63 protein-coding genes and 1 tRNA gene (1 of these 64 cut by a window edge) are annotated in these 52,657 nt (G+C 62.3%); 39 read left to right on the top strand and 25 right to left on the bottom strand.

The window, feature by feature from the left end; all coding sequences use genetic code 11:
• Positions 1 to 195 precede the first annotated feature (195 nt).
• Positions 196 to 564: a response regulator gene (locus AYJ54_RS12630; protein ID WP_082905634.1), complete on the top strand. Its 369-nt coding sequence runs from the start codon at positions 196 to 198 to the stop codon at positions 562 to 564.
• A gap of 15 nt (positions 565 to 579) precedes the next feature.
• Here the strand turns inward: AYJ54_RS12630 and AYJ54_RS12625 are convergent, their stop codons facing one another.
• The 3 genes from AYJ54_RS12625 to AYJ54_RS12615 are packed head-to-tail and all read right to left on the bottom strand — an operon-like array spanning position 580 to position 3,774.
• Positions 580 to 1,164, bottom strand: coding sequence for an invasion associated locus B family protein (locus AYJ54_RS12625; RefSeq protein ID WP_063699228.1), 585 nt, complete (start codon positions 1,162 to 1,164; stop codon positions 580 to 582).
• A 22-nt stretch (positions 1,165 to 1,186) separates the two neighbouring features.
• Positions 1,187 to 2,074, bottom strand: coding sequence for an alpha/beta hydrolase family protein (locus tag AYJ54_RS12620; protein WP_063699273.1), 888 nt, complete (start codon positions 2,072 to 2,074; stop codon positions 1,187 to 1,189).
• Between the two features lie 11 nt (positions 2,075 to 2,085).
• A complete protein-coding gene (locus tag AYJ54_RS12615) occupies positions 2,086 to 3,774 on the bottom strand; it encodes an aspartate:alanine exchanger family transporter (protein ID WP_063699227.1) in 1,689 nt (562 codons plus the stop codon).
• Between the two features lie 137 nt (positions 3,775 to 3,911).
• Here AYJ54_RS12615 and AYJ54_RS12610 point away from each other — a divergent pair, with 137 nt between their 5' ends.
• From AYJ54_RS12610 to AYJ54_RS12600, 3 genes are all read left to right on the top strand, one after another.
• The gene (locus AYJ54_RS12610) at positions 3,912 to 4,595 is read left to right on the top strand and encodes a YoaK family protein (protein WP_063699226.1); all 684 of its coding nucleotides are present in this window, start codon (positions 3,912 to 3,914) and stop codon (positions 4,593 to 4,595) included.
• Positions 4,592 to 6,295 carry a SulP family inorganic anion transporter gene (locus tag AYJ54_RS12605; protein ID WP_063699225.1) on the top strand — a complete coding sequence of 568 codons (1,704 nt, stop codon included), beginning with the start codon at positions 4,592 to 4,594 and terminating at the stop codon, positions 6,293 to 6,295. The genes AYJ54_RS12610 and AYJ54_RS12605 overlap by 4 nt, the downstream gene beginning before the upstream one ends.
• Positions 6,296 to 6,490: 195 nt before the next feature.
• Positions 6,491 to 6,925: a hypothetical protein gene (locus tag AYJ54_RS12600; RefSeq protein WP_063699224.1), complete on the top strand. Its 435-nt coding sequence runs from the start codon at positions 6,491 to 6,493 to the stop codon at positions 6,923 to 6,925.
• Between the two features lie 43 nt (positions 6,926 to 6,968).
• Here AYJ54_RS12600 and ppk2 read toward each other — a convergent pair whose 3' ends face one another.
• Complete coding sequence (gene ppk2 / locus AYJ54_RS12595; protein WP_063699223.1) at positions 6,969 to 7,769, bottom strand: polyphosphate kinase 2; 801 nt, start codon at positions 7,767 to 7,769, stop codon at positions 6,969 to 6,971.
• A 37-nt stretch (positions 7,770 to 7,806) separates the two neighbouring features.
• Positions 7,807 to 8,262, bottom strand: coding sequence for a hypothetical protein (locus AYJ54_RS12590; RefSeq protein ID WP_063699222.1), 456 nt, complete (start codon positions 8,260 to 8,262; stop codon positions 7,807 to 7,809).
• A 177-nt stretch (positions 8,263 to 8,439) separates the two neighbouring features.
• Here AYJ54_RS12590 and AYJ54_RS12585 point away from each other — a divergent pair, with 177 nt between their 5' ends.
• The 4 genes from AYJ54_RS12585 to AYJ54_RS12570 all read left to right on the top strand — a co-directional run bounded on the left by AYJ54_RS12585 (position 8,440) and on the right by AYJ54_RS12570 (position 12,501).
• Positions 8,440 to 8,853: a hypothetical protein gene (locus AYJ54_RS12585; RefSeq protein ID WP_063699272.1), complete on the top strand. Its 414-nt coding sequence runs from the start codon at positions 8,440 to 8,442 to the stop codon at positions 8,851 to 8,853.
• Positions 8,846 to 10,078 carry an HlyD family secretion protein gene (locus tag AYJ54_RS12580; RefSeq protein WP_063699221.1) on the top strand — a complete coding sequence of 411 codons (1,233 nt, stop codon included), beginning with the start codon at positions 8,846 to 8,848 and terminating at the stop codon, positions 10,076 to 10,078. The genes AYJ54_RS12585 and AYJ54_RS12580 overlap by 8 nt, the downstream gene beginning before the upstream one ends.
• A gap of 25 nt (positions 10,079 to 10,103) precedes the next feature.
• Positions 10,104 to 10,517: a hypothetical protein gene (locus AYJ54_RS12575; RefSeq protein WP_063699220.1), complete on the top strand. Its 414-nt coding sequence runs from the start codon at positions 10,104 to 10,106 to the stop codon at positions 10,515 to 10,517.
• An 82-nt stretch (positions 10,518 to 10,599) separates the two neighbouring features.
• Complete coding sequence (locus tag AYJ54_RS12570; RefSeq protein ID WP_063699219.1) at positions 10,600 to 12,501, top strand: sensor histidine kinase; 1,902 nt, start codon at positions 10,600 to 10,602, stop codon at positions 12,499 to 12,501.
• Positions 12,502 to 12,522: 21 nt separating this feature from the next.
• On the opposite strand, the gene AYJ54_RS12565 is transcribed toward AYJ54_RS12570, so the two are convergent.
• Positions 12,523 to 12,774: a hypothetical protein gene (locus AYJ54_RS12565; protein WP_063699218.1), complete on the bottom strand. Its 252-nt coding sequence runs from the start codon at positions 12,772 to 12,774 to the stop codon at positions 12,523 to 12,525.
• A gap of 56 nt (positions 12,775 to 12,830) precedes the next feature.
• Between AYJ54_RS12565 and AYJ54_RS12560 the strand changes: the two genes are divergently transcribed.
• The 3 genes from AYJ54_RS12560 to AYJ54_RS12550 are packed head-to-tail and all read left to right on the top strand — an operon-like array spanning position 12,831 to position 15,854.
• A complete protein-coding gene (locus tag AYJ54_RS12560; RefSeq protein WP_063699217.1) occupies positions 12,831 to 14,486 on the top strand; it encodes a DUF3300 domain-containing protein in 1,656 nt (551 codons plus the stop codon).
• The gene (locus tag AYJ54_RS12555) at positions 14,483 to 15,400 is read left to right on the top strand and encodes a DUF2950 domain-containing protein (protein WP_063699216.1); all 918 of its coding nucleotides are present in this window, start codon (positions 14,483 to 14,485) and stop codon (positions 15,398 to 15,400) included. Before AYJ54_RS12560 ends, AYJ54_RS12555 begins: the two co-directional genes overlap by 4 nt.
• The gene (locus AYJ54_RS12550) at positions 15,384 to 15,854 is read left to right on the top strand and encodes a hypothetical protein (protein WP_063699215.1); all 471 of its coding nucleotides are present in this window, start codon (positions 15,384 to 15,386) and stop codon (positions 15,852 to 15,854) included. Before AYJ54_RS12555 ends, AYJ54_RS12550 begins: the two co-directional genes overlap by 17 nt.
• 881 nt (positions 15,855 to 16,735) lie before the next feature.
• Here AYJ54_RS12550 and AYJ54_RS12540 read toward each other — a convergent pair.
• Together AYJ54_RS12540 and AYJ54_RS12535 are read right to left on the bottom strand one after the other, a co-directional pair.
• Positions 16,736 to 16,930 (bottom strand): hypothetical protein, encoded by a 195-nt coding sequence (locus AYJ54_RS12540; protein ID WP_063699214.1) that lies wholly within the window; start codon positions 16,928 to 16,930, stop codon positions 16,736 to 16,738.
• A gap of 552 nt (positions 16,931 to 17,482) precedes the next feature.
• Positions 17,483 to 17,755 (bottom strand): hypothetical protein, encoded by a 273-nt coding sequence (locus tag AYJ54_RS12535; RefSeq protein ID WP_063699213.1) that lies wholly within the window; start codon positions 17,753 to 17,755, stop codon positions 17,483 to 17,485.
• Between the two features lie 1,322 nt (positions 17,756 to 19,077).
• Here AYJ54_RS12535 and AYJ54_RS50640 point away from each other — a divergent pair.
• The 4 genes from AYJ54_RS50640 (at position 19,078) to AYJ54_RS50635 (ending at position 21,876) form a co-directional block, all read left to right on the top strand.
• Positions 19,078 to 19,251, top strand: coding sequence for a hypothetical protein (locus tag AYJ54_RS50640; RefSeq protein ID WP_161491846.1), 174 nt, complete (start codon positions 19,078 to 19,080; stop codon positions 19,249 to 19,251).
• Between the two features lie 1,043 nt (positions 19,252 to 20,294).
• On the top strand, positions 20,295 to 20,516 hold the full coding sequence (locus AYJ54_RS12525) for a hypothetical protein (RefSeq protein ID WP_136623651.1): 222 nt from the start codon (positions 20,295 to 20,297) through the stop codon (positions 20,514 to 20,516).
• Positions 20,517 to 20,738: 222 nt separating this feature from the next.
• Positions 20,739 to 21,572 (top strand): FkbM family methyltransferase, encoded by an 834-nt coding sequence (locus AYJ54_RS12520; RefSeq protein WP_063699210.1) that lies wholly within the window; start codon positions 20,739 to 20,741, stop codon positions 21,570 to 21,572.
• A 142-nt stretch (positions 21,573 to 21,714) separates the two neighbouring features.
• Complete coding sequence (locus AYJ54_RS50635; protein ID WP_161491845.1) at positions 21,715 to 21,876, top strand: hypothetical protein; 162 nt, start codon at positions 21,715 to 21,717, stop codon at positions 21,874 to 21,876.
• A gap of 64 nt (positions 21,877 to 21,940) precedes the next feature.
• Here the strand turns inward: AYJ54_RS50635 and AYJ54_RS12515 are convergent, their stop codons facing one another.
• From AYJ54_RS12515 to AYJ54_RS12505, 4 genes are all read right to left on the bottom strand, one after another.
• The gene (locus AYJ54_RS12515) at positions 21,941 to 22,231 is read right to left on the bottom strand and encodes a hypothetical protein (protein WP_063699209.1); all 291 of its coding nucleotides are present in this window, start codon (positions 22,229 to 22,231) and stop codon (positions 21,941 to 21,943) included.
• Positions 22,232 to 23,802: 1,571 nt separating this feature from the next.
• Positions 23,803 to 23,949 (bottom strand): hypothetical protein, encoded by a 147-nt coding sequence (locus tag AYJ54_RS51255; RefSeq protein WP_201724178.1) that lies wholly within the window; start codon positions 23,947 to 23,949, stop codon positions 23,803 to 23,805.
• Positions 23,946 to 24,533, bottom strand: coding sequence for a hypothetical protein (locus AYJ54_RS53690; RefSeq protein ID WP_347337211.1), 588 nt, complete (start codon positions 24,531 to 24,533; stop codon positions 23,946 to 23,948). Before AYJ54_RS53690 ends, AYJ54_RS51255 begins: the two co-directional genes overlap by 4 nt.
• Positions 24,534 to 24,650: 117 nt before the next feature.
• Positions 24,651 to 24,836, bottom strand: a complete 186-nt coding sequence (locus AYJ54_RS12505) for a hypothetical protein (protein WP_063699208.1) — start codon at positions 24,834 to 24,836, stop codon at positions 24,651 to 24,653.
• A 1,527-nt stretch (positions 24,837 to 26,363) separates the two neighbouring features.
• Between AYJ54_RS12505 and AYJ54_RS12500 the strand changes: the two genes are divergently transcribed.
• The 18 genes from AYJ54_RS12500 to AYJ54_RS12425 all read left to right on the top strand — a co-directional run bounded on the left by AYJ54_RS12500 (position 26,364) and on the right by AYJ54_RS12425 (position 37,450).
• Positions 26,364 to 26,672 carry a hypothetical protein gene (locus tag AYJ54_RS12500; RefSeq protein WP_136623649.1) on the top strand — a complete coding sequence of 103 codons (309 nt, stop codon included), beginning with the start codon at positions 26,364 to 26,366 and terminating at the stop codon, positions 26,670 to 26,672.
• 550 nt (positions 26,673 to 27,222) lie between these two features.
• Positions 27,223 to 27,651 carry a hypothetical protein gene (locus AYJ54_RS49260; RefSeq protein WP_136623648.1) on the top strand — a complete coding sequence of 143 codons (429 nt, stop codon included), beginning with the start codon at positions 27,223 to 27,225 and terminating at the stop codon, positions 27,649 to 27,651.
• A 645-nt stretch (positions 27,652 to 28,296) separates the two neighbouring features.
• The gene (locus AYJ54_RS12495; protein WP_063699206.1) at positions 28,297 to 29,664 is read left to right on the top strand and encodes a tyrosine-type recombinase/integrase; all 1,368 of its coding nucleotides are present in this window, start codon (positions 28,297 to 28,299) and stop codon (positions 29,662 to 29,664) included.
• Position 29,665: 1 nt separating this feature from the next.
• Positions 29,666 to 30,151, top strand: a complete 486-nt coding sequence (locus AYJ54_RS12490) for a hypothetical protein (RefSeq protein ID WP_063699205.1) — start codon at positions 29,666 to 29,668, stop codon at positions 30,149 to 30,151.
• Positions 30,152 to 30,297: 146 nt separating this feature from the next.
• Positions 30,298 to 30,498, top strand: coding sequence for a helix-turn-helix transcriptional regulator (locus AYJ54_RS12485; protein WP_082905633.1), 201 nt, complete (start codon positions 30,298 to 30,300; stop codon positions 30,496 to 30,498).
• 91 nt (positions 30,499 to 30,589) lie between these two features.
• Positions 30,590 to 30,892: a PC4/YdbC family ssDNA-binding protein gene (locus AYJ54_RS12480; protein WP_063699203.1), complete on the top strand. Its 303-nt coding sequence runs from the start codon at positions 30,590 to 30,592 to the stop codon at positions 30,890 to 30,892.
• Positions 30,889 to 31,749 (top strand): DUF7146 domain-containing protein, encoded by an 861-nt coding sequence (locus AYJ54_RS12475; protein ID WP_063699202.1) that lies wholly within the window; start codon positions 30,889 to 30,891, stop codon positions 31,747 to 31,749. The genes AYJ54_RS12480 and AYJ54_RS12475 overlap by 4 nt, the downstream gene beginning before the upstream one ends.
• A complete protein-coding gene (locus AYJ54_RS12470; protein ID WP_063699201.1) occupies positions 31,746 to 32,900 on the top strand; it encodes an AAA family ATPase in 1,155 nt (384 codons plus the stop codon). The genes AYJ54_RS12475 and AYJ54_RS12470 overlap by 4 nt, the downstream gene beginning before the upstream one ends.
• A gap of 967 nt (positions 32,901 to 33,867) precedes the next feature.
• Positions 33,868 to 34,263 (top strand): hypothetical protein, encoded by a 396-nt coding sequence (locus AYJ54_RS12465; RefSeq protein WP_161491844.1) that lies wholly within the window; start codon positions 33,868 to 33,870, stop codon positions 34,261 to 34,263.
• Complete coding sequence (locus AYJ54_RS49255; RefSeq protein WP_136623647.1) at positions 34,239 to 34,403, top strand: ribbon-helix-helix protein, CopG family; 165 nt, start codon at positions 34,239 to 34,241, stop codon at positions 34,401 to 34,403. Before AYJ54_RS12465 ends, AYJ54_RS49255 begins: the two co-directional genes overlap by 25 nt.
• Positions 34,403 to 34,690 (top strand): hypothetical protein, encoded by a 288-nt coding sequence (locus AYJ54_RS12460; protein WP_063699199.1) that lies wholly within the window; start codon positions 34,403 to 34,405, stop codon positions 34,688 to 34,690. The genes AYJ54_RS49255 and AYJ54_RS12460 overlap by 1 nt, the downstream gene beginning before the upstream one ends.
• The gene (locus AYJ54_RS12455) at positions 34,691 to 34,990 is read left to right on the top strand and encodes a hypothetical protein (protein ID WP_063699198.1); all 300 of its coding nucleotides are present in this window, start codon (positions 34,691 to 34,693) and stop codon (positions 34,988 to 34,990) included.
• Positions 34,987 to 35,556 carry a hypothetical protein gene (locus tag AYJ54_RS12450; protein ID WP_063699197.1) on the top strand — a complete coding sequence of 190 codons (570 nt, stop codon included), beginning with the start codon at positions 34,987 to 34,989 and terminating at the stop codon, positions 35,554 to 35,556. The genes AYJ54_RS12455 and AYJ54_RS12450 overlap by 4 nt, the downstream gene beginning before the upstream one ends.
• The gene (locus AYJ54_RS12445; protein ID WP_063699196.1) at positions 35,553 to 35,750 is read left to right on the top strand and encodes a hypothetical protein; all 198 of its coding nucleotides are present in this window, start codon (positions 35,553 to 35,555) and stop codon (positions 35,748 to 35,750) included. The genes AYJ54_RS12450 and AYJ54_RS12445 overlap by 4 nt, the downstream gene beginning before the upstream one ends.
• Before the next feature lie 3 nt (positions 35,751 to 35,753).
• Complete coding sequence (locus tag AYJ54_RS12440; RefSeq protein ID WP_082905626.1) at positions 35,754 to 36,287, top strand: terminase small subunit; 534 nt, start codon at positions 35,754 to 35,756, stop codon at positions 36,285 to 36,287.
• Complete coding sequence (locus AYJ54_RS12435) at positions 36,284 to 36,694, top strand: hypothetical protein (RefSeq protein ID WP_063699195.1); 411 nt, start codon at positions 36,284 to 36,286, stop codon at positions 36,692 to 36,694. Before AYJ54_RS12440 ends, AYJ54_RS12435 begins: the two co-directional genes overlap by 4 nt.
• A 202-nt stretch (positions 36,695 to 36,896) precedes the next feature.
• Positions 36,897 to 37,166: a hypothetical protein gene (locus AYJ54_RS12430; RefSeq protein ID WP_063699194.1), complete on the top strand. Its 270-nt coding sequence runs from the start codon at positions 36,897 to 36,899 to the stop codon at positions 37,164 to 37,166.
• 95 nt (positions 37,167 to 37,261) lie between these two features.
• Entirely contained in the window at positions 37,262 to 37,450 is a 189-nt protein-coding gene (locus AYJ54_RS12425; RefSeq protein ID WP_063699193.1) for a hypothetical protein, read from the top strand.
• Positions 37,451 to 37,792: 342 nt separating this feature from the next.
• On the opposite strand, the gene AYJ54_RS50630 is transcribed toward AYJ54_RS12425, so the two are convergent.
• Positions 37,793 to 37,936, bottom strand: coding sequence for a hypothetical protein (locus AYJ54_RS50630; RefSeq protein WP_161491843.1), 144 nt, complete (start codon positions 37,934 to 37,936; stop codon positions 37,793 to 37,795).
• A gap of 22 nt (positions 37,937 to 37,958) precedes the next feature.
• On the opposite strand from AYJ54_RS50630, the gene AYJ54_RS12420 reads away from it, so the two are divergent.
• Entirely contained in the window at positions 37,959 to 39,446 is a 1,488-nt protein-coding gene (locus AYJ54_RS12420) for a hypothetical protein (RefSeq protein ID WP_136623646.1), read from the top strand.
• A gap of 62 nt (positions 39,447 to 39,508) precedes the next feature.
• Here AYJ54_RS12420 and AYJ54_RS12415 read toward each other — a convergent pair whose 3' ends face one another.
• From AYJ54_RS12415 to AYJ54_RS49250, 4 genes are all read right to left on the bottom strand, one after another.
• Positions 39,509 to 40,048: a hypothetical protein gene (locus AYJ54_RS12415; RefSeq protein WP_063699191.1), complete on the bottom strand. Its 540-nt coding sequence runs from the start codon at positions 40,046 to 40,048 to the stop codon at positions 39,509 to 39,511.
• 114 nt (positions 40,049 to 40,162) lie between these two features.
• Positions 40,163 to 40,594: a hypothetical protein gene (locus AYJ54_RS12410; protein ID WP_063699190.1), complete on the bottom strand. Its 432-nt coding sequence runs from the start codon at positions 40,592 to 40,594 to the stop codon at positions 40,163 to 40,165.
• Positions 40,591 to 40,953 carry a helix-turn-helix domain-containing protein gene (locus AYJ54_RS12405; protein ID WP_063699189.1) on the bottom strand — a complete coding sequence of 121 codons (363 nt, stop codon included), beginning with the start codon at positions 40,951 to 40,953 and terminating at the stop codon, positions 40,591 to 40,593. Before AYJ54_RS12405 ends, AYJ54_RS12410 begins: the two co-directional genes overlap by 4 nt.
• Before the next feature lie 7 nt (positions 40,954 to 40,960).
• Positions 40,961 to 41,458, bottom strand: a complete 498-nt coding sequence (locus tag AYJ54_RS49250; RefSeq protein WP_161491842.1) for a hypothetical protein — start codon at positions 41,456 to 41,458, stop codon at positions 40,961 to 40,963.
• 481 nt (positions 41,459 to 41,939) lie between these two features.
• Here AYJ54_RS49250 and AYJ54_RS12400 point away from each other — a divergent pair, with 481 nt between their 5' ends.
• The 3 genes from AYJ54_RS12400 (at position 41,940) to AYJ54_RS12390 (ending at position 43,105) form a co-directional block, all read left to right on the top strand.
• Positions 41,940 to 42,260: a hypothetical protein gene (locus AYJ54_RS12400; protein WP_063699188.1), complete on the top strand. Its 321-nt coding sequence runs from the start codon at positions 41,940 to 41,942 to the stop codon at positions 42,258 to 42,260.
• A complete protein-coding gene (locus tag AYJ54_RS12395) occupies positions 42,260 to 42,508 on the top strand; it encodes a hypothetical protein (RefSeq protein WP_063699187.1) in 249 nt (82 codons plus the stop codon). Before AYJ54_RS12400 ends, AYJ54_RS12395 begins: the two co-directional genes overlap by 1 nt.
• A gap of 138 nt (positions 42,509 to 42,646) precedes the next feature.
• A complete protein-coding gene (locus AYJ54_RS12390; protein WP_136623644.1) occupies positions 42,647 to 43,105 on the top strand; it encodes a hypothetical protein in 459 nt (152 codons plus the stop codon).
• 43 nt (positions 43,106 to 43,148) lie between these two features.
• On the opposite strand, the gene AYJ54_RS12385 is transcribed toward AYJ54_RS12390, so the two are convergent.
• The 6 genes from AYJ54_RS12385 to AYJ54_RS12355 all read right to left on the bottom strand — a co-directional run bounded on the left by AYJ54_RS12385 (position 43,149) and on the right by AYJ54_RS12355 (position 48,454).
• The gene (locus AYJ54_RS12385; RefSeq protein WP_063699185.1) at positions 43,149 to 43,430 is read right to left on the bottom strand and encodes a hypothetical protein; all 282 of its coding nucleotides are present in this window, start codon (positions 43,428 to 43,430) and stop codon (positions 43,149 to 43,151) included.
• The gene (locus AYJ54_RS12380) at positions 43,430 to 43,627 is read right to left on the bottom strand and encodes a hypothetical protein (RefSeq protein WP_063699184.1); all 198 of its coding nucleotides are present in this window, start codon (positions 43,625 to 43,627) and stop codon (positions 43,430 to 43,432) included. Before AYJ54_RS12380 ends, AYJ54_RS12385 begins: the two co-directional genes overlap by 1 nt.
• Complete coding sequence (locus AYJ54_RS12375) at positions 43,624 to 43,890, bottom strand: hypothetical protein (protein ID WP_063699183.1); 267 nt, start codon at positions 43,888 to 43,890, stop codon at positions 43,624 to 43,626. Before AYJ54_RS12375 ends, AYJ54_RS12380 begins: the two co-directional genes overlap by 4 nt.
• 678 nt (positions 43,891 to 44,568) lie before the next feature.
• Positions 44,569 to 44,644 (bottom strand) — tRNA-Lys (locus tag AYJ54_RS12365).
• A gap of 332 nt (positions 44,645 to 44,976) precedes the next feature.
• Positions 44,977 to 47,646 (bottom strand): glycosyltransferase, encoded by a 2,670-nt coding sequence (locus AYJ54_RS12360; protein WP_063699181.1) that lies wholly within the window; start codon positions 47,644 to 47,646, stop codon positions 44,977 to 44,979.
• Positions 47,647 to 47,860: 214 nt separating this feature from the next.
• Positions 47,861 to 48,454 (bottom strand): hypothetical protein, encoded by a 594-nt coding sequence (locus AYJ54_RS12355; RefSeq protein WP_063699180.1) that lies wholly within the window; start codon positions 48,452 to 48,454, stop codon positions 47,861 to 47,863.
• 334 nt (positions 48,455 to 48,788) lie between these two features.
• Here AYJ54_RS12355 and AYJ54_RS12350 point away from each other — a divergent pair, with 334 nt between their 5' ends.
• Positions 48,789 to 50,348: a glycoside hydrolase family 17 protein gene (locus AYJ54_RS12350; protein WP_063699179.1), complete on the top strand. Its 1,560-nt coding sequence runs from the start codon at positions 48,789 to 48,791 to the stop codon at positions 50,346 to 50,348.
• Here AYJ54_RS12350 and AYJ54_RS12345 read toward each other — a convergent pair.
• Positions 50,308 to 50,688, bottom strand: a complete 381-nt coding sequence (locus tag AYJ54_RS12345; RefSeq protein WP_063699178.1) for a hypothetical protein — start codon at positions 50,686 to 50,688, stop codon at positions 50,308 to 50,310. The two genes, AYJ54_RS12350 and AYJ54_RS12345, sit on opposite strands and share 41 nt — an antisense overlap.
• Positions 50,689 to 51,016: 328 nt before the next feature.
• Entirely contained in the window at positions 51,017 to 52,414 is a 1,398-nt protein-coding gene (locus AYJ54_RS12340) for a hypothetical protein (RefSeq protein WP_063699177.1), read from the bottom strand.
• 177 nt (positions 52,415 to 52,591) lie between these two features.
• Between AYJ54_RS12340 and glmU the strand changes: the two genes are divergently transcribed.
• A protein-coding gene (gene glmU / locus AYJ54_RS12335; protein WP_063699268.1) for a bifunctional UDP-N-acetylglucosamine diphosphorylase/glucosamine-1-phosphate N-acetyltransferase GlmU crosses the window boundary here: on the top strand, positions 52,592 to 52,657 show its start. The gene runs 1,290 nt beyond the window's last position; the window shows 66 of its 1,356 coding nt (coding positions 1–66); the start codon lies at positions 52,592 to 52,594; its stop codon lies beyond the right edge, outside the window.

The following is a 52,657-nucleotide window of genomic DNA, read 5'->3' as shown; positions in this document are numbered from 1 at the left end:
ATGCTGTGTCGTCGCGATGCAGTTTCCGCGATGTGACTGCCCCAAAGGACAATATCAGAGCGTGTTGACAGTGCGCCGCGCGCTGTGCGCAATAGCTTCACAGGCGTCCGGCCGGTGAAGCAGGCCACAGGTATCTCGTATTCGACTGCCGTCACCGCGCTCGCATTCGTCCATCTTTCGGGAAGGCCGACAATATTGCCGACGCGCGAGTCCGTTTTTGTCGTCGATGACGATCCGTCCATGCGGACTAGCATGAGCAGGCTGCTGCGCGAGCACGGCTTCGGGACCACGCTGTTCGAATCCGCAAGCGCCTTGCTCGATCACGGCCATTTCGACGAGGCGATCTGCATCGTCCTCGACATCAATCTCGATGGAAGGTCCGGCATCGATCTGCGGCAAAAGCTGGCGGAGGCAGGCGTCACCGCTCCGGTCATCTACATCACCGGGAATGACAGCGCGGCGAACCGTGCCGCCGCGATCGGGTCGGGATGCATCGCCTACCTGACCAAGCCTTTCACAGCGCAATCCCTGATTGAGTCGATCGCGCGGGCATCGGTGGCATAGCGCCACGAGGGACACTCATTCGTCGACATATTGCTCCAGCATCTTGGCCGGCGCGCCCTTGTGGACGGACGCAAATTGCGCCAGCGGTATCGAGGTCGCCAGTGCGAGCAGATTCGCATCGACGACCTCGAGGGTCAGCGTCTTCCCGGATTCCATCTCCCTGATGGCCTTGGGATCCGCAACATCGGCTGCGATGCAGGCATTGGTGAGGCACCAGCTATAGGGCACCCGATAGGGCTGGCCTTGATCCACAGTCAGCTTGGCAGGCTGCTGCAGATACATACCGACTGGCACGAACAATTGCAGCCGTGCCGTCGGCGCATCCTCGCGCTCGATCAGGTCGACGCGCACGGCCATCTGGCCGGTCGGGAATTTGCCGGTGATGGACGTCCGGCACAGTGTTGGCGCGCCGCCTGCCTTGAAGCAGAGCTTTTGCCAATCGCCGAAGGTGATGTCCTTGGCCTCGCGCTGGCTGCGCGTTGCGACCTCGGCCGGCTTATCGGCCTGCGCGGTCTTTCGTGCTGAAATGCCGGTTGATGTCGCGACCGCGGCAATTGCGAGGACCAGAAGGCCTGAGAGGCAATGACGAGCACTGAACATGATCTTGCCTCCAAACCCGGGGTTATTTCTGCGCGTCGAGAAACTTCGTCACCAGTGGCGACCACAGCGGGATCGCATCCGGCGAGCCAATGAAGAAATGGCCGTCGTTGCCGAACGGCGGCATCAGGTGATACTCGGCCCGGCCGCCGGCTGCGGTGAAGGCCTGATGCATGCGCTTCGACAGATCGGGACCGAAGAAGGTGTCGTTCTCGATGTAGATCCACAGCATCGGTACGCGCGAGGTGCGGCCGAAGTCGGCGGTGGCCGCGACCAGCTTGTCGGGTGCGCAATTGTTGTTGGGCTTGCCGCCGACGCGCCCGCCGCGGCCGGCGGCAAAGGTGATGATGGCCTTCACCTGAGGCGGGTTGACGCTCGACAGCGCGATCGAGGCCCAGCCGCCGGCGGACTGCCCGACCACGATCACGTCCTTCGGGATGATGCGCTTCTCAGCCGCCAGGTAGTCGATGATCCAGAGATCGACCTGCGCGACCGCAAGTCCCGCGTCGTGGAAATTGGGATTGGTACACCTGCCGACCTTGGAGAAGAACGGCCCGTAAATCGCGCGCTCGGGAATGTCGATGGCGGCGGCGCCATATCCGCTGCCGACCGGCGCCACCACGAGATAGCCGCGCTTTGCGAACCATTTGGCGGCGTCGCGGAATTCCACCAGAGGAAAGAAGCTGCGGTCGGTCGGGGTGAGCGAGACGCCGTGGTTCATGATCACGAGCGGGAAGGGGCCGTCGCCGACCGGGCGGACCAGATAGGCGAACATCGGTAAGGGCAGCGGCAGCGCCCAGATCTCCTCCTGGAGGCGGACTTCGTCCTCGGCGCGCGCCGGCGTGCCGAGAGTGGCAACGAGAAGCAGGGCGGTTGCGAGGGACCGGAGGATTGCAGTCAGCGGCGAGCGCATCGCGATCTCCTTCAAGCCGTGAACGTACGGGCCACCACGATCGGACCGAGTACAGTCAGCACAACGTTACCGACGGCGTAGGGTACGGCGACGCCGAGCACCGGCGTCTGGCTTCCGGCGACGTCGCAGGCGCCGGTGACGGCGGCATCGACCGTCATGGCGCCGGCCAGAGCACCGCAGGTCACGACCGGATTCATGCGCAGCACGTAGTATGCGAACAGCGTTCCCACCGTCATCGGGATCAGCGTGACGACGATACCCATGCCGACCAGCAGGAGACCGTGCGCCTGGATCGCCGACCAGGCGGCAAGGCCGTTGCCGAGCCCGATCGCCGCGATGAAGCCGCCAAGCCCGAGATCGCTCAGCGTCTGCTGCGCCGCCGGCGGCAGCGCGCCCATGGTCGGCTTGCGCGACCGCAACCAGCCGCAGACGATGCCCGCGATCAGCGCACCGCCTCCGCCGCCAAGCGCCCGCGCGACGGCGCCGACCTTGAAGTTTGCAAGGCCGGCAAGGAGACCGACGGCAATGCCGCCGGCAAGGAAGGCGATGTCGGTTCGATCGCCTGCATGCAGGGCGTGTCCGACCTGCGCCGTCGCCCGCGCGATATTGCTGGTACTGCCGACCAGCGTCATGACGTCGCCGATATAGACACGCGTGTCGGGGCCAAGTGGCACTTCGCGGCCCATGCGGGTGAGGGCACGGAGAAAGACGCCGCGCGCATTGTCGCCGACGATTTCGGCGACCTCCCTGATCGAGCGGCCGTGCAGCCTGCGGTTCTCGACGAGGACCTCGATCACGTTGCCGGGCAGGTTGCGCAGCAGCTCGTCGGCATCGATTTCTGTTCCGATGACCGGCTTTGCCGTAACAAGGCCGGCGGTTGGGCCGGTCAGGACGATGTCGTCGCCCGGCTCGAGCATGGTGTCCCGATGCGGCGCGATGTCGGCACCGCGGCGGACGATCCGCTCTACGACGGTCCGGTGGCCGATCTCCGCTTCGATCGCCTCGATCCTGCGGCCCGCCGCGGTCGAAACGCGATAGGCGCGGGCCTGGAATTTGCGATAGGACAAGTTCTCGGTCTTCGGCGGCGCGCCGCCGGCGAGCTGGACCTCAAGCTTCGCTGCCTCCATCTTCAGATCGACCTGCATCAGCCGTGGTGCGACGAACGGAACGAACAACAGTGTGAGGATGTAGCCGAGCACATAAGTCACGGCATAGCCGGCTGCGATGTTGGCTTCCTGCTGCTCCAGTGCAGCCTTCGGCAGGCCGAGCTGCGCCAGCGCGCCCGACGCGGTGCCGATCACGGACGACTGTGTCAGCGCGCCGGCGGTGAGGCCTGCGGCGGTCCCCGGATCGAGTTTGAACGAAGAGGCGAAGAAGAGCACAAGGGCGAGCCCGGTGCCTCCGATCACCAGCGCCAGGACAACCTGCGCCAGGGTCCGGAAGCGCAAGGAGGCGAAGAATTCCGGCCCGGACCGGTAGCCGATGGTGAAGACGAAGAGGCTGAACAGGATCGTCCTGAGTATCGGCGGGAAGGTGAAGTTGCCGAGTTGCCCGATCAGCACGGCGACGATCAGGATGCAGGTGGTGGTGCCGATCGAAATCCCGTGAATTCGCATGCGGCCGAGAATGGTGCCGATCGCAATCGCCAGCAGCAGGAAGATCTCCGGTGCGATGGTGATGATCCACCTGACGGTGTCCATGGGCGCATTTCCCCCGGCGCATTGCGGCGGATTTGATCTGCATGGACCGGGGATTGCTTGATCCAGATCAACCCTCGCTGGCGACCGGAAGTCGCCTATGAGCGGATGCTGCATCTGCGACAATCGACGCGCTGGACATGAGCTCTCTGGATATCGCCGCCGGTTCGTCCGTGCATCGTGACCAAACGGTCGAAGTGGTGCTCTTGCTTGCCTTCGCAGGAGGCTATCTCGATGCCTACACCTGGATGATTCACGGCGTGATGGCCAATGCCCAGACGGCGAACCTGGTCCTGCTCTGGGTTCACGGCATTGTGGGCGAGTGGGAAGAGGCGCTGCATTTCCTCGCGCCGATCCTCGCCTTTGCCGTGGGCATCGTCATCGCGGCATGGTTACGCCGCGTCACCGGCGAACGTACCCCCGCGATCAGCACGCTGATCGAGATCGTGCTTCTGGTCGCGATCGGCATTCTGCATAACCGCCTGCCGGACCTCGCGGGCACGCTGGGCATCTCGCTCGTCGCCGCGATGCAGCCTGCGGTCTTCACCAAGGTCGAGGGAGTGGCCTGCAGCACGGTGATGATTACCGGGAATATGCGTCAGGCGATCGAAGCGCTTTTCGCCGCGACGTTCGGAGGCCCCCAGCTCGGAACGCTTCGCCGCTCCGGCATACTCACGGCACTGTGCATTGCGTTCGGTCTCGGAGTGGCCGTGGGCGCCTTCGCCACCAAGAACATTCCCGATCTCGCGCTCGGCATTCCCGTGATCGCGCTGTTGATCGTGTTGCTGCGTTGCGAGGCTCCGCGCCAGGAGGAGCCGCGATGAGTGCACCCTCCGAGCCCGGCTGGACGCGGTTCTTTCCGCCGGCCGGCTGGCTCGCCGCCTATCGCCGCGAGTGGCTACCGTCCGACGCGATCGCCGGGATTACGCTCGCCGCTTACGCCATTCCGGTCTCGCTCGCCTATGCGGCGCTGGCAGGCCTGCCGCCGCAGGTCGGTGCATACGGCTACATGCTCGGCGGCATCGGCTATGCCTTGCTTGGGTCGTCGCGGCAGCTCGCAATCGGCCCGACCTCGGCGATCTCCTTGATGATCGCTGCCACCGTCGGCGCGCTTGCCGGCGGGGATACGGTGCGCTATGCGCAGATCGCAAGCCTTGCGGCCTTTGCCGTGGCGGTGCTGTGTTTCATCGCCTGGCTGTTCAGGCTCAGCGTGCTCGTTCGCCTCGTCAGCGACAGCATATTGGTCGGCTTCAAGGCCGGTGCCGGGCTCACCATCATCATGAGCCAGTTGCCGAGCCTCTTGGGCGTCGCCGGCGGCGGCCACAATTTCTTCGACCGCGCCATTAAGCTCGCTGGGCAGCTCGGGCATATCGACCCGCTTGTGCTGACGATCGGCGCGGTCGCGCTGCTGCTGCTCCTGCTCGGCGAGCGGCTTCTGCCGGGAAAGCCGGTCGGCATCACCATCGTGGCGCTGGCGATCCTGGTTGCAACGCTGCTTGGTCTTCCGGCCCTCGGTGTGCCCATTACCGGCAAGATACCGGAAGGGTTACCGGCGCTGGCGCTGCCGACATTCGGTCTCTTGGAGTTCGATGATCTCTTTCCGCTCGCCGCCGGATGCGTGCTGCTGGCCTATATCGAAGGTGTTTCGGCGGCGCGGAGCTTTGCCGCCAAGCATGGCTATCCGCTCGACGTGCGACAGGAGTTTCTCGGGCTGGGGGCCGCGAACCTCGCCGCCGCCTTCGGCCACGGCTATCCTGTCGCCGGCGGCCTGTCGCAATCGGCCGTCAATGACAGCGCGGGCGCGCGCACGCCGCTGGCTCTGGTGATCTGCTCGGTGACGCTCGGGCTCTGCCTTCTGTTCTTCACGGGGCTATTGACCAACCTTCCCAAGGCGGTGCTCGCGGCCATCGTCTTCGCCGCCGTCTACAGGCTGGTGGACATCCGCGCGCTGCTGCGGATGTGGCAGGTCAGCCGGCTCGACTTCTGCGCCGCGGCGATTGCCTTGGTGTCCGTGTTGCTGCTCGGCATCCTCCAGGGCGTCCTGCTGGCGTCGATCGCGTCGATCTTCCTGCTCCTGGCCCGCGCCTCGCAGCCGAACGTTGCGTTTCTCGGCCGGCTGCCCGGCAGCGGCCGCTACTCTGACAGCGCAAGGCACGAGGGCGTTGAGCCACTCGTGGGCGTCATCGCGTTCCGGCCAGAAGCCTCGCTGCTCTACATCAATGCCGAGCCGATCCTGGAGACAGTCCTGATTGCGCTCCGGAGGTCGCCGGGCATCCGGCTGGTGGCCTGCGACCTTTCGGCATCGCCGTATATCGATCTGGCCGGTGCGCGCATGCTGCACGACCTCTACGATGAGCTCGCCTCCCGCCACGTCACCTTCTGCATCGTCGGCGCGCATGCGCAGTTGCGCGACCTGTTGCGCGCCGAAGGGCTGGCAGAGAAGACCGACAGCGGCCAGTGGTTGCGATCGCTCGACAGCGTTCTCGGCGACGATCGAGTCAACATCGCGCAAGGAGGAGCCTGAGAGGGCAGGTTGCGACGGGAACGCTATCGCCGCGGCCGACGGTGCCATCCGAATGTGCGCAACCATTGACCTGGATCAACGCGCCCCCGACGTCGAACGCAGCATCTTTGCAAGGGATCGGGCAATGTCCAAGGATGCGTTCGCGATGATCCTTGCTCAACAATTTGCCGCTATAACCAGAAGGAAAGGAACGTCATGAGAAAACTTGCCACCGGTGCCGTCCTGGTCGCCTCGCTCGCGGCATTCGCCGGTCTTGCCACGCCATCGCGTGCCGACACCGGCCAGGTTGCCGTCGTCTTTACCAAGGGCGGCTTCGTCGTCGGCGTCGGTGGCGGCGAGGGCGTCCTGCTGTACAGGGGCAAGAAATATCCCTTCACGGTCTCCGGTATGAGCGTCGGCTTCACGATTGGCGCCTCGACCACCAAGTATGTCGGCCGCGCCCTCAACCTGAGGGGACCGCAATCGATTGAGGGTTCCTACGCGGTCGGCGGGGCAGGCGGCGCCGTCGCGGCGGGCGCAGGCGCTGTTCAGTTGCAGAACGGCAATGGCGTGATCTTGCAGCTCAGCGGTCCAAAGGTCGGCGCGGAAGTCTCGGCCGCAGTCGGCGGCGTCACAATCCGCTTGAAATAAGCGCGCTGCAAATCGGGCCGCGTCACCGCGGCCCGGTCGCTCCTCAGTACCGCTCGGCGACGAAGTTCATTCCGTTCAGGCTGGCCTGGTCGTTGTAGCGCCCCTTGTCGGAGCGCTTCGGCAGCTTGATCTTGTCTTTCTTGACGCGCTTGTAGGGGATCTCCCCCAGGATATGCGCGATGCAGTTCAGCCGCGCCCGGCGCTTGTCGTCGGAGCGGACGATGTACCATGGCGCCTCTTTCGTACTCGTCTCCTTCAGCATCAGATCGCGCGCCCGCGAATAGTCGTACCAGCGCCGGTAGGACTCCAGATCCATCGGGCTCAGTTTCCATTGCCGCACGGGATCGTCGATGCGGGCGTTGAAGCGGCGCTCCTGCTCGTCCATCCCGACCTCGAGCCAGATCTTGATCAGGATGATGCCGCCATCGATGGCGTATTGTTCCATCTGGGGGCACAGGTTCAGAAACCGCTCGTGCTCGGCGGGTGTGCAGAAGCCCATCACATATTCGACGCCGGCGCGGTTGTACCAGCTGCGGTCGAAGATCACGATCTCACCGCCTGCTGGAAATTGTTCCATGTAACGCTGGAAGAAGAGCTGGCTCTTTTCGCGGTCCGACGGCGCGGGCAGGGCGACCACGCGAAAGACGCGCGGGCTGACCTTTTCGGTGATCGCCTTGATCGTTCCGCCCTTGCCGGCCGCGTCCCGGCCCTCGAACAGGACGATGACCCGGAGCTTGTTTTCCCGCACATAGTCCTGAAGGTGGCACAATTCGACCTGAAGCTTCTCCAGCTCCTTCTCGTAGTCCTTGCGCTTCATCCGATCATTGGGCGCGTCCTTGGCCATGTCGATCCTCTCGCTGCATCAACCGGTCTTGCGGCGCTCAATCATCGCCCCAGGAAATGGTCACGCCGACATCGCCGGGCACGCCGCCCGGAAAATCGATGATCTGATAGGCGATGCGATAGCCGCGCGGTTTCAGATAGTCTGTCCAGAGCTGGAAGATCTCCTTGGGGATCCCGGTCAGCGTGTTCTCCCAGCCCTTTTCCTGCTGGTTGATGGCGCGCCCCCTGTCGGTGCACAGCGTGTTGGGGAAGCGATAGACCTGGACCTGGGTCAGGCCGTTGCGCACCGCGCGCTGGATGATGGTCGAGGCGAGCTGGATCTTCTCCTCCTCGCTCTTGCCGGACGGCTTGCTCAGCCGTTCGATCAGGGCGTGTTTCTCGGCTTCGGCGGCGGCTGCGAGACGGGCATATTCCTCGGCCCTCTCGGCCTCCTTGAGAGCAGCCTCTTTGCGGATATTGGCGGCATTGGGAATGAGATCATCAAGGCCGGGCATGACTGCGGCTCCTGCATGGTTGTGCAATCGGCGTTCGTGGAAGGCTAGGTCGGGCAGGGGGCATTCCCTTGATTCAAATCAAGCAAACCCGGGGCTCTGTTGCCCACAATGCCGCACGAGCCTCCATGGGCCAAATTCCTGAGTTGGGAGAGTTCGTTGAACGATCAGCTTCATCCGATGGCGCCGCATCATCTCCCCTTCTACCTCGCGCCGGGAAGTGGGACCGACACGCTGATGGTGGTGATGGGAGTGTTCCTGATCGGCACCGTGCTCTGGGTCGGCACGCTCTATTGGAAGCTGCACAGCCTTCCGGAACGGATGGCGCACAAGTCGCAAAAGCTGCAATTCGAGTTCGTCGCGGTCCTCGGCCTGATCTCGCTCTTCACGCACATGCACATCTTCTGGGTCGCGGGCCTGCTGCTCGCGCTCATCGACATCCCCGATTTCGGCACGCCGCTGCGCAGCATCGCCGATTCCGTCGAGAAGATCGCCGACGCAACGCCCGGAGAGGAGGGAGAGGTGCCGCCGGCAAGCCCACCCCCCGCGGACAAGCCGGGGACCGTGAGGGAGAAGGAGCACAGCCATGCTTGAGCTCATGATCTGCTCCCTCGTGACGATTGTGCCGGACTACCTCTATCGCCGTTACGTCCAGGGCAAGCGGCTTGGCAAGGAGATCACCTTCTTCTCGGTCTGGTACGAGCTGCGCTGGGGCATCACCGGCTGCCTGATGCTGACGGTGTCGCTGATCACCATGATCTTCTACTTCCATCCGTCGACGTCGTCGGCAACGCTGTACTACCGCACGGTGCCAATCCTGCCCGAGGGGTCCGGCCGTGTGGCCGAAGTCAAAATCGGCATCAGCGCGCCGGTGAAGAAAGGCGACGTGCTGTTTACGCTGGACAACTCGAAGCAGCAGGCCGCGCTTGAAACCGCGAAGCGGAAGGTTTCCGAGGTCGACGCGGCCATGCAGACCGCACAGGCCGATGTGGTCAAGGCCGAGGCGCAGATCGGGGAGGCGAAGGCCAATTATCAGCAGGCCAAGGACGAACTCGACGTCAAGAAGGAGCTCCAGCGCCGCAACCCTGGCATCGTTCCGCAGCGAGACATCGAAAAGCTTCAGGTGCTGGTCGATCAGCGCCAGGCCGGCATTGATGGCGCAAATGCTGCCAAACAGGCCGCGAGCCTGCAGGTATCGACGCTGTTGCCGGCCCAAAAGGCCAGCGCCGAAGCGGCGCTCGACCAGGCTCAGGTCGATCTCGACAAGACCATCGTCCGCGCCGGCGTCGACGGGCGGGTCGAGCAGTTCCTGGTGCGCCCCGGCGACGTCGTCAACCAGCTGATGCGCCCCGCAGGCGTTCTCATTCCGGAAGGCGCGGGCCGCAAGGTGCTTCAGGCGGGCTTTGGCCAGATCGAGGCGCAGGTGATGCAGACGGGCATGGTCGCCGAGGCGACCTGCATCTCAAAACCCTGGGTCATCATCCCGATGGTGATCACGACAGTGCAGGACTACATCGCCGCCGGACAGTTCCGCACCGGCGAGCAGCTGCTCGAGGCGCAGAACGCCGTTCGCCCCGGCACCATCCTGGTGTTCCTGGAGCCGCTCTACCAGGGCGGCCTCGACGGCGTGACGCCCGGCAGCAGCTGCATCGTCAATGCCTACACCAGCAATCACGAAGAGATCTCGGCCAAGGACACCCCGACCAGCCGGAAGATTGCGCTGCACGTCGTCGACGGCGTCGGCCTCGTGCATGCGCTCCTGCTGCGCATCCAGGCGCTGTTGCTGCCGATCCAGACGCTGGTGCTGAGCGGCCATTGAGTACGCGCGAGGGAAGGGATCAGAGATGGATTTACGGAAGGTAATCGCGCTGAGCGCACTGCTGCTTGCATCGCCGGCTGTCACGGCCAGTCGCGCCGATGCGCTCGATCTCAACGGCGCCTGGGCGAGCGATGCCGACAATTGTGCAAAGGTGTTCGTACGCCAGGGTGTGCAGCTCGGCTTCGCGGACATGTCGGATGTCTATGGCGGCGGCTTCATCATCGATGGCGACCAGATCATCGGCAAGTTCGCACGCTGCCGGATCAAGGCGAGGAAGGATGCCGGCCCGAACGTCAATCTGATCGCCGCCTGCGCGACCGACATCATGCTCTCCAGCGTTCAGTTCAGCCTGAAGGAGCTGGATGCCAATAGTCTCGTCCGCCTGTTCCCGGGCATGGAGGACATGGAAATCCGCTATCACCGCTGTCCGGCGACATAGCGACGGGCCGCGGGTTGTCGGCACTCGGCAATTCCCGCTAGAATTTGCCCCGAGCGGCCATTGGAAGCCGCCGAGGAGGAGCATGAGCGGGCCCATGACCATTGCGTCGGTCAGGCCGTGGCCGGTCGCGGCCGCGCTGCTGTGCCTCGGCCTGTGGCTCTCTGCGTGTATGCTGTCCGGGCGCGCGCGCGCCGCCGAGCCGGGCGCCGCCACGCGCAGCGAGCCCAAGCGCGTGCTGGTGCTGCATTCCTTCGGCCGCGAGTTTCGGCCCTGGAGCGAATTTGCGCGCAGCATCAAGGCCGAGCTCGAGCGGCGATCGCCTTGGCCGCTCGATATACAGGAGCACACGCTGCTGACCGCGCGCTTCAACAATCCGGGTCCGGAAGCGCCTTTCGTCGAGTATCTTGGCTCGCTGTACCAGGGCGCGCTGCCCGACATCGTGCTGAGCATCGGCGCACCCGCGGCGCGGTTCGTGCAGAGATATCGGGGAAAGCTGTTTCCCGGTACGCCGATGGTGCTGACCGTGGTCGAGCAGCGGCTGGTGAACCGCGCCGATCTCACTGATAACGACGTCGTCGTGGCGGTCCGCAACGATTTCTTGGCCGCGTTCGACAACATTCTCCAGCTTCTGCCGGACACCAGGACGGTCGCCATCGTGGTCGGCGCCTCGCCGCTCGAGAAGTTCTGGAGCGACGAGGTGAAGCGGGAGCTGAGGCCGCTGGAGGGCCGGCTCGACCTCGTCTGGTTTTCGGACCTGTCGTTCGACGAGATCCTGAAGCGCGCATCGGATCTTCCGCCGCACACGGTGCTGTTCTGGGGTTTGATGTCGGTCGATGCCGCGGGCATCGTCCACGAGGGCGATATCGCCTTGCGCAGACTGCATGCGGTCGCGAATGCGCCGATCTTTTCCTATCAGGAGCCCTTCTTCGGCGGCAGTACCGTCGGCGGTCCGATGCATTCGGTCGCCGAAACCAGTTCGAAGACCGTCGATGCCGCCATCCGCATCCTCGGCGGCGAGAAGCCGTCCAACATGAAATTCGAGCCGATCGGATTCGGGTCCCCGAAGTATGATTGGCGGGAACTCCGGCGTTGGGGCATCAGTGAAAGCAATTTGCCACCGGGCAGTGAGATCCTGTTTCGTGAGCCGCCCATCTGGGAAAGCTATCGCTGGCAGATGCTGCTGATCATGGCCGTCATCCTCGTGCAGGCCGGCCTCATCAGCGGACTGCTGCACGAGCGCCACGGCCGTCAGGTGGCGGAAGTCGAATCGCGCCAGCGCCTCGCCGAGCTCGCCCACGTCAACCGCTATTCGGCCGTCGGCGAGTTGACGACATCGATCGCGCATGAACTGAACCAGCCGCTCGGCTCGATCCTCACCAATACGGAGACGGCGGAGCTCATGCTGAAAGCCGCCTCGCCGGATCTCGACGAGATCCGGCATATCCTCGCCGATATCAGGCGCGACGATCAGCGGGCGAGTGAGGTGATCCGGCGGCTGCGCAGCGTCTTGAAGAAGACGCCGTTCGAGGCCAGGGACATCGAGCTCAACGACACGGTGGGTGAGGCGATCGGCCTGGTCCGGGCGGTTGCTGACGGGCGCCGCGTCGCGCTGACATACACGCCGGCGATTGCCGAGCTGCATGTCAAAGGCGATCCGGTCCAGCTCCAGCAGATCGTCCTCAATCTGATCATCAATGCGATGGACGCGATCTCCGATGCGGAGATGGTGAAGCGTGAGGTCGCCGTGTCGACGCGGCTGTCCGGCCGCCAGGCGCAGATCAGGATTGCGGACACCGGCCCCGGCATCGCGGCCGGGGATCTCGCGAAGGTGTTCGATCCCTTCTTCACCACCAAGCCACAAGGCATGGGCATGGGGCTCGCGATAGCCAAGACCATCGTCGAGGCTCATCACGGCACCATCGCCGCTGCGAACCAGCCGGCGGGCGGCGCCCTGTTCACGATCAAGCTCCCGATCCTCCGCTGACGGCAGGTATCTTGATCTTGATCAAACCCCTCGGTCCGGCGAGGCCGTTTCCTTTCGCGGTTGCGTGATAACCGCGAGTGGCAGCGAGCACAGTCGGGAGCAGTAGGCGGTCATGAGACGCCGTGAGTTCATTTCCCTGGTCGGCGCCGCGGCCGCGTTCACCCCGGCGCACAGATGCGCGTCGATGCCTTTCAGCAAGCCGAGTTGATCGAATGACGCCTCGCTCTCGCGTTGCAACAGAGCGAGCGCGCCCCGTTCGTTGATCTTGATCAACGAACGTCCGTGCTCCGGCCCGATCTTCCCGCAAGGAAAGTCCAAGGGAGGGTGTGATGTTTCGCTGCGGCAAGACCCTGATGGCGCTTGCGCTGGTGGTGGCGGTCCCGGTCGCCGCAACGGCGCAGACCACCGACAAGCCGGCGGCCCCGAGCACGCAGGCGCAGCCGGCAAGCCCGCCGGCGCCGGCTGCCGAGCTTCTGAAGCCCGAGCAACTCGAGGCGTTGGTCGCGCCGATCGCACTTTATCCCGACGAGCTCCTTGCCAACGTGCTGGCCGCTTCGACCTATCCGCTCGAGGTGGTGCAGGCCGACCGCTGGCTGAAGGAGCGCAAGAATCTGAAGGGCGATGCGCTCAAGGTCGAGGTCGAGAAGCAGGCCTGGGACGACAGCGTCAAGGCGCTCGCCAGCACGGCCGACGTCCTGGCGATGATGAGCGACAAGCTCGAATGGACCAAGAATTTGGGCGACGCCTTTCTCGCGCAACAGCCGGACGTGATGGATGCGATCCAGCGCCTGCGCAACAAGGCCTATGACAACAAGAAGCTGGTGACGACCAAGCAGCAGAAGGTCAGCATTCAGACGCAGGACAACAAGCAGGTCGTGGTCATCCAGCAGGCCGATCCCGGGACGCTGTACGTTCCATATTACGATCCGGCCACGGTTTATGGCACCTGGCCCTATGCGGACTATCCGCCGTATTACGTCGGCTATCCCTCCTATATCGGAGCGGGCGTAGTTGCAGCCGGCCTCGCCTTCGGCACCGCCTGGGCGATCGGCCGCTGGGGCAATTACTGGGGCGGCGGCTGCAATTGGGGCAACCGCAACGTCTACGTCAATCACCGGACCACCAACATTGGAAACGGCTGGCAGCACAATCCGGCGCATCGCCAGGGCGTGCGCTACAACAACGTCAATGTTCAGCAGCGCTTCGGCAACAACAACATCAAGGCCGGCGCCGCCGACCGGATGGAGTTTCGCGGCCGCGACGGCCAGCAGGTGCTGCGTCCGAACCAGGGCGCCGGAGATCGGGCCGGTGATCGCGCGGGCGACCGGGCGGGAGATCGTGCGGGAGCCGGTGATCGCGCAGGCTCGCGGGATCGGCCTGGCGGCGGCGACAGAGCCAATGCCGGCAATCGCGCCAAGGGTGCCGGCAATCGCGCCAAGGGTGCCGGCAATCGCGCCAAGGGCGGCGGCGATCGTGCAGCCAACCGCGCGGGCGGCGGCGCGGGCAACCGTGGCGGCAATCGCGGCGGAGCCATGAACGTTTCATCCGGCCGTGCGGCGGCCGCGGCATCGGCGCGCGGCCGCGCAAGTATGGCAAGCATGCCGCGTGGTGGCGGCGGTCCGAGCTTTGCCGGACGCGGCGGCGGTGGCGGCATGGCCATGCGCGGTGGTGGCGGAGGCGGGGGAGGCGGTTTCCGCGGCGGCGGTGGTGGTGGACGGCGCTCCGACATCGCGCTGAAGCACGACGTCGTGTTGCTCGGCCATCTCACCAACGGGCTCGGCTATTACCGCTTCTCTTACATCGGCGGCCGCAAGGCCTATGTCGGCGTCATCGCGCAGGAGGTCGAGCGCGTCATGCCGGAGGCGGTGACCCGCGGCAGCGATGGTTACTTGCGGGTCTCCTACGAGAAGCTCGGACTGAAATTCCGCACCTACCGCGATTGGCTCGCCGGCGGCGCGAAGATCCCAGCGGAGGTGTCGCCATGATCGGTCTGAAGTCGCTTCGATGTTTGGCCTTGGTCAGTCTCGTGGCGCTGGCGTTGCCTGGTTCGGCCTCGCAGGCGCAGGAGTCCTACAAGACACCGGAGGACGCAGCTACTGCGCTCGCCGCCGCGGTCAAGAGCGGCCCGAGCGATATCCTGAAAGTGCTCGGCAGGGCCGCCGAGGACATCGTGTCCTCCGGCGATGAGGTCGCCGATGCCGACATCCGCCAGCGTTTCCTCTCGATGTACGATGCGAAGCATTCGATCAAGGCGGAGGGCAACAAGACCGCGACGCTGATGCTGGGGCCGGACGACTTCCCGTTCCCGATTCCGCTGATCAATACCAAGAGCGGCTGGGCGTTCGATACGGACGAGGGACGAAAGGAGGTGCTGTATCGCCGCATCGGCCGCAACGAGCTCGACGCGATCCAGACCGCGCTCGCCTATGTCGATGCGCAGAACGAATATGCCGAGAAGGATCGCGGCGAAGGCGTAGGCGTCTACGCACAGCGCATCGTCTCTTCGCCCGGCAAGAAGGATGGCCTGTTCTGGCGCGACGACAACGATCCGAGCCCGCTTGGTGCGCTGGCAGCCGAAGCCTCGAAGGAGGGCTATAGGCCCGGTGACGGGGAACCGGCGCCATATCATGGATACTACTTCCGTATCCTGAAAGGGCAGGGCCCCGATGCACCCGGCGGCGCGCTCAACTATGTCGTCAAGGGCAAAATGATCGGCGGCTATGGATTGATTGCGTGGCCTGCGGAATACGGCAACTCCGGCGTCATGACCTTCCTGGTCAATCATGCCGGCACCGTCTACCAGAAGGATCTGGGCAAGCGGACCGAATTCATTGCACAGCGTACGGCGCTGTTCGATCCGGATCAGACCTGGAAGAAAGTCGATGCCGCAAAACCCTGAAGGGCGAGCTGCGTTGCGCCTGCGCGCAGGCCGCCTGATCGCGATTGTGCTCCTGGGACTGGCGCTCGCCGCGCCGGTTACGCTTTCCTTCGCGCAGGCCGCCGGCCATGTCCGCGTCAAGATCGTCAAGGCCGGCCTCCTGGTTGGCGGCGGCGCCGGCAGCGGCGTTTTGACCTACCGCGGCAAGACCTATCCGTTCAAGATCTCCGGCATGAGCTTCGGCATCACGCTGGGAGCCACGGTCGGCCGGCTCGACGGCTGGGCATCGGGCATTCGCGAGGTCAGTGATTTCGCCGGCACCTACAGCTCCGTCGGCGGCGGCTTCGCCCTGGTCGGTGGCGTCAACGGCGTCCACCTGCGCAACGAGAAGGGCGTGACGATCGTGCTGCAAGGCCCGAAGGCGGGCCTGGAGCTTGCGGCCAATATCAGCCACATCGCGATCTCGCTGAGGTGATCTTGCAAGAGGTCCGAGAGCCTGCCGCCACTGGCGCTACGGATAATCCGGGCGCCGGCAGCCCGCACTGTACGGTTCGACCGCCCGCGATCGGCACACCTCGCGCAGCGCTTTGCTCAAAATGAAACTTCGTCCTCCGCTGGACCAGTCAGGATCAGCATCACGCGTTCGGCTTGTTCCCTCGTGAGCCTGGCTGCGTAGTCTGTCCCAATCAGTGCTGGACCCTTGCGTTCTCGGTCGTAGACCATCCAACCGATGCCTCCCATCCGAATGACAAATCTGCTCTGCAAGGATGCTCTGTCACTCAAGGGGGCCCCCTGATTGCTTGCCGCGAGGTGCGACGATAGGCTCACCAATCTCTCAACTTGCATGCGCCTATCTGAATCGCTGGGCGGTCGGTGAAAACGCGGGTCCTGAGAAAAAAGGGCCGCCTTGCGGCGGCACTCAAGAGTCTGTTGACGCCGATCAAAAAACTTAGGTTCGAAAATCCAGCCCCGGGATGAAAACAACTAAGGGATAGAAACCATCTGCCCGGTGCAGCAATGTAAGCAGGGCAATGTTGCAGGAATATTTCGAGGAATCGAATCCTCGCCAGGGATTCTGGACTGATTGGCTTGCTTTGATGGGGCGTCGAAATGAAAAAGACCGCCAACTAAGGCGCCGGCAAGCTCCCCGCCCGGTCTGGTGGTCTAGGCCGTCGAATGGACGGGGAGCTCTTGCGCCGGTCCCCCGTCGCATGACCACGCTAAGAAGATCACATGACAATCATGTGAAAAAATCCGCGCCTGCTTGGTGGATGTTCAACTTATCCAAAGGGATGTGGAGTTCTGCGGCGCGCTCCTCGCGTTGGTTCTTGCTGACTGACGGGCCGAAGCGCGCGCCTACCTGCGTAAATCCGGGACCGCGGCGGCGGATACATCTGCCTCCTCAGCTCTCCATGTAGTCAGGTCGCCCGGGAGCGCGACCGGATCGCTGTCGACTTGCTTGTTTCGACTAAGCCCAAGGCCGATGAGCCCGGCAATCACCAACCCGCTGCCAACAATCATCAACCAGTGCGGCAATTCCAAAGCGAGCATTGCAGTCTCCCACTGAAAGGAGCGACTTGCGCAAACTTGCCCCAAGCTCGAAACGAATTACCTTTAACGACGTGAATTATCGTTCTTTGAGCAGCCGCGGGCAATACCCCCGAAGGGAGGTAACCTTGTAACCAAATCGGTGACGGCGATTGGTGGCCAGAGCCTAGAAACGCCTTGCCGAGCCTGTTTGGCACCAGAGCGATGGCAGTGCTTCGACCCATTGAGGAGTCGGGAACAACCAGCAATTTTGCGTGTTGCTGGCTTGCTCCGGTCACCGGGCCCGTTGTGCGGGTCTGGAGCTGGTACCCTAAGGCCCCAGCCGCCGCCAACCGCTGGGGCCACTTTCTTTCGCCAATGCAGAGAGGCCGCCCGGAGTCACGGAAAGCTACCGAGACTGGCCGAGGCCGCCGTAACAAATGCGAATCCGATCGGGAAAATAGGCAAATCCCGGATTTCTGGTGTGTACAAAAGTGCACATACCGAAGTCCTCGGCGGCTCTAACCTCGATGCGCTTGGCGCATTCCGCCAAGCAACCTCCAACGGCCCCGGCATTTAGGGTTGTGCCGGGGCCGTTTCGATGTCGTCAGCGATCAACCGGACATAGGTCCCGCTCTCGTGCAACATCAGCCAGCCGCGTTCGACCGCATGCTTTATGCCGGCGCCGAACTCCTCGCCGCTGCCTTTGAGCTTGTAGAGGAAGGGCGCGTTGATCTTTTCGATGTGAATCCGGCCGTCCTGAACAGGCTCGATGCTCTTTGCGAGTTCGATGAGCTTGCGCGCCGCTGCTTCAGGGTTGGCGAAAGGACGTTCAATGGTCAGTTTCATCGCAGGAATCAAAATCTGTAGCCCATGCTTGATGACGCAGCTCGCCTGGGCATGTCATGCCAATTGGGTACGATGTTCACAGATCCTGCAGCCCCGCACTCTGAACAGACCAGGCACCAACCGACACGCGACCACGGCTGATCCTGCGGAAACCGGTCCAGTCTAAAATCTACCGCGTGCTTGCAGCGGCCGTTCAGGCACTGGATGTTGCAGGTCACATGTCCGCTCGCGACCCACCCGGCGGGACTGCCTGGCGGGAAGTGTCCCGCCCATTTCGTGTATCTACGACGAGAGCGCATGGCGCCATCAAAGCGGCGACGTAAGCAGCTCGCAAATTATCGATTCCTCGTAGGTCAGATCGGCGGCGAGCGACTACGGCTCGTGGGTGTGGATAACCACCCATCGATCTCGTGCGGTTCTACTCGCCAGGAGGGTGAGACGCCGTCGGCTGTCCGGGCTGTAACGCGGTAACGGCGCTTGCGCAGCTTGGCTGCCAAGTTTTTTGCGCCATCTTCGTCACGACACTCGATTAAAAAATTACCGTAAGAAACAACCCAATTCTTTCGCCGACGCTCCTGCTTGCGTCGCGTTGAATGCTCCATCTTAGGGACCTTGTGAGTCCCCAGTCCCGCTGAAGTATCGGCGAGTTATCGTTAACAAATCCTATTCGATCCTGGGCTCGTGCAGCTGAGCCTTTGCGTCGATCAGCAGCAATCCCGACGCAGCAAGTGCGAGCAGGGCGCGGCGTTCACGATCACCGCCAGGGCGAGCGCCGCGTAAGCAATCATCGCAATGCTAAAACAGATGCGTGCTGCGATCGAATACGATTGGAAATGTGGCTGATCGATCGTGCTACGCCTCGTCTCTCTCGCGGGAGCGCAGCCGGCATTTTCGTCGCCGATGGATGTCGTGGTGCATGCGGCGATGGAGCTAATGGAATTCCGTCTGCGTGGCGCAAATTATGACGGGAGTGTCGTACGCCACTGACGCGACACCGCTGCGTTTTACCGGAGTCACAAAATTTGAGGTAAAACCGCGAGAGTTTTAGGTGCCCTGCTACCAATAAGGCACAGCCGGCATGTTCTAGGCAGACAAAAGGAGGCTTATAAGGACAGAATGTCGCAGTAGGGGGTGAAGTGAGGCGAGCCATGGGGAGCATTGGTGCGCTCTTCTACTGGTTGATGGAGGCGGCCCTCTTCCTTGTGATTCTTCTTGTCGTGACGCTGGCTGCATAGGGGATGCTTTGGTTCTTCCGAGGCATGTATTGGGCATACACGAGCTCACGGCTGAAAAGCGGAAACCTGCGAGTCGATCTTGAGTCTATGAACGAGATTGAACGAGCTCTGGTGGGATGGTTCGAAGCCTCCGGCTATCAGGTCAAGCATGATGGCCACCAGTGGTTTGCCTGGGTCGACGACAAAGTGTTGCCGTTGACGGAGATTGCGGTTGCCATCTTTCAGGAGCAGACACCCTCCCATCGACCGGCTCGGCCCTGAGGATGTAAGCCAATCTAGCTCATCGCTGGAATCGCAACCGATAGCCCTGCTTGGGCGCGGCTCCCCAGGTCAATCGCTGCACCGCTGAGTGCCAGCATATGAGCGAATGCAGGTCGAGTAATTTGATGGCCTGATCATCGCTGATCGGGGGGTGGGCAATTGGGAGAAGAATCGTCGAAGGAGAAGGCATCGTTACAGAAGAGATACCTCGTTCGGATGGGAGGTCTTGGCTGGATGGTCTATGACCGGGAACGTAGGGGCCCCGCGCTCATCGGCGATAACTTCGTAGCGAATCTGACGAAGGAACAAGCCGAACGGGTGCATCGAATTTTGACCGGTTCGACGAACGATGAGTCTTAGCTCGTCGCCAGTTGGTGCATTCCTGTTGCGGTTGCAGAGGCCAGTTTGACGGTCATACTTGAACGAGCCTCGATCGGTACCACCGAGGCGCCGCGCTGTTTCCGGCTTTGCTATCTCGGATTACCCCCTCGACCGCCTCATTGAGTAATAGTCAGGTCCAGAAAATCTCATACAATTTCGCGGCTGCTCCACGGCAGCCGTTCCTCTGGTTGATCGCGGGCGCCAGCCGCTGCACTGGAAATCAGCCCCTTCAGAGCGGCGGCCTGCGATCCTGGTTTGAACTGAATCACCTCACTGCCATTGGGACGAGGCGCCATGAAGAACATGAGGCGCCTAGCCAAGAAGCTTCGTACCGCGTCCGCCAGATGCGCTGTGGTCCGCGATCTCGCGACGGACCCGACGAAGCGCCAATTGTTCGCGGAAATAAGCGAGAAACTGGACGCGCTAGCGAAGGAGGTCGAGGACGCTATCGCGGCAAAAAAAGCTTAGGCGGCGCTGAATAGGCACCTCCTGGGAATCGGGCGGGCCGCCTCTTCTCAACCGATATGCGCGGGAACACCTTGAAGCGCGAACACACTTCTATCGATCTCAAAGAGCTTTGATCTAGCTCAATTCGCTCAAGCGGGAAGAAGTAGCAATTCAACAAGGGTAGGGTCTTGTGCTCAAGGATGGCAGGAAAACCGATGTGCGAGAAAGAACAAACGGTCACGGTAACGGTAGCGTCCATCGCAGCATTGGCAATGAGCCAAATTGGCCTGCTTAAGTTGGTGGAAATCGGCCTTCTTTCAAAGGATGAAGCGGGAGTCGTTCTTCGGCAGTTGGCCGAACCGCACCTAGGTGGTGGACCGGCCAGTCAGGCGGCAGCGACGATCCTGATGCAGCTGGCTGAAAGTCTCGCTGGGTGAGTGGCGGCTCTTGACGACGTAGTCCACGCCGCAGTCTGACCCGCCGTATGGGGCGGCATCAGCACGGCATCGACGAACTCGCGCATGGCCGGCTCACAAGCACGGCGGGGTTTTTTCTATTCACAGCGGGTTCGGGCACTCTCAATAAGAACCACACGCGCGAGTTGATCGCGCCGCTGATCGCACGCTATCGGTCAGTCCGGTATTGTTCGGATTGATTTCATGCAGGCTGCCGATTTCAGCGCAACGCTGCAAAACTTGTTTGCGAAGGGCGTGCGCTACGGAACCGTGGTCGACCTCGGCTGCGCCGATGGGCACTTCGTGCTCAACCATCTGTCGTGCCTCGGCGGCGCGGTGCCGCTCAACATCGACGCCAATCGAATCTATGAGGACACGCTCAAGGCCATCAAGGAGGCGCTTGGCGGGCACTATCGCATCTGCGTCGTCACCGACCACGAAGGCGAGATCGAGATCACCGAGTCGGTGCATCCTTACTGGTCATCGCTGCGTCCTGCAGGCGACGTCTACTGGTCGCGGGTCAACGACCTGATCAAGAGCAAGGTCAAGGTGCCGGCGACGACGCTCGATGCACTGGTCAAGGAACTGTCGCTCAAGCCGCCGTTCCTGCTTAAACTCGACGTGCAGGGCGCGGAAAAGGCTGCGCTGAAGGGCGCGCGCTACGTGCTCGAAAATTGCAGCGTGGTCGTGTGCGAGGCCGACATTGACGACTTCCAGGACATCAACGCGATGCTGCTCGACGCGGTTTCTTTTCTCTACGACCTGACGACGCTGCAGCGCCTCCGCGACGGAACGCTCGGCTGGTTTTACCCGGTCTACGTCAGCGGCAAGCTCGCGCATCTGAAGCCGCAGGCGTTCTGGGATCCCGGCGACAACGCTGCGGTGATCGGCGTGCAGGAGACGCGCCGCAAGATGATCCTCGAGCAGAACAAGAAAATCCTCAACCGGCTGCGTTACGGGCAGACCAAGGTCGGTCGTAACGATCCCTGTCCCTGCGGTTCAGGGCAGAAATTCAAGCACTATTGCGGCAGCTACTGACCCGATTAATTTCGTTTGGTTTTTTGGTGAGCGCGCGGGGGGCTCGAACCCACGACCCCGTGATTAAACGAGGCCCGCCGGTTCACGCCGGCGGCCTCGCTACGTCCTAAGAGCGTCGACGGCGTGGGCGATGAGAATGCTCATGCTGAGTACGATCAGGCAAACAATTGCGGCTTGGAATAACATCGGAGTGGTTTCTGTGGTGGCCGAGGGTGAGCCGCTTATAAGCCGTCACATTTCGCCAGCATTTGGCCGTGCGGGCGGCGCCTTGGTGTTCATGTCGTTAAAAGTCCGCAAGGTTTAAAACGCCGGCCGGTCATTGCTGGCCTGATTCTTTCGGTTGAGCGCTCGCATCTACGCCTGCAAGACTATCGGTGGCGTCGGCTCCGCTTTCGGATCGGTACAGGTTTTTTTAGCCGCTTGGCGTTTGCCGCCACGCGCCGGCGGTATCGGCGAACGATCGCATCGCCGGAGGCCCCCGCCATGAGCCTGGCGGTAGCATCCAAGGCCGCATCTATTTTCTCACGGACCATCAATTCGGCTTCGCGCTGAGCACGTTTACCGCCGCGCATGAGCTTCATCGTGCGGAGACCAACCACCTGGTTTGCCTCGATCGCCAACATCATCAATGAATGGAACATCGCAGACGAGCGACGCATGACTCCACTCCACGCAAACTGCAGCTATTCGGCTTAGGGGCTTCGTTCCAAGATAGGAGACCGGGTCGTATTCCGGTAGCCCATGGCTGGGACAGTCAACCGATTCCAATTGAAATCCGGCCGGACATCCGCGCCGCGTCTGCCGCAGGCCTAAGCAGAAGGCCGCAGTGGGGCTCGCTGAGGCCCCGCGGGGGCCGGCGGGCCTTCTCCCCAGCCACGGCATCAAAATTCGGCAAATGCGCAAATCACGTTGGTGGTCATCGGGTTCCATTGTTTAAGCCTTGCCAAAGGGTTGCTTGATTTTCGCGTTTCGCGTAGCTTTCCTTACGGGAAGCTTACGGGTCGTTACCATTCTCAGTCGATCGTTGACGTGATCATTGCCTCAGAGTCGCGGAGGACACGTGGACCGAGCGCTAAGGGAATTCCGAAGACTAGAGCGCATTTGCCTTGAACATGCTGCGATAGCTTCCATGGAGCTTGAGCGCGTCGGCCTTTTGAAGGTCGCCGAAGATTGCCGTCGGGCGGCCGCGTCAATCGAGAATCTTCAGAAGGTCCGCCCAAAAGCCTGAGGGGCGGTTGCCCAGCCTTTGCGAACAGCCATCATCGTCGGCTCGCTGCCGCCCCGCAGTATCGCGCCGCACTCACGCCGCAGATGACGAGTTAAAGGCGGCCGCCTCGGTCTGGCGGGCTTTTCCTTTGAGTGCGGCCGGTCGACGGGCGGATCGAGGCGAGCTTTTAGTTCCGGGCCTCTCGGGCGTCGCCGCTAGAACTGGCCGCGCAAACCTGGCTGCCCACCGCTGTTCGAATTTCCTTTGAAGATCAAGAGGGACAGTACTCACGACCGGAACTCCGGCTTCGCAATCCTGCCCTGTGTTGGAGACCCCAACGCTTGCCACGTCTCAAAGGTCCCGATGCGCCCAATCAGGGATGCCAATCGATCAGGAGCGCGGGCTTCGGTCCCGCGTTCACCAAGCCCGCCGGTTCGCGCTGGCGGGCCTCCAACTGAGAGCGGCCCTGCCATGCTTCTTCTTTTGGGAACGGGACCCAGAAAAGGGGTTTCACCGCTGCCGAGCGTGTTCATGGCGCGCCCTACCTCGGTCGCCAATATTCTGTAATGCTCGGCCAGCTTGGCGAACAACTCGCGTTTAGGGGATTGGTCGCTGGGAAAAAGCGGCAACGGGCACTCGGGAGCCATCCATGCAAGACATGAAGGCTCGACTGGAAAAGCTCCAGACGGACGCGGCCGAATGTGCGCTAATCCGCGACAAGTTAGGACCTTCGCGATTCATATGTGTTCGCCGGAACCGAGGATGTTCGGAAAACTGGGCAATTCGGGAGGCTGAGACATTTCATCTCGAAGATATTGAAACTCGGCGGGCCGCTGTCCCAGCGCAGCGGCCCCTGCTTTGTGGGGCGGTGCTGGAACTGCCGGTTGATTACCAAGTTTTCCCGATGCCCTTCCCCAAGGGTAGCTGGCCTCAGCTCCCCCGTGGCCCCCGCCTGCAAGGAGCTGGGGCCTCTTTTATTCACCGAGATTCGCTTTGGCGTAGCGGTCCTACGGCCAAGCGGGTTCATTCGAGAACTTCATATTCGAACGCCACGCCCTCGGGGTCGTTCTCCTCGAACCATTTCTCTGCGGCATCCTGATTGGCGAATACCTTGATGTGGTCCTTATCGCCGACCCGCTTGGCGGGATTGACGTAGACAAAGACGGTCATTGATCCCTCTTCAGTTTGCGTCGGCCCCAATGCGGTTCTTTTTCTTTTCCTTTCGGATTGAATGCGGGTAAGTAGTGTCGGTTCAAGGCGCGCATAAAGCCAGTCCGTACGAACATCGTTGGATCGCCGCGCTCAACCACCAGAAGCAGGGCTTCCATTGCAGCCAGCCATTCCGGTGCGTTGTGCACCTTGGGCGGCAGCGCGGCGATATACTCGCCGGCATCCCGCAGCGCGACCAGCGTGCGGCCGTCGACCTTGATCGAAGCTTCGAAAGGCCGCCCCCAGCCCTTGGTCATCGCGTGTTTCGGCACCCCATCGAGAGAGCGGTCAGCTTGCCCCAGTTGAAATCCGGCCGGACCTCGGCGCCGCGCTTGCCGCAGGCCCCACAGACGAACCGCGGTTCGAGGTCGGACAGTCGCAAAGGCCAGCGATCGGCCGCTCAGCGTCACGCTATGGCCGCACCGGTAGTCCGCGCAATAGACCAGGACGCCGCGCACGCCCATGTCGCGCATTTGGCCGAAGGTGATCTTCACCGGGCGGTCACCGGGGACGGTGTTGCTTTGGCGGCGGACAGGTACCGCCATCAAAGCGGCGCGGACACGAACTCGCAAATTATCAATGGGTGGTAGGATGGAGCGAGCGCGAGACACCGCGCTTCGTGGGTGTGGAAACTGACCTCAGCTGAGGCCTGATACCTGGGCTTACCGTGTGGTCGTTTCTTCGAGCGGCTGAGCCGCGAGCTCCTCACGTGCACGACGAGCGCGGGCACTGTGTCCGTTCATCGCTTTCACCGCCTCGTTCTCGTCGGTACAAAAAGCAATGCATCGCCGATCGGCAAACACGAGCCACTGACGAGAGCCAACTTCCCTGATGACGTACTCGGTCATTGTCGAGTCTCCAGCAGCGAGTTGATCGCATTTTAGGCCAACAGCGTTGCTCATTCGTTAATCGGGCTCAGGTCCGACTGCCACCGCGGCCGAGCGCCAACAATGCGCCGCTGCGCTCAAGGCGTAAGGCTCGCCACCTCGGCAATCAAGGGCAGCCTGTTGCTTGCCAAACTCTACGGCGTCTTAATGCCGGAAGAGCATCGATGAAGCAGACGGCCCGCCGGTTCACGCTGGCGGGCCTTCTGCCGTCCAGCAGCCTCACTCACCCTTCGGTTGCGGCTCGCTCAAACATCAGGCGCTTGATTTAGATCAAGGATCCGGTGCGTCAGGCTGCCGTGATGGTCTTGCGCTCGGCGGGGCACCCCAAGAGGGAGGGGACGGCTCCGGCGCCCGCCAGCCCCATGCCGGAGCCGTTTCAGCTGAGCTGGTTACTTTTTGAGGCGCTTGCGCTCAGACGCCGCCTCGGTCTCGACGGCTCAATCAGTTTTTGATCTGCTGCTCTGTTGGTATCGGGAATCTCGCCCTCAGGTCGAGTAGTCAGGATGTGCTCCGCTTCTTCGGCTTGTTCCCTCGTAAGCCTGGCTGCGTAGTTTGTCCCAATCAGCGCTGGACCCTTGCGTTCTCGGTCGTAGACCATCCAACCGATGCCTCCCATCCGAATGAAGAATCTGCTTTGCGAAGATACTCTGTCGCTCGACATTGGCGCCCTCCCAGCGTTCGTGCAACGAGCCACGATTGGATTGCCACTTTTTCCCGAGCGCATTTGCCTATGTGAATCGCCGCTCGGGTGAAATACGGAGGGCTGCCGGTTCCGTGGCGACTCTGAGCTACTGCGCATCAGACGCTGCTCCTTTACGGAACAGTATCGCCAATGTGCTGAAGCGAACAGAAACGCTGTGAGGGTAGGGTAAGCTTGCAATCGCTTGGTCTTTGCCAATGGCCAAGCACCTCTAAGCGGCCCCGGCCTTCACCCCCACCAACGCCCCTAGGCCGGGGCCGCCTTTTGCCCGGCTATCGCTGGTGACCCAACTCGGCCTTCGTCGTCATCCCAACAGCATGGATGCGAGGGGATCATTGGCTGGGCGTTGGGGTCGCGCCGCCGGCGTGCGCAGTGTAGGCGTCCAATGAATTCCATGATTTCGCGCGTTCGGCTGAATCGTATGTTTGGCGACAGCCGCTGAGGCTGGGGTAAGTGCAATGCTGGTGATTGCGAAAATTGCGAAGGCGAGAAAAGCGGGTCGGGATTTGTCAATGGTCATTTCGATTCTCCCTATGAGTTAGCGAGAAGCAAATCGAATCCCACTAGAATAACCCCCCAACGCATCGCATGCTGATCCCGAATCGTTTCAGCCCGTCTTCGCCGAAATAGGAAAATGGTTTCGTGCTTGTTTCGCCGGAGCCGCAGTCGCGGTTCACAGGTCCGTGATCGTGGAAGCCCAATTGGGGCGGTCTGAGCGGGCCTTTGACGAGATGATGTTTGCGGCGCGCTGCCTGATCATTGACGTCCCCACGACGAGGACCGGGCTCATGCGCTGGACGCAATACCTACGCAAGCTCCGGATCGACTGGAATGCCTGCGGCAGCGGCAGCCCGTACCTGCCGGACAAGATCAACAGCAAGCCATGGACTGATACGTTCCTCAGGGCCTTGTCGACCCAGCTTCGGAAGATGGGCGACGGTCCATCTCCAAGACGCAAGAAACCGCAGCAGCCGGGACCAGGCATCGAGGAGTTCACCGACAAGCTGAGAGGCTACCTTCACCAGGAAATGAGCTTCGGCCGGACGGTCGACCAGGCGCTCGACGACCTCGCCCAGGCTGGGAGGCCGCAGCAATGAGCAACATCGTTGAGCTACGGCCATCCGACCGCTTAGAGAACGAGGCGGACATCCAAGACACATCATCAGGCTCACTGAATTGATGTGCGTGATGCTGGCGCAACCGGATGCGGATACAGCGCTGGATGGGACGCACTGCCTTATGGGGATCATTGCAGATCGCGCCCGCGATCTCCGGGACCGCCTCCTTCACGGGAGCGCGCCATGAAGCGCCGGCGCCGATCGTACAGGAAACGTAACCGGCAAAGGTTGTGGACCCATCGCCGACGGCTCGGGCGATGAACGAGGGGCCCGCCGGCTCCCTCTGGCGAGCCTCCATGATACAACCTGACCGCGATTGGCGATGCTGATCGCATCTCAGTCGACTCCCGCCGGCTCACAAGGTCGGCGGGATTTTTCTTTGAAGCGCAGCAGAGCGCGAAGAGACAAGCTGTCGCACTCAACCTAAATATGCAGACTATTCATTGACGGGTGCATGCAACCTATGGCCGGATATCTGAGGTGGATAGTGGCAGAGAGGTAAATTCAATCAGTAGCTGTGGAGGCGAGAATGGTACGTATTTACGACGTAAAAAGCGCCATCATAAGAATACTCAAAAGCGATCCCCCGCAAATTGTTGTTTTAGCAGACGGCAGGGCACCAACTACCGGATGGACAAATCCCACACTCGGAGCTTGGTACTACATTGACGCACCGGAGGATGGCATCCAAGACTTCGATTTCACAGCAGGAGCGCCCAACGGATTCTCTGTCCCCGTGTTGACGCCGATTAGCGCCGATGCCGTTGTCGCCCGAGATCCCGCCAACTATTGGGGAAAGGGAAAACCACTCGTTGGAGTTCGAATACACTCTCGTACAAATACGATAGAATTCGGAGGAGATCCGGATCAATTCGTCGCCATGAGCGAGGGCTTGCCTTTGCCTTGGCCATTCCCGTGGAGGCGTTTGGAAACATTCGGACAGTCCACCGGAGGCTGATGCCTAACCGCTATTGATCTGATCGGCACGAGCAGCACACTCACCATCAACGCGGCAAATTCTATACGCGCGGTGTTGGTGGATATTGAAAACCAGGACGCTACCCGATTCCTGGCGGCTCGGGCCGGGCTCGAGCTACTGCCCGTCGTGGGTATGGAAAGGTCGCCATGGAGGACGAGTGCGGTTCTCGATCGAGACCGCACTGAGTGTGCAGCCGCTATTCAATTCCAGGCTCGTGTTGCTGAGCCTTTGCGATGACCACCAGCAATCCAAAGGCGGCAAGTGCGAGCAGGGCCAATCCGGACAAACCGAGGGCAAACCAGATCATGGTTCACACTCGCGCTGTGTGCATGGCGTGTGCACACACTAAAAAGCCCCTTCGGATTGAAGGGGCGAATTTGGCTCTAACTACTTGATTTTGCTTGGTGAGCGCGCTGGGGCTCGAACCCAGGACCCCGTGATTAAAAGTCAAAATCAGGACAGCGACCTAACCCATTGATGCAGATTCATTTTCTTGTGTCTGCACCGAAATCCTCAGATTTTTCAAGGAAATTAGCGCCGACCCGTTGACTATCTGCGGACATCCGCGGACACTCACACCGCATTCGATGTGCAGACACAGTGCAGACACAGCGGGGTGGGGTCATGCCGAATATCAGCGAAAAAATCGTGGGAGCGCTGGAGCCCAAGCTTGATGGTCGAGGGAGGCCCAGGGCGAGCACTCTGCACTATTTCAGCGGCGCGACCCTGCAGGGGAAGAAGGCGCCGGCCGGGTTTGCAGTGCGCGTCACCGCGGCCGGTACGAAGTCCTTCGTCCTGTTCCACCGGCACGGCGGGAAGGGCTACCTCGAGACGCTTGGCCGGTGGGACGAGAACGCCCAGGGCGGAACCCTCACGGTTCGGGACGCGATCATCAAGGCGGACAAGCTCGCCAAGGACCTCAAGAACGGCCGGCGGGAAGATCCTCGCCCCGAGCGCACGCGCCGCATGGAGGATGGCGACGATCCAGAGGGGCTGAAGATCGGCGGCGCATTCGACCCGGACGCAAGGGAAGAAGATCGGGAACAGAAAGTTCCGGGGCTGCTCGACATGTTCGTCGAGCGCTATTGCCTGAAGGAAAAGGCGCTGAAGAGCGCCGATCAGTACGCCAGTACGTTCCGGCGGCTCGTGGCTCCTGATATTGGGGACCTGCCGGTATTCGGGGAGGGGCGCCTGCGTCGCTCGCACATCGTGGACATGCTTGACGAGATCGAGGACGAGAGCGGTCCGGTCATGGCCGATCGCACGCTTGCCTATGTGCGCAAGGCATTCAACTGGTTCGCAGCACGCAACGAGGATTTCACAAACCCGATCGTGAAGGGAATTCGACAGGTCGGCACAAACGCCCGCGACCGCATTCTGAGCGACGAAGAGCTACGGGACCTGTGGGCGGCGCTGGACGTCGTGCAGGACGTGCCGGCCTGCTATCCGCGCTTCGTCAAATCCCTGCTTCTGACCACCACACGCCGCAACGAAGCGGCGCAGATGCACACGAGCGAGCTCGATGGCACCGATTGGACGATTCCAGCCGAGCGGTACAAGACCGGAATCGACCATCTGATCCCGATGAGCGAGGCGGCGCGCGCGCTACTCGGCGAGAAGCCGGCCGGCGCCAATGGCAATTCGTGGTTCGTGTTCTCGACCACCAATGGCGCGAAGGGCTTCAGCGGCTTCAGCAAAGCCAAGCGCGAACTCGATAAGGCGATTGCGAAGGTCCGCGCGGGGCGCGAGCCAATGCCTCATTGGGTCTTGCACGACCTACGCCGCACTGGCCGCTCGCTCATGTCGCGCGCCGGTGTGCCGGCCGATCATGCCGAGCGCTGTCTTGGGCACGTGATCGGCGGCATCCGCAGTGTTTATGACCGCTATGCCTATCAGGACGAGAAGCGCGTCGCGTTCGAGAAGCTGGCCGGCCTCGTCGCGGTGATCCTGAACCCGCAGCCGAACGTCACGCCCATGGCGCGGAGCGCGTGACATGTACGGCAATCCAAAGGAGATCGCGGAGCAGCTCTTCCGTGCCTGTTTGTGGGAACAAAAGTTTTCCGGGGATGCAGCGTATCACGCTGCCTATTCAGTTTGGTCCGAGATCTTGCAACACGTGTCGCTTAGCGACGCACGGAAGATTTTCCTTCATTTCGGAAAGGGACCGCCGAAACGCTATATCAAGAAGCACGCGAATGCAGGCATTCTCTTCCGGCTCAGCGTGATGGGGCGCACATCTGGCGGCGAAAACATAGAAAAGTTGGCTCGCATCATTGCGGCCGAGAACGAGGAATTTAACCGGTCGTTGCCGGATGAACGAAAAGAAGAACGACGTCAAACCAACGTTGCTTCTATCGCCAAGCATATTCGTCGGCTCCGAGACGCGAGGCGCGAGCGCGTAGGGACTAAGATTTCCACAGGCGCCAAGAAGAAAAAAAGCTCTGTGAAAGGTCGCCCGGCAGGAGACCGAAAGCGCTGATAAAGCGCTGTTACATAGGCACATGTTGATTGCCTGGACATTTCGATTCCGGTTTGTCCAGGACATTTCGATTTTAAGAAATCCAATTTTCGCGTATGCGAACGTCCGCCACTGTCCCGCAACAATTCACGAACGGGACCTTGGCAATGACCGATCTTCTCAAGGACTACGCTCCGCGCCCGCAGCTCGCCGAGCAATTGGGTGTTTCTGAAAAGACTTTGATCCGCTGGGAGCTCGACGGCCGGGGGCCGCCGGTCACGCGCGTCGGTCGCACGCCGCTCTACTACATTCCGAGCGCCATGCAGTGGCTTCGCGCCCAGGAGCGCGCCCCTGACAAAGCCGCATAAACGAACCGAGGCCGGGCGCCTGCCAGCGTCCGGCCTCTCTAGCCATGTCCGAAAACCTACCGAAACCCCTACCGAAAAGGCCCGGCAGACAATGGCCGTAGCAGATCAATCCGCACGGAGCAATGCACCGCTCGATCGCGGTGAAGAACACGAGACGGCCAAGCTATGGGCCGATCGCAGCGGCAATGCCGTCATCGCGAAACTCGTTCAGCTTGACGGCAAATGGTACTTCGACCTGCGGCGCTATTTTACGAATCCGCAGGGCAAATTCACCGCCACCAAAAAGGGTGTGATGGTTTCGGTCCGGAAACTCCCGGACCTGGTCAAAGCCGTCGGCAAGAGCGAGCGTGAAGCGATCAGGCTGGGGTTCCTGAAGAGCGAGGACGCGGAATGATCGCGCTTCGCACCCTCGCGCACGATCTGGGCGGCGACGTTGTCGGCCGCTCCGTGCTCGCCCCAGGACCCGGCCATTCACCGAGCGACCGTTCGCTGAGCGTCACGCCTTCCGCCGCGGACCCCGACGGGTTCGTCGTGTTCAGCCATGCCGGGGATGACTGGCGAGAATGCCGCGTGCATGTCCTGCAGCGGCTCGGTGTCAGGCCGGCAGGGTGGTTGAAACAGCAGCGCAACGTTTCCGTAGCGACGCCGGCGCGCGCGAGCAGCGACTCGGCCGTGTTCATCTGGAACGAGGCGGTTGCCCCCCGCGGGACGCTCGTCGAGCGCTATCTTGCGTCGCGCTGGCTCGAGCTTCCCGACGACATCGCCGGCCGGGTGGTCCGCTTCCATGCCGCTTGCCCGTTCGGGCCCGGCGTCCGCCTGCCCTGCATGGTCACCGCGTTTCGCGCGATCGTCGGTGACAAGCTCCAGGCGATCCACAGAACCGCGCTCACGCCCGACGGCAAAAAGATCGACCGCAAAATGCTCGGCCCCGTCGCCGGCGCTGCGATCAAGCTTGATGACGACGGGGACGTCGAGCAGGGCCTGACTATCGGCGAAGGTTTCGAGACCTGCCTTGCAGGCCGGCAGCTCGGTTTCCGCCCCGTGTGGGCGCTCGGCTCGGCCGGCGCGATCGGCACGTTCCCGGTGCTGCCCGGCATCGACGCGCTCACCATCCTGGCGGAGACCGACGACGGCGGCGCCAATGCCCGCGCGATCAAGACATGCGGCACCCGTTGGGCCGCGGAGCAGCGTGAAGTGATAGTCGCGACACCCCGCGCAGCGGGTGACATGAACAGTGCCCTTGCATCATGAACATTCCCGCCCCGACCGCCCGCGCGGCCCAAGTTGTCATTCTGGAACGCTTCGAGCCGGAAGAGATACCGATGCCGACGGGCCCGGAAGATTACGGCATGGCGAACCCCGAGGACGCGGCCGAGATCAAAATCCCGGACGATCTGCCGTTGTCCATCGACGCTTGGCGCGAGCGCGATCTGCCACCGCCGGACCTGATCCTGGGCAAATGGTTGTCGACGACGAGCCGCGCGCTGATCTCGGCGCCGACAGGCCTGGGCAAGAGCAACCTCGCGATCGCGCTCGGGCAGCGGGTCGCGGCGAACATCGGGTTTTTGCATTGGAACCCCGGCCGCAGGGTCAAGGTGCTCTACATCGACGGGGAAATGTCGCGGCGCCTGCTCAAGCAGCGCGTGCTCGATGAAGAGCGCCGCCACGGCGGGGACTTGTCGGGCTTCTACACGCTGAGCCGGGAAGACGTCGAGCGCTTCCAGCCGCTCAACAGCCCGGCCGGTCAAGCCTGGATTCTCGCCCTGATCCAGCACCTCGGCGTCGAGCTTGTGATTTTCGACAACATCATGTCGCTGACACTCGGCGACCAGACCAACGAACTGGTGTGGCAGCAGACCATGCCGCTCGTGGTCGAGTTAACCCGGAGGGCGGTAGGCCAGATCTGGATTCATCACACCGGCCATGACGAGACCAAGGGTTATGGGACCAAGACCCGGGAATGGTCGCTCGACACCGTCGGCCACCTTGAGAAGGTCGAGCGCGAGGACACGGACGTTTCGTTCAACCTGGTGTTCAGGAAGGCCCGCGAGCGCACGCCGACGATCCGGCATGACTTTCAGGACGTCAAGATTGCACTGGTGGACGACCAGTGGGAGCACGAGGCAAGCGAGGCCCTGCGGCCAGAGAAGGTCTCGCCGCGCATCAGGAAGGCGCTGGAGGCCCTGCAGAACGTGCTCGCCACCGACCAGGCCAAACAGCTCTCAGCCAACCGACGGGCCGCCCACCGCGACCAGTGGGCAGCCGAATGCGATGCTCGCGGCCTGATCGACCTCAAGGGCAAGCCGGACAGCGCCCGCACCCTCATGAACACCTTCCGACGCGATCTCGTTGCCGCAAACCTGATCGCCTGCGATGGGGACTGGCAATGGCTGATCCGGTGAAACAGCCGACTGTTTCAGGACTGTTTTCGACCCCCTCCGAAACAGTCAAAAAACAGTCGGCTTCACAACGAGCAAAACAGCTTAAAAACAGGCCGAAACGGCTGCAAAACAGTCTAGAAACAGCGCCCCGAAACAGTGAAACAGCCCCCTATAGGGGAGGCGAAACCGTTTCACCCCCTCGCGCCAACCGCTCGCGCGCGCGGCAACACGCTCCGCTCTCGACGAAACATCGCTCCGCTTGCGCTGTGCTAACGTTTCGTCGTCGCTGCGCTTCCTGGGACATCACCGGCATCGCGAATGCCGTAACGAATTCACGCGGCCCGAGCACACAGCATCACGTCTGCAATCGCTCAACACATAGGCCCATCTCGCCATCCAGGCTCACGAACAGGCTCTGTAACGAGTTGCGTTGGAAGAGCGGGGAAGACCTCGTTGCACCGGCATGGGTGCTAGCATCCGCAGCCGAGCTGCCGACGAACCCACAACCGGGCGCCAACCTGCTGGCAATTGCTATCGGCTCAGCATGCCCGCCAGCGGGCTTTGCAGACTCGCCCATGCGGGTTTGCCGGCTCGCCGCTGTCGACCACCGGCCAGCGCTCAACGCTCACCAGCGGGCTCCGTACGAGCTCGGCGCAACGGCTGACGCAGACACGGTGCAGACACGTCATGCAGGCAATTGGAAAAGCGCAACGATTGCAGCGAAATGCGCCATCCGACTCCGTGATCGAAAATCACGAGAGGGGATTTATGGGCGTAGCAACGCAACTCTAGACGAGAGGAATGCGCCCGCGCGCGTGGGGAAATGGCTGAAGCTGCCGCAAAGGCTGGAAAGGTCGACCCCCGAAGGGGGGTGGGGTGCCGGGTGGGGGGAGAACGGCCGCCGCGTTCATAGTTCGAGGTCCCCCTCCAATTTCGCGCTGGCCTTCCAAGACTCTTTTGCAGCATTTCTCAGACAGGCCGGAGGTGCGTGATGCAGCCGGTTGTTGTCGAGAACGAGACGGAGCTTCGCGCGCTTATCCGCGCTCGGATTTCTGAACTGGGGACGACCTACAGCGAAGTGGAGCGCTACGCCGGATTGACGGATTCCGCGGTCGCCAAGCTCATGGCGCCGTCGAGGATCCGCGGGTTTGGCAATCGATCGCTACCGCTGCTGTTGCAGGCGCTCGCGCTGGGGATTGCGCGTGTCGAGTTCATCGAGGACCGGACCAGGGCGGCGAAGGTGCGCGGACGGTTGGCGCCGCGGCGGCGGAAAGCGTCACCGCGCCCGCCGGTCCATGAGTGCATTGCTGAGGACTTCAGACAGGGCAATCTCTTCGGCAGCAACACCGAGGATTGCGCATGGCGAAAGCACAGAAAAGGATGATTTGCGCGCGCGTCGACGACGCGTTTGCGGAGCGCGTTGAGGCGGCGGCTGAGAAGCAGGACCGCGGCGTGAGTTCATTTGTCCGTCAGGCGCTGGCCGCTGCGATGGAGCCCAAGCAGCAGCGAGAGGGAGCGGCCTGATGGCAACGGCAAAAGACCGGCGGATAACGCTTGAAGCATCCGCTTTTCCCGGCGCGGCGAAGGTCGTCATGCCCGGTGGGGAAACCACAATTGAGCGCGGCTACGGCTCTGCCTTGTCGAAAGCAAGTGCGGCGACGCTGGGGAAATTCGCGGCCGCAGACGCTTTGATCGCCGCCGAGCAGGCGGTGAATGACGCGCGGTCGACGGGGGCAAGTGCTGCGACGATTGCAAAGCTGGTTGCGGCCTTCAACTCGGCGGACAGCGCCGCTAGCGGGCAGGGGGTCTAGATGCCCGAAATCGATCGTATCGCCAGCCGGCGCCTCCGGGCGCTCGAGGACACGGCATTGGGGCTGGATGCGGCGCGCGTCGCTGGTCAAGTCGAGCGCGGTCATGGCTCACCGTTTTCAAAGCTCGACGAACGCACGCGGGCCATCTTCACGAAGCTCGATGCGGCGGTTATCGCCGAGGACGCCCTGGCTCTCGCAACCGACGAGGCATTCGCGGCCCAAAACAAGCTTACTGCGGCCCAGGCGGCGCACACGGCCGCACTGGCCGCTGTTGATCAACTGACGGGGAAATCCGCATGAGCGAACGCGCCATCAGCACGGTTCAGCCCTTCAACGTTCAATCGGCCGCAGATGCGAAGGTCAAGCTGGACGAGATGATTGCTCAGCACCAGCGGTCGACGCCGGCCGCAAACAAGCTTTCCAACCTGCTGGGAGATCCAAGCTTCCTGCGGTCCATCGATCACGGCGGCCAGCATGGCGCCAGCGACGGTCACGCACTACCCGGCGGGGCGTCGTTCGATCGGCTCCAGGACGCCGTAACAGAAGCGCGCGCGGAGGCAGGCGACCCGATCAGTCGCGCGATCGCTGGGGAGCTCAGCGATATCAACGACAGTGGATACTTGCACCAGAAGCAAACGGCTGATGCGCTGCGCGTCCTGGGCATGAAGGACGACGTCATTCGCCAGGTGCTCGCCGGCGAACCCGTCTCACGTGCCGAGCACGAGAGCGTGCAGCGCTGGAAATCCGAGGCGATGAAGGATGAGAAGTGGCGCGCCGCCTACCTCAAGGGTGATCCTGACTGCGTCCGGCAGATGACGAACGCGATGGTCGTCTTGACCTCTCCGATCAAGGAGGACGCCGCATGATGGGCCTTTCCGCGGCCGGCGGCGCAATGATGAGGATGGGCGGGTTCGGCCTCGGCGGCTCGCTCGCTCAGCAGGTGCAAAGCGAAACCGACGAGGAGCGCCGCCGGCGGGAGCGTGAGCTGGCCGCGCAGCGGGCAGGGATGTCACCGGCCGGGCGGGCGTTGGCCTACGGCGGGGCAATGCTGAGTTTCTGAGCGATGGCGAACCAGGCGCGCAATCTTGTCCCGATCGATGAAGCCGAGGCCGAAGACGGCCCGGCAATGAAGGCGTTGCCGACGGATCGCCACCGATTATTCGTGCGTGCGTTGTATCAGGTCAAGCCTGGCCACGGCGCCCAGGTGAAGGCGGCGCGCATGGCCGGGTGGGGCAGCCCAACCTCGACGCCGAAAACCATGTCTGTCATCGCATCGCGGCTTGCGCATGATCCGCGGGTGCAGGCAGCGCTCTACGAAGAGGACCAGAAGCGCATCCGTGCCACGGCGCCGCGGGCGATCAAGGCGCTGGCGGCCCTGGTCGAGGATCCCAAACACCGCGACCATGCACGCGGAATCGCCATGGTGCTGGACCGTCTGCATCCCATCGAAACGACCCACAAGGTAACGGTTGAACATGAAGCCTCATCTTCGATGAAGGCAACCGCCGAGGTCATGGAGCGCATTCTGGCGCTTGCCGCGCGCGCTGGTGTCCCGGCGATGATCGACGTAACGCCCCAGAAGGAAGCCTCGCGATGATCATCTCTACGAGAGAGATCGAGGAACATGCACTATGGCAGTCGACTTGGAGCGACGATGAGCGCGTGCTGGCTCATACGCCGCCTGGTTATTGGTATGACTTGGTCAACATCAGCATGGTGAAGCGGCTGCTGCAGGCGAGGGACATGCGGGCGGACCTGCGCTTGCGCTTCCTCGAATGGCTGAACGGCATCGTTCACGGAAATCTCTCGCTGGATGCGATGCAGACGGTCGCACCCGCGTGCGACACTGCAATGCAAATGATCGACGAGATGCAACACCTCAGCATCGACGACAAATGCAGGCTCATGCGCAAGTGGGACATCATGGCGGGCTTCTGCAATCTCAATCCATCGCTGATCGAGGCGATGAAACTGTTTCGGCATCCAATCGGCGTCGCAGCATGACATTCAACCGAACTGCTAAACTGAGAGGCTAGAGAATGACCACCCAGAGCCACACATCGCTTACCACTCACTCCGCGCCGTTTTCGTTGACCGGCCTGACTATCTCCGCGTCCCTCACCGGAGTCGACGGCACCAGCGCAATTGAACTCCAGCAACTCACGCCGGCCGGCGGACACTCGATTTCTACGAACGTTGTGAGCGCATGACCGACGCATTCGAAAGTTTCCTGGCCGAGATGCGGGCCGTGCCGTGCCTCGCCGGCGAGATCCCCGACCAGCTCGAGGCCGCTTTCGAGATCACGAAGGCGGATGCGCTCAGGAACAAGCACGCGCGCAGTTTCCTGGCAGCGCTTCGGTGGGTCGCAGGACATCGCGAGAAATCGATTGTGGAACGCCTCGACGCGATCCTCAAACTGACAGCATTCGAAGGCCCGGTCGTTGGTTCGATCACAAGGCTGGTCGGATGGACATAAAATGAATTTACGAGCTCCAGGGGACGCGTGTGGCCCCTTCATCCACGGCGGCCGGGACGTGGGGAGATCCCCGGCCATAAATTCACTAGGCGGCAATGACCAATAGAGAGACAGCAATCATCGGACTGAAGCGCGAAATCAAAACCGTTCGCGCAACTGCCCGCGACTTGAAGGAGCAAAACGAGAAATGGCGCAAGGTGTGCACCACGCTTCGCGGTCTCGCAGGTCTCGATGATGCGCAATTTCGCAACCTGCTCAAGGCTGAAGCTCTTCCTGTCGAGTAGGTAGCGCGCACCGTAAACGCGCTTCGGATTGAGCTGTCTCCGTCAAACAGCTCCGACTTGGACATGTCGTTAACGACCTTCGGCGCTCGACCGGCTCGAGCCGCGCCTCAAGGTCGGTCCAATGTCCTCTCGCTATATCCGCAGCCTCGTTTTGGCGGCTGCCTTCGTCGCGGGTCTCTCTTCAGTTTCAGCCCAGCAATTTCAGACCATTCCGTCCGGAACCGTCATCGGCCGAACCGCGATCGGCACCGGTCCCGCGCAGGCCATCCCGATCCAGCAATTGTTCAATTCGCTGCTGACCGGCCCGCTGTCCGTTCCCGGCGTCAACACGAACTCCGTCATCTACAAGGGGGCGACCAGCGGGCAGGCCACCGTCAGCGCACAGCCGGTCGCGGGGACGCCGACGATCCTGTGGCCGAACACGTCCGGCACGGTCGCCACGAACGCCACTTCGCCGATCGTCCTGAACGCGACAACCGGCAACATCAGTTGCCCGAGCTGCCTGTCGGTGGCAAATGCCACACCGGTGCTGACCTCGCGCGCGTTCGCGATGACGCAAAACCTGTCGAGCGTCGCGGCGATCCGAACGATTGGCTATACGGTCGGAGGCGATGGCGGCGGCGCGACCTTCAAGAACGTCGGCACCGCGCCATTCATCGACAGCTTCATCACCAGCTTCACGATCGCCGGCGGCTCGGGCTATACCAACGGCACATATTTTGGCGTGATTTTCGCGACCGGATCGAAACCGTTCACGGTCGGGAAAGTGACCGTTTCCGGCGGTGCGGTCGCGTCGGTCGACTTCACCTATACTCCCGGCAATCAGTGCGCCGTCGGCGACGTCCTCACGATCACGGGCGTGGGCTCCGGCGCTTCGATGGGCGCTGGTACGGGCGCATCGATCACCGTCACCGCCTGCTCGACGCCGCTTGCCAGTTTCACCGACTCTGTCGGCACTCGGTTTCAGTTCGTGCCGGATACCTATCCGAACATCCTTCAATTCGGCGCCAAGGGCGATTGGAACGGCACGGATGCTGGAACCACCGACAACTTCAGCGCCATCCAGGCCGCAGCGTGGTTCGCGGGCAACAAGTCGTCCTTTCAGCAGGATGGCGGTGGATACTGGGGCGGCCGTCTGAACGTCCCGAACGGCTCCTTCCTGATGTGCGGTACAGGCAGCGTGCCCTTCGTGGTGCCTCAAGGCGTTGTAATTCAGGGGACAACGTCAGGCGCCGGCACGACGCTGAAGATGTGCGACAGCTTCAGTGCTGCATCCAACTTCGTCGAAATCTGCGATCCCAATTGGCAGTTCGCATGCTTCGGCGCCATGCTGCGCGATATCACTATCTTCGCAACTCGAACCGTGACGGCCAACGATGGCGTCGCGCTGATCCACTCCAACAACATCCAAGACGGCGGCGCCATCGACCATGTCTATGCCTATCCCGGCAAGCGCATGTGCCTGTGGTTCCAAAAGGGCTATGGCGGCGCCAGCACGGTTAGCATCGAAAATTTCTTCTGCGCGATAAATGGCGGGGCTAACCAGCCCGCGATGATTCTCGGCGACACCGTTGCCAGTGGCATGAACTACGGCACCACCGGGATCAGCATAAAAAATCTGGGGGTCGGCGGGCCATCATCAGCACCGTTTCACCAGGGCCCCGGCATTATCTTCAGGGGCGGCTTTCCTATTATCGAGAACGTGCACTGCGAGAACATGGGAGAATGCGTTCAGTTCGACATCCCGGCGGCGACTGGCAACGGCAACATAGCGCGCATTCACAACATCAACGCGGGCAGCGGCACGGTCACCTGCAATGGTGTCATTACCCTCACCGGCAATAATAACGCCGGCAACGTTATCATGGGACAAATTGTAGCTGGCTCCTGCACCCATACCGTCAACAACGGGCAAGCCAGCGGCGTCAGTTATGACAGCAGCATCGGGCAAGACGCCTGCTTCAACCCCAGCTTCACCCGCACGAGCTGTCCATAGCGGAGCCGGCGATCACCACGGACGTGACGTTCAATCCGTGGACGCCACACCTGCCGACGACATTAGACAAATCCGATCCGATTTCCGTGACTGCGATCGTTCACCATTGGATTCTTGCTCAGTTCGTCCTTAAGCAGGTCGAACAGGTGCCCGCAAAGTTCCTCTAGTTTCAGGGGAGCGAACCCTACATCAAAGTCCTGTTTGGACCTCTGCACCGTGACTACGAACCGAGACCCATCGAATTTGCACCGGAGCAAGAACCAAAATGGCTGTTTGGGATACGTGTTCGGCGCGTGTTCAAGAAAGACTCTCAGGCCGAAATAAAGAAAGCCATCTTCGTGATAATCAAGCTCAGGGAATGCTTCGTCATGAGCTTCGAGACTGAAAAACCGCTTTTGTTCATTCCAAATTGCGCGTGTAGCGGATACGTACCTCTGCTTTCCCCCCGAAGGATGGCCTTCATTGAAAAACTCGGGGCAGCCAAGATATTCCTGAAATCTCTTTGCGATCCGGGGCGCCAGAAGTTGATGCTCGCGTGACTGATCCACCCATTGGTTGCGCCAAGGATCAAATAGCTTCGTTAGTTCGTCGAAACGGCTCATTACGGGACCTTTCGCGCGGGGGAATCCGGGGGACGCCACACTTTACATTATAATCGTTCAGTCGCCGTCGACGCTGCGCGACGATTTAGGGGCGAAGACCAAGCTAATGGCCTGTCAAGCGCTCAGTCCCTGAAGGCGGGGCTGAAGGACGCTTACCCATACCCCTCCGGCATCGAGCTCTTCACCCGCTTCCGTCAATACCGTTGTTTCGATTTTCCCTGGACGTAACTGAATTTGCTGAAGCAAGATCGGAGCCCGTACGAACATCTTCGGGCGCTCCGGATTGGACAGTGGGGGAAGATTCTCAAGGGGGATATCCAGAACCGCTGGAACGGCCCCAGGCGGAGTTACCTTCAGCGTGATTTTTTGGAAAGGATTGTCCTTGGGTGTCTCGGCTGTGAAATAGAAGACTAGTTGGCCGACAGTTAGCCCTTCCGCGGGAACAGCAATATCGCTGGTGTAAACGCCATTCAGAAACACCTTTCCGTTCATAGCGACCAACACGTCGTCGCACACCACAACGGAGGCTCGCCGCTCAATGCTCATGACGCAGCGACCATCAACTTTTGAAATGGGGCTGGCGTCGCCGGGGAGATAGTCTTTGTGGACGCAGGCACCGCAGACTGAACCGGAGGGAGAGCAACAGGAGTTGTTATCGCATGATTTTTCTTGCTTTCAGCTGGATCGAAGATTCTCACTTCGATATCGTGATCCAGCCCCCAGACCATGTCTGCGATAGTTTCCTCCGTCATATTCACCTGTCCCGTTAGTCGACGGTGAATCGCGGATTTGTCAACGCCGAGCTTCTCAGCGAGCATTGACTGGTTCAGAATACCTGCCTCATTTTTTTTGACATAAGCCTCCCGCAGCTGCCCTTCGATCTGGCTGGACAGCTTCAGGAACATCTGACGTCTAGGGTTCTTTTTCGATCGGGAAGAGGGCAAGGATATCTCCGAGGAGTACATGCTTCTGCAAATTATGCTCTTTGATGAAGCGGACCACGTTGTCGCGTTTCTGATCGTTCACGTTGCCCAGTGATTTGTCTTTCGTCTCGCTTTCCATCGAGCCTGTCACTACCGCAAGACAATCACTTTTCGGCGCCCACCCATATAGCCGCGTTTTGACCGGATGAAGTTTCCAAACCCCTTTGGTCGCTGGCATCATGCGTCTTAGATCGCCGCCGCCGGGCCTCTTTGCGCATCTTAGGTCGCAAAAGAGCTGTTCGATGTGCTCAGCGAGTGTTCTGCCGCCAACTTTGCATTTTGGATCATGAAGTAATTCCGTTTCGTCGAACCAGGTCCAGAACGATGGAGCGATCCAAAATTGACGGATAGGCAGTCGCCCCTCCCACTCAGGGAGTTCGTACAGTTCTAATCCCGCCGCTCGGAGATCATCCTCCAAAGTTGCCATATAAGTCAACAATTCTGAACATCAAATGAAACTGATGGCTAAAACTTCCATAGGTTGTGACCAAATAGCAGCACTACGTATGGGATGGAAGGCGAAAAGCCCTCACGCAATGCGCAATCCACCGGGCAGTGGACGCGCCGAAGCGCCCCCTGAGGGGGTGGGTTTCTTATAGATTTCTCAATGCAAATCAGGTCTGATGCTCGACGGAGCTTGACAACTCCCGCCAAAGGCCTTGCCGGGCCTGTTTGGCACCAGGGCGATGGCAGGGCGATCCTTGCCGGGATCAACTTCGCCATCGATTAGGACGCGCTGGTTAGCCGCCAGCGTGAACGGCACGACTATGCCGGGAAGGCGGCGGCTATACAAGACCCTTCGGGGAAAGGCCGTCGCGCGCCGTCTCTGGCGGCGTTGTCAACTTCCCGGCGCCAGTGCTGTCCACTGGCACCCGGCCGTGACAAGCCGGCATATCCAGAGAACCATCATGTCCAACATCATCGACCTATCGGCGCGATTAGCGTCGCATTCTGCTGCCACCTGCCTGCCTCCCGAGAACATCAAGCCCATCGAATTTCCTGAGACCGGCCGCCAGCGCGCCGGCCGCAACCGCAATCCTCTGCGGCACCCCTGCCATAGGGTTTCCCACGCCGTGACGATTGCGGGAAAACTTCAGAGGGGCGAAGCGCTCCGGGCTGATCCCTACCTCGACGAGGGCGCCATACTCTGGAGAGGCGTAGAGGCCGCTCGCCTCCTTGTCGAGGAGCTATTCGAGCTCGCGGTGAAGCATGGTGGGAGCGTGGATTAATGAGCAAGGTCATCCAATTTCCCGCAGATGAACGCGCCTCCCCGTGGGACAAGCAGCAGGCAGAAGCGTTTCGCGAGCTGGAGGGTCCGCTGCTCGATTGTGTTCGAATGGCGGGGATCGCCTCACGGCTAATGTCGGATGTCGATGGCCTCGACGAGCAATTGGTTTTTGCCATCTTTCACACGAAGGACATGCTCGAGGACCTGCTCAGCACGTATATCGCCGGCTTCAAGGCGGGGCGCGAATGAAACGCCGGCGCCGATCGCACAGGAAGCGGACGCGGGCCCGGCTCGCGACGCACGCCCGCCGGCTGAAGCGGTAGTTATCCACAACCCCGGCGGTGCTGGCGTCTTGTTTCGGCGCCGCCGAGGATCAGGATCGGATCGATGGACCAGCGACGAATTTTAGCGCGCGAGAGGCGTGGAGCAGCCATTCACGAGGCCGGGCATCTAGTCGTGGCGCGCTGGGCTGGCGCGGAGATTGCGTCGGCGTGGATCTTGCCAAACGAGGACCCAGTGCCCGACGAGAAAACCTGGAGCGGCCGAGTTCAGATCGGCGGCGTTATCAATATCGATCCTCACCGCCGGCGTATGATTGGCGTGGCTGGTGCTGTCGCGGAGCACCTTTGGTTTGGCGGCTGGATCGAGAACTTTGATCCGGATGACTCGTCAATATCGGAGAGCGATTGGCACCTTGCCGGCAGCGAGCCCGGCCATTCCGACGATGCGCTTTGGAAGGCGGTCGAAAGCACCGGAAGGATGCTGCGGCTCGATGGACCGGTATGGCCGCGCGTGCTGCATGAGGCGCGCCGGCTCATTGTAGGAGCTCGCGGCTTCTTGGGCTGAAGGCGGTGAGAGAGCAGATGCGCGGGGCTTCGGTCTCGCGCTCTCATCTGATCAGCCGATAGGCCTTAACCGGCTTGCGCCGTGGCGCGACCTGCGGATTTGGCTTCCCGCGGTTCAGAGCTCGCATGAAGCCGATCCGCGCAAACATCGTCGGACCGCCCAGCTCTGCCACCAAGATCAGCGCCTCCATGGCGGCTTGCCATTCCGGCGCGTCGTGCATGACCTTGGGCAGGCCGGCGATATACTCGCCCGCATCCCGCAGCGTCTCGAGCTTGCGACCATCGGGCAGCGCGATCGGGTCGTCAAATCGCGCGGACCAGCCCATCAGTGCCGCCAGCCGTCCTTGTCGATGTCGACGCGAAAGCCCTTCGGCATGCGGGGAGGCTCACCTTCGGCCGGCACATTGCAGTGCGGGCACGGCGCGCCGGCGCCGCCACATGTGCAGGCGCGAGGACCGTCCCAGGGACGATCGGGATGGTTCTCACAGACCCAGCCGCAATCGTCGCACAGATCGCAGGTCATGACGCCAACAGATCCTCGCCGGGCTTCAGCAGTCGCACGTAGGTCCCGCTCTCGTGCAGTTCGAGCCAGCCGCGGTCGACGGCAAGTTTGATGCCGGCGCCGAACTCCGGGCCGCTGGCCTTCCACGTGTAGAGGAACGGCGCGTTGATTTTCTCGATGTGTATCCGGCCGTCTTGGACCGGCTCGATGGCGGCGGCGAGCTCGACCAGCTTGCGGGCCGCGGCTTCCGGGTTGGCGTAGGGGCGTTCGGTGGTGAGCTTCATCGGTATCCCATAGCGGCAAGCGGGGCGCCGTTCCAGTTGAAGTCCGGCCGGACGTCGGCGCGGTTGGGCGTATGTCGTCGGACAGGGCGAGGCATCCCGCGATCAAAGCGGCATCGTAAGCACCTCGCAAATTATCAATCCCTTGGGCTCCGTAACGCGCGCGAGCCGCTGCCCGTCGTGGGTGTGGAAAACAGCCTGACCAGAGAAACACAAAATCCACCGCGTGAAGGCATCACGGGTGGTGGGGCAGGTCGTCGCCGTGTCCTGCGGAGCAGGGGGCATCTGTCGGCCGTGTCCCTTCCGGGGAGCCTCGCATTCCAGCCTGGGAGCGTGTCCTTTCGGGGCCCATTGATCCAAGCACGATGACATTGGCAGCGGTCGCCAACCACAACAATGCACCGGTGGACTCTTGACGACGCGACGCCGACCGGAGTCTGATCGGCCGCATTGGGGTGGGGATCAGCACATGCTCAACGAACTCGCGCGCCTAGAGCGTATCTGCCTGAAACTGGCGGATGACAGCACCATGCCGGAGGAGCGCGCCGGATTGCAGATCCTCGCGAACAACTATCGCGCAGCGATCCTAGAGGCGCAGGCCGGCAATCGATTTGTAGACACAGTGCAGACACGCGGCTTTTTGAGCCGCCTTGTAATTTCCGCTAAGTCTTTGATTTTGCTTGGTGAGCGCGCTGGGGCTCGAACCCAGGACCCCGTGATTAAAAGTCACGTGCTCTACCGGCTGAGCTACGCGCTCCCATGGCCGCTGGATGGCGTCGCGAGATCGGTTGCCATCGTCTTCGGTCATTCGAGAAGCATGTCTTGCCGCAACGTCTGACTCGCGTCGCGGGGAAAACCGGCAGGCCCTTTCCGGATCATGCTCTCGGCCCGCGCTGTGTAGGGTGATGGGGCGCTGAGGTCAATAGCGCGGATGGCTGCCGAAGTTCGCGGTGGAAGCGGGGATTCGTCCAGCGTTTCCGTCGCTTAAGCCGAGATTTTCAACCCGATTGGCGGCCCGTCATCCACGCCGGACAGTGAGATGCCTCGCCGGCGCGGGGGCTTGCCCCGCGCCGCGGGCTGTCCGGCCCGTCAGTTCGCTTCTCGCCGCACCTCGTTCGGCACCGGCTGCGGCGTGCCAGCCGGCGTCGGCAGAGCGACGGGGCGCAGCCCGATCAGCTCGGCGGTGCGGATCGCGCTGTCGCGCCAGAACTGGAAGGAGTTGATGCGGCTGAGCTCGAGGATGGCGATCGCGACCGCAGCGAGGAACGGCAGGCTCTGCAGCACCAGGACGCCGGCGAAGATGTAGATCTCGGTGATCTGCCGATAGCTGTTGGAGGCGATCAGGACGCCGGCGCCGATCAGGAGCAGCGCGCCGATCACGGCCTCCCAGAACGCCTGGAACTCGATCGACATCCGCGACAGGCCGCCCTTGGAGGTGCGCGCAAAGGCGAGGTGCTCGGTGATCAGGCCTTGGGCGACCGCGCGCGACACCGTCCACTGCACGCTCATCGCCGCGATCATGGCACCCAGCATCTGGCCGGGCTTTACCGCGACGCGCAGGCGGTACATCGACAGGAAGTGCGCCAGCGAGACGACGAAGGCGGCGATGATCGGCAGCGTCAAAATCTTGTCGGGGATGGCGATGTCGGCAAAGGCGACGATCGGCACCCAGACGAGGTTGAGCAGCGCCACGACCACGCCGAGGCTTTCCGCGCCGAGCCAGTTCAGCCAGCCGAGGCCATATTCGCGCTTCTGGTCCGGCGTCAGCCGACTTCGGCCCGGCAGGAAGTGCCGCCAGTGCTTCTTCACGATCTGGAAGCCGCCATAGGCCCAGCGATGGCGCTGCTTCTTGAAGGCTTCATAGGTGTCGGGCAGCAGGCCCTGGCCGTAGCGGTGGTTGGTGTAGTGGGTGGTCCAGCCGAGCTCCTGGATGGCGAGGCCGAGATCGGAGTCCTCGCAGATGGTGTCGCTCGACCAGCCGCCGGCCATGTCCATCGCGGCGCGGCGGATCAGGCACATCGTGCCGTGCACGATGATGGCGTTGGCCTCGTTGCGCTGGACCATGCCGATGTCGAAGAACCCGGCATATTCGCCGTTCATGATGTAGTGCATGATCGACAGGTCGCCGTCGCGATGCTCCTGCGGCGCCTGCACGAGGCCGACGCGCGGGTCGGCGAAGGCCGGCACGAGGTCCTTCAGCCAGTCGGGATCGACGACATAGTCGGCATCGAGGATGCCGATGATCTCGGCATCCGCCGCGGTGCGGTCCATCGCGATGCGCAGCGCGCCGGCCTTGAAACCCTGCACCTTCTCGGCGTTGATGAACTTGAAGCGTTCACCGAGCGCGCGGCAGTGATCCTGGATCGGCTGCCAGAAGGCTGGGTCGGGCGTGTTGTTGATGATGACCACGCATTCGTAGTTCGGATAATTCAGCCGCGACAGCGCATCGAGCGTCTGCTTGAGCATCTCGACGGGCTCGAAATATGCGGGGATGTGGATCGAGACCTTCGGGAAATAGTTCTCGGGGACGTCGGCGATCGGCTTGCCCTTTAAGAGCAGCCGCTGCGGCGGTCGGCCGAAGGCGACCGCCGCAATTTCGTCGATGCGGGCCATCGCGATCAGCACAAGCGGAACCAGCAGGATCATGCCGAGCGTCAGCGCGAAGGCCGAGCCGAAGATAAAATAGTGCCCGTTCCAAAACGCGAACACGGTCGCCGCCCAGGCGCCGACGCCGTTGGCGGTTGCCGACAGCAGGAAGGCCTGCTTCGCGGTCGGCTGCTCCAGCCGCAGGATCGGCAGCGACAAGAGGATGCCGACCAGAAGCGCGATCGTCATCAGCTTCCAATAGTCAGGATTCTCCACCGGGCCGGTCCAGGCGAATTTCGGCTCGCGGCTGGCGTCGAGGATGCCCCAATAGGGACCGACGCCGCCTTCGAAGAATTTCCAGGGCTGATCGATCGCCTCGACGATGTTGTATTCCATGCCGAGGGCTTCGGCGCGGCTGACGAAGTTGCGCAGCGTCAGCGCCTGCTGGAACGGACCCGGATCGGCGTTGCGGAGGTTGTAGCCAGCGCTCGGCCAGCCGAACTCGGCGATCACGATGCGCTTGCCGGGGAACAGGTTGCGCAAGAGGTTGTAGCGGTCGACGGCCTGGTCGACGGCCTGGTCCGAGCGGAAGTTTTCCCAGTAGGGCAGGACGTGGGCGGCGATGAAGTCGACGTTGGAGGCAAGGTCCGGATTGTCGCGCCAGATGTTCCAGATCTCGCCGGTGGTGACGGGAACGCGGACCGCGCTCTTCACCCGCTTGATCATCTCGATGAGGTCTTCGACCTTCTGCTCGCCGCGGTAGATCACCTCGTTGCCGACGACGACGCCGATGACGTTGCTGTTCTTGCGGGCGAGCTCGATCGCGGCCTTGATCTCGCGCTCGTTGCGATCCTTGTCCTTGTCGATCCAGGCGCCAACGGTGACCTTGAGGCCGAACTCGGCCGCGATCGGCGGCACCAGCTCCACGCCGCCGGTGGATGAATAGAGGCGGATCGCACGCGTCATCGTCGACAGCGTCTTCATGTCGGCGCGGATCTGCTCGATCGTGGGAATGTTGTCGACGTCGGGATGGCCCGAGCCCGCGAACGGCGCGTAGGAGACGCTGGGCAGGAGGCCCTTGAAATCCGGTGCGGGTTCCTTGTCGCGCAAGACTCCCCAGATGCCAGCGTGGAGCACGGACACGAGCAACAGAACGGCGGCGACAACGCGCATCGCGGCTAAACCAAACGGGGCTGAGGTGGCAGGGAAGCGGATCCGACCCCGAGATCCGACCAAGTCCGCGGCAAATGGAGAATACCTCCGCCGCGCCTTTTCACAACTGTCATGGCCTCATGTCCTTATGAGGGCATGGCCTTTTCCAAATGCGCGGCAGTGCCAGCCGTTGCTATCGCCGATCGTTTCTGAACGAAGGCTGAAACGATCGCGGCTATTTTTGCGGCGCGGGCGAGGGGCTGGCCGCGGGCGAAGGGCTCGTTGCCGGCTGCGGCTGCGCGGCGGGGGTCGTCGGCGCCGCAGGCTGCGAGGCTGCGGCCGCCGCCTGCTGCGGCTGGGCCGCCGGGTTGATCCAGCAGGCGTGCACACGGCTGTCCAGGGTCTCGGCGACCTTGGGATCGATCTGGCCGCCGAAGCGGGTCAGGCAGCGGAAGGCCGCCTGGATGTGGCCGCCGGGGCAGCCGAAGCGATCATACAGATCGAGGTGACGGAACGCGGTATCGAGGTCATCCCGCCACATCAGCCGCACCACGCGCCGGCCGAGCCAGACGCATTCGGGGTTGCCGGCCGGACCGTTGATGGCCTGCGCAGCCTCCGCGAACTCGTCGGTGCGGCGCTGGTTCTGGGTTGCCGCGTCCTTGGCGGCGTCGGCGGGCTGGGCCGCTGCCGGCTTGCCCTGGTCCTGGGGGGCGCCGCTCTGCGCGGACGCGCCACCGATACCGACCAGGATGACAAGGGAGGAGACGGCCAAGGTGGCGGCGAACTGCCGCAGGACCGCATTTCGTAACTCGAGCACCCGTCGCCGCATGAATTCCCCAATTTCTCCACTGACCGTCCGCATTCACGACCGTCGCGGACGCGCGGTGTGATGGCGTCCAAATGGGTCTCCAATGCGGCGGAAAAATCCCGCCGAGTCCCATGACCTGTATTTGGATTTTTGTCCAGCAAAGTCACGCGCCTAGGCCCCGGTCGAACGGCCGCAGGCTAATTTGCCGGGGAGAGCGTGGCACCACCCCATACCACCCCCCCTTGGCAGACGGCGTGCGAGCAGGTAATCGACGGGCCCTTCGCGGAGGACGGAACCGATTTCTCTTCGTACGCCACTGGCGCTTCTGCTTGTTTCCCTGGGTGCGATTGCTGCCGTGTGGTGGTGGCTGGCGACGCCAATCACGCTTGCGCGCGCGCCCATCGATCCCGCCGACAAGCTGCAATGCGTTTCCTATGCGCCATTCCGCGGCGATCAGACGCCGCTGAACGAATGGACTCATATCGAGGCCGACCAGATCGAGCAGGACCTGCGGCAGCTCAAGGAGATCACCGACTGCGTCCGCACCTATTCGATCGAGAACGGGCTCGATCAGGTGCCGGCGGTCGCAACCAAGGTCGGCGGGCTGAAGGTGATCCAGGGCATCTGGCTCGGCAGCAACCGCGCCAAGAACTTTGCGCAAGTGGCGACCGCCATCCGCCTCACCAAGGAATTCCCCGACACCATCTCCTCGCTCGTCGTCGGGAACGAGGTGCTGCTGCGGGGCGAGATGACGACGGCCGATCTGATCGCCATCATCCGTTCGGTGAAGGCGCAGGTCAGCGTGCCCGTCACCTATGCCGACGTCTGGGAATACTGGCTGAAGAACCGCGACGTCTATGACGCCGTCGACTTCGTCACGATCCACATCCTGCCCTATTGGGAAGACATGCCGGTGCGCGCGAAATTCGCCGCGAGCCACGTCGAATCGATCCGCGAGCGGATGGCGGTTGCGTTCCCCGGCAAGGAGATCCTGATCGGCGAGACCGGCTGGCCGAGCGAGGGCCGCATGCGCGATGGCGCGCTGCCGTCGCGCACCAACCAGGCGCGCGTGGTCTCGGAGATCCTCGGTCTTGCGAAGGCGCAGAAGTTTCGCGTCAACCTGATCGAGGCCTATGACCAGCCCTGGAAGCGCCGGCTCGAAGGCACCGTCGGCGGCTATTGGGGCCTGTTCGATTCCGTGCGCCGGCAGCTGAAATATCCGCCCGGCCGGCCGATCAGCAATTTTCCGTACTGGAAATGGTACATGGGCGCCGGCATGGCCCTCAGCGTGCTGGTGTTCGCGGTCGCCGGCATCACGCTGCGGCGGCGGCCCTGGACGCCGCGCTTCTCGGCCTGGCTCGGCGTCGGCATCTCGGCGACGTCAGCGGGCATCCTGCTCGGGATCGGCGCCGACAAGATGTATTATGAGAGCTACGGCTGGGGCGGCTGGCTGCAATGGGGCACGCTGCTCGCCGCCGGAATCCTGTCGCCGATCTTCTGCGCGCAGGCGCTGGTGATCGGCCGCAGCCTGCCGACGTTCCTCGATATTCTCGGTCCGCGCGAAGAGCGGAAATGGTCGAAGCTCACCGCCGTGCTCGGCCTGACGCTGGCGGTGACTGCGGTGATCGCGACCGAGACCGCGCTCGGCTTCGTGTTCGATCCGCGCTACCGCGACTTCCCCTATGCCTCGCTGACGATGGCGGTGGTGCCGTTCGCGCTTTTGATGCTGAACCGGCCGCAGATCGGCGTGCGTCCGATCGCGGAGTCCGTGTTTGCCGGACTCCTGACGCTGTCGGCGGCCTACGTCCTGCTCAATGAAGGCCGCGACAACTGGCAGTCGCTGTGGACCTGCGCGATCTATCTGTTGTTCGCGCTCACGCTGTGGCGGGCGCGGGCCGCGCAAAGCCAAGAATGAGCAGGCCGATCGCCAGTCCCGACAGGACGATGTTGTAGAGCACGATGCCAAGGCCCGCGGCGATCACGCCGAGGGTCAGGAGCACGATCGAAGGCCGCATCAGGTTCAGCGTCGCGATCACCAGCGCGACGATGCCGAACACCGAATTCTTGAACAGCGAGGTCGAGACCGCGCGCGCCTTGCAGATCGTGGTCTGCAGGCCGGCGTCGCACGCGAGCGCCACCTGCGAGAACTCGATCGCGAGATAGCGGACATAGAGCGCCCAGCCGACGGTGACGAAGCCGACGACGAGCAGGAACTGGACCTGATACGGCGTCAGGCGAAAGGGCTTTTTCTTCATGGGGCCAATATGGTCGGGAAGGAGGGGGCGGGCAACAGGGCAGGTGAAGTTTTCTGACGCGCCCGGCGCCAACTAGGTCGTTCATTCTCCAGTGACGAGGCGCAGATCCTACTGTTGATTAAGGGCGATATTCGGACGTCACCTTGCGTTCACTCCCTTCAGGGATGCGCGCTTAGGAAGACGCAGGCTTATACACTTCCTCAGGGAAAGGGCGGTATTGCAACGGTTGCGTGATCAACTTCCTAGCTCGACAGTGCTGATTACCACGCGTCGGTCAGAATCTGACGTGAGCCCAAGAACGCTGTAGATGCGGTAACTGCGGGGCACTCTACCGCCTGAAGAACGACGACAGCGTCGATCCCGTAGAAGCCGTCTCCGGCTTGGCCGGAGCGGGCGGCGGCGCAGGTGCTGGTGGTGGCTCCTCGCGCTTCGTGCGCTTGGAGGAGTAGCTGCGCCGGTGCTGCGGTTTTTCAGGCTTGGCGCTGGGAGCGGGCGGCGTCTCGGCCTGGGTCGCTGCGTCCTGATCCTTGCCCTTCTCGGAACTCTTGTCTTGTCCCTTGTCTTGCGCCTTCTCCTGTCCTTTCTCTTGCCCCTTGTCCGAGCCGCCGCGCATCGACAGACGCTGGCCGTCGAACACGGCGGTCTCGCAGTGGCGGTCGTTCTCGGTTAGGCCAGCGCAGAGCTTTGCCGCGGCCGCGGCATTGATCAGTGGACCGGCGGCGAGGCGCAGCTGCATGCCGAGCCCGTTGCTGCCTTCCTTGATCATGATGATCGGCCGGAGCGTTGCGATCTCCGGGTTGGACTTGGTCAGGCTGCGCCAGAGAGTGCGCAGGCCGTCGATCGAGTTTGCGCCACCGAGATCGATCGCAAAGCGCGTCTGCTGAACCGCGATCGCAGGAGCCTCGCTCTCGGCCGCCTCCGGCGGTTTCGCCGGTGCTGCTGCGACTTCCGTGGGAGCGGGCGCCGGGTCTGGCTTCTTCTCGGCCGCATCAGGCTGAATCAATTTCGAAGCGGCCTGATCAGGCGGCGCCATGATCGACTTCGAAGTGACCAGGGGAAGGGCCGCTAGTGCCGAAGGCGCGGGCGGTGACTGCGGCACGAGGGAGGCGGCTGCCGCGGTCTGCGGCGGCAGGCCCGGCTGATCCTTTGCAGCCTCTTTCGACGTTTCCTTCGCCTCCTTGTCCTTCGCCTCCTTGGCCGCGTCCGCGCGCGGCTTGTCGCCCGACGGTGCTGCCGTCGAGGCGACCGGCCCGACGCTGGGCGCTGTGGGCGCCGGCTGCACGGCCGGCACGTCCTGCGGCTTTGCGGTCGAGGCCTGCGGCGGCGTGGCGGGCGCGTTCTGCTTGGAGATGGCGCCGGTGATGGAGTCGAGGCCTTGCTCCAGCACCGTGACGCGTGCGTAGAGGCGGTCGCGATCGGTGTTCAGCGTCTCGATGGCGGAGGCGAGTTTGCGGGCCTCGCCCTGGCTCTCCCGGGTCAGCATTTGGAGGCGGTCGGCCTGGCGTACGAGATCGGTGGCCGCGACCTGGTCGCGCCGCCACCCGAGCTGCGCCTGGTTGGCCATCACGGCGACGACCACGGCGCCCACGGCCGCCACGCCCCAGGAGCCCAGCCGCCACATCATGCGGCGGTCAAATGCGCTCTCCTCGGCCAGCAATCCGGAGAAAAGCCCGCCGGTTTCCTTGGTGTCGAAGGCACCGGCCAGTCGGTCGGAATCCTTTGCCATGAACTTATAAGTGCCCAGCCCCGTCGAGCATCCCCGAATCAATCAGGGAACATTAACAGGAAAAGCGTCCTGCACTTGAATTCCGGGCGTTTACGAGGGTAGCAAAGCGCCGCTATGACGGCGTCGGCCTGCTGGCGGCCGCCAATGATCGATTCGGCCGTATGTGACAGGATTGCAATGACTGCCCGCTCAAGCCTCACGATCGTGCTCGCCGCCGGTGAAGGCACGCGCATGCGATCGAGC

The organism is Bradyrhizobium centrolobii, from assembly GCF_001641635.1.
Classification (GTDB): domain Bacteria; phylum Pseudomonadota; class Alphaproteobacteria; order Rhizobiales; family Xanthobacteraceae; genus Bradyrhizobium; species Bradyrhizobium centrolobii.
This window is presented reverse-complemented; position numbering and strand designations above follow the sequence as displayed.

Excerpts from the sequence above, each read along its gene's own strand:
- AYJ54_RS12615 (WP_063699227.1), bottom strand. The coding sequence starts at position 3,774 with ATGGACACCGTCAGGTGGATCATCACCATCGCACCGGAGATCTTCCTG.
- AYJ54_RS12560 (WP_063699217.1), top strand. The coding sequence starts at position 12,831 with ATGTTTCGCTGCGGCAAGACCCTGATGGCGCTTGCGCTGGTGGTGGCG.
- AYJ54_RS12535 (WP_063699213.1), bottom strand. The coding sequence starts at position 17,755 with ATGAAACTGACCATTGAACGTCCTTTCGCCAACCCTGAAGCAGCGGCG.
- AYJ54_RS12490 (WP_063699205.1), top strand. The coding sequence starts at position 29,666 with ATGTACGGCAATCCAAAGGAGATCGCGGAGCAGCTCTTCCGTGCCTGT.
- AYJ54_RS12400 (WP_063699188.1), top strand. The coding sequence starts at position 41,940 with ATGTCCAACATCATCGACCTATCGGCGCGATTAGCGTCGCATTCTGCT.
- AYJ54_RS12355 (WP_063699180.1), bottom strand. The coding sequence starts at position 48,454 with ATGCGGCGACGGGTGCTCGAGTTACGAAATGCGGTCCTGCGGCAGTTC.
- AYJ54_RS12430 (WP_063699194.1), top strand. The coding sequence starts at position 36,897 with ATGACCGACGCATTCGAAAGTTTCCTGGCCGAGATGCGGGCCGTGCCG.
- AYJ54_RS12415 (WP_063699191.1), bottom strand. The coding sequence starts at position 40,048 with ATGAGCCGTTTCGACGAACTAACGAAGCTATTTGATCCTTGGCGCAAC.
- AYJ54_RS12515 (WP_063699209.1), bottom strand. The coding sequence starts at position 22,231 with ATGCGTCGCTCGTCTGCGATGTTCCATTCATTGATGATGTTGGCGATC.
- AYJ54_RS12455 (WP_063699198.1), top strand. The coding sequence starts at position 34,691 with ATGCCCGAAATCGATCGTATCGCCAGCCGGCGCCTCCGGGCGCTCGAG.
- AYJ54_RS12405 (WP_063699189.1), bottom strand. The coding sequence starts at position 40,953 with ATGTTCCTGAAGCTGTCCAGCCAGATCGAAGGGCAGCTGCGGGAGGCT.
- AYJ54_RS12495 (WP_063699206.1), top strand. The coding sequence starts at position 28,297 with ATGCCGAATATCAGCGAAAAAATCGTGGGAGCGCTGGAGCCCAAGCTT.
- AYJ54_RS12570 (WP_063699219.1), top strand. The coding sequence starts at position 10,600 with ATGAGCGGGCCCATGACCATTGCGTCGGTCAGGCCGTGGCCGGTCGCG.
- AYJ54_RS12520 (WP_063699210.1), top strand. The coding sequence starts at position 20,739 with ATGCAGGCTGCCGATTTCAGCGCAACGCTGCAAAACTTGTTTGCGAAG.
- AYJ54_RS12340 (WP_063699177.1), bottom strand. The coding sequence starts at position 52,414 with ATGGCAAAGGATTCCGACCGACTGGCCGGTGCCTTCGACACCAAGGAA.
- AYJ54_RS12505 (WP_063699208.1), bottom strand. The coding sequence starts at position 24,836 with ATGACCGAGTACGTCATCAGGGAAGTTGGCTCTCGTCAGTGGCTCGTG.
- AYJ54_RS12500 (WP_136623649.1), top strand. The coding sequence starts at position 26,364 with ATGCGCTGGACGCAATACCTACGCAAGCTCCGGATCGACTGGAATGCC.
- AYJ54_RS12440 (WP_082905626.1), top strand. The coding sequence starts at position 35,754 with ATGGCGAACCAGGCGCGCAATCTTGTCCCGATCGATGAAGCCGAGGCC.
- AYJ54_RS49260 (WP_136623648.1), top strand. The coding sequence starts at position 27,223 with ATGGTACGTATTTACGACGTAAAAAGCGCCATCATAAGAATACTCAAA.
- AYJ54_RS12460 (WP_063699199.1), top strand. The coding sequence starts at position 34,403 with ATGGCAACGGCAAAAGACCGGCGGATAACGCTTGAAGCATCCGCTTTT.
- AYJ54_RS12450 (WP_063699197.1), top strand. The coding sequence starts at position 34,987 with ATGAGCGAACGCGCCATCAGCACGGTTCAGCCCTTCAACGTTCAATCG.
- AYJ54_RS12610 (WP_063699226.1), top strand. The coding sequence starts at position 3,912 with ATGAGCTCTCTGGATATCGCCGCCGGTTCGTCCGTGCATCGTGACCAA.
- AYJ54_RS12385 (WP_063699185.1), bottom strand. The coding sequence starts at position 43,430 with ATGGGCTGGTCCGCGCGATTTGACGACCCGATCGCGCTGCCCGATGGT.
- AYJ54_RS49250 (WP_161491842.1), bottom strand. The coding sequence starts at position 41,458 with ATGGCAACTTTGGAGGATGATCTCCGAGCGGCGGGATTAGAACTGTAC.
- AYJ54_RS12580 (WP_063699221.1), top strand. The coding sequence starts at position 8,846 with ATGCTTGAGCTCATGATCTGCTCCCTCGTGACGATTGTGCCGGACTAC.
- AYJ54_RS12395 (WP_063699187.1), top strand. The coding sequence starts at position 42,260 with ATGAGCAAGGTCATCCAATTTCCCGCAGATGAACGCGCCTCCCCGTGG.
- AYJ54_RS12475 (WP_063699202.1), top strand. The coding sequence starts at position 30,889 with ATGATCGCGCTTCGCACCCTCGCGCACGATCTGGGCGGCGACGTTGTC.
- AYJ54_RS12445 (WP_063699196.1), top strand. The coding sequence starts at position 35,553 with ATGATGGGCCTTTCCGCGGCCGGCGGCGCAATGATGAGGATGGGCGGG.
- ppk2 (WP_063699223.1), bottom strand. The coding sequence starts at position 7,769 with ATGGCCAAGGACGCGCCCAATGATCGGATGAAGCGCAAGGACTACGAG.
- AYJ54_RS12345 (WP_063699178.1), bottom strand. The coding sequence starts at position 50,688 with ATGAAGAAAAAGCCCTTTCGCCTGACGCCGTATCAGGTCCAGTTCCTG.
- AYJ54_RS12525 (WP_136623651.1), top strand. The coding sequence starts at position 20,295 with ATGTGCGAGAAAGAACAAACGGTCACGGTAACGGTAGCGTCCATCGCA.
- AYJ54_RS12360 (WP_063699181.1), bottom strand. The coding sequence starts at position 47,646 with ATGCGCGTTGTCGCCGCCGTTCTGTTGCTCGTGTCCGTGCTCCACGCT.
- AYJ54_RS12540 (WP_063699214.1), bottom strand. The coding sequence starts at position 16,930 with ATGCTCGCTTTGGAATTGCCGCACTGGTTGATGATTGTTGGCAGCGGG.
- AYJ54_RS12550 (WP_063699215.1), top strand. The coding sequence starts at position 15,384 with ATGCCGCAAAACCCTGAAGGGCGAGCTGCGTTGCGCCTGCGCGCAGGC.
- AYJ54_RS12620 (WP_063699273.1), bottom strand. The coding sequence starts at position 2,074 with ATGCGCTCGCCGCTGACTGCAATCCTCCGGTCCCTCGCAACCGCCCTG.
- AYJ54_RS12575 (WP_063699220.1), top strand. The coding sequence starts at position 10,104 with ATGGATTTACGGAAGGTAATCGCGCTGAGCGCACTGCTGCTTGCATCG.
- AYJ54_RS12410 (WP_063699190.1), bottom strand. The coding sequence starts at position 40,594 with ATGAGCATTGAGCGGCGAGCCTCCGTTGTGGTGTGCGACGACGTGTTG.
- AYJ54_RS12555 (WP_063699216.1), top strand. The coding sequence starts at position 14,483 with ATGATCGGTCTGAAGTCGCTTCGATGTTTGGCCTTGGTCAGTCTCGTG.
- AYJ54_RS12600 (WP_063699224.1), top strand. The coding sequence starts at position 6,491 with ATGAGAAAACTTGCCACCGGTGCCGTCCTGGTCGCCTCGCTCGCGGCA.
- AYJ54_RS12425 (WP_063699193.1), top strand. The coding sequence starts at position 37,262 with ATGACCAATAGAGAGACAGCAATCATCGGACTGAAGCGCGAAATCAAA.
- AYJ54_RS12480 (WP_063699203.1), top strand. The coding sequence starts at position 30,590 with ATGGCCGTAGCAGATCAATCCGCACGGAGCAATGCACCGCTCGATCGC.
- AYJ54_RS49255 (WP_136623647.1), top strand. The coding sequence starts at position 34,239 with ATGGCGAAAGCACAGAAAAGGATGATTTGCGCGCGCGTCGACGACGCG.
- AYJ54_RS53690 (WP_347337211.1), bottom strand. The coding sequence starts at position 24,533 with ATGGCGGTACCTGTCCGCCGCCAAAGCAACACCGTCCCCGGTGACCGC.
- AYJ54_RS51255 (WP_201724178.1), bottom strand. The coding sequence starts at position 23,949 with ATGACCGTCTTTGTCTACGTCAATCCCGCCAAGCGGGTCGGCGATAAG.
- AYJ54_RS12585 (WP_063699272.1), top strand. The coding sequence starts at position 8,440 with ATGGCGCCGCATCATCTCCCCTTCTACCTCGCGCCGGGAAGTGGGACC.
- AYJ54_RS12590 (WP_063699222.1), bottom strand. The coding sequence starts at position 8,262 with ATGCCCGGCCTTGATGATCTCATTCCCAATGCCGCCAATATCCGCAAA.
- AYJ54_RS12625 (WP_063699228.1), bottom strand. The coding sequence starts at position 1,164 with ATGTTCAGTGCTCGTCATTGCCTCTCAGGCCTTCTGGTCCTCGCAATT.
- AYJ54_RS50630 (WP_161491843.1), bottom strand. The coding sequence starts at position 37,936 with ATGTTGCCGGTTGTCGCGTTCAGGACGATCGGCGAAGTGGCGTTCGTG.
- AYJ54_RS12375 (WP_063699183.1), bottom strand. The coding sequence starts at position 43,890 with ATGAAGCTCACCACCGAACGCCCCTACGCCAACCCGGAAGCCGCGGCC.
- AYJ54_RS50640 (WP_161491846.1), top strand. The coding sequence starts at position 19,078 with ATGAACGAGATTGAACGAGCTCTGGTGGGATGGTTCGAAGCCTCCGGC.
- AYJ54_RS50635 (WP_161491845.1), top strand. The coding sequence starts at position 21,715 with ATGCTGAGTACGATCAGGCAAACAATTGCGGCTTGGAATAACATCGGA.
- AYJ54_RS12390 (WP_136623644.1), top strand. The coding sequence starts at position 42,647 with ATGGACCAGCGACGAATTTTAGCGCGCGAGAGGCGTGGAGCAGCCATT.
- AYJ54_RS12380 (WP_063699184.1), bottom strand. The coding sequence starts at position 43,627 with ATGACCTGCGATCTGTGCGACGATTGCGGCTGGGTCTGTGAGAACCAT.
- AYJ54_RS12605 (WP_063699225.1), top strand. The coding sequence starts at position 4,592 with ATGAGTGCACCCTCCGAGCCCGGCTGGACGCGGTTCTTTCCGCCGGCC.
- AYJ54_RS12485 (WP_082905633.1), top strand. The coding sequence starts at position 30,298 with ATGACCGATCTTCTCAAGGACTACGCTCCGCGCCCGCAGCTCGCCGAG.
- AYJ54_RS12435 (WP_063699195.1), top strand. The coding sequence starts at position 36,284 with ATGATCATCTCTACGAGAGAGATCGAGGAACATGCACTATGGCAGTCG.
- AYJ54_RS12470 (WP_063699201.1), top strand. The coding sequence starts at position 31,746 with ATGAACATTCCCGCCCCGACCGCCCGCGCGGCCCAAGTTGTCATTCTG.